The organism is Ruminococcus sp. CAG:330, from assembly GCF_000437175.1.
Classification (GTDB): Bacteria; Bacillota; Clostridia; order Oscillospirales; family Ruminococcaceae; genus Ruminococcus_C.
The window spans coordinates 1-41,986 of the sequence record NZ_FR898039.1 but is presented as its reverse complement, the minus strand read 5'-3'; the positions used below and the strand labels follow the sequence as shown (position 1 = coordinate 41,986).

Here is a 41,986-nt window from a genome sequence, read left to right as displayed (position 1 = left end):
TTTCGCTCTCGTGCGACAGCTTTATTATTATATCACGCATCCGTCCATTTGTCAAGTAAATTCTATGCTAAATATTTTTGTTGAATTTTGTTATGTTTGCACAAATCCAATCAAAAAAAGAAAGCACACAGCATTCTGCCGTGTGCTTTCCCTTACTTTTCCGCTGATTTCGCCGTCTCTTCCGGCAATATCTCCACTTTAATTCGTGAAATCCAGTTGTCCTCCATCGCCAGCACCGTGAACTTCAAATTCCGCCACTGCACCACTGGCCTTTCATGTGCCTCCGGAATCCGCCCCAGCAGTTCCACGACAAATCCGCTCATGGTGTCATACGCCTGCTCCTCCGGCAATTCGCATCCCAGCTTCGGAAAGACATCATCTGGGTCCGCATTCCCATTTATCGTATAAATATGGTCTGTGATCTGGCGCACCTCAGACTCTTCCTCGTCATATTCATCCTGAATATTGCCCACGATCTCCTCCAGCATGTCTTCCATACAGAGAATTCCCGCAGTTCCGCCGTACTCATCCACCACAATCGCCATCTGCATTTTCTTTCGCAGCATATCCGCCATTACATCGTTGCACTTTGCCGTTTCCGGAACAAACAGCGCCTCCCGCATCAGATCCCGCACCCGAAACGCTGTGATATCCGGACATCCAATGAGTCCCAGCAAATCCTTTGCGTTCAAAACGCCGATCACGTTGTCGATGTTCTCCTGATATACAGGCATGCGGGAATATTTCTCGTTCCGTGCCAGTTCCACCACCTGTGAAATCTCCATCTCCACGTCAATCGCTGTCACCTCTTTCCGGTGCGTCATGACCTCGGAAACCAGAATGTCGTCAAATTCAAAGATGTTGTTGATCATCTCCCGCTGCTGCTCTTCGATTACGCCGTCCTCGTTTCCGGCGTTTACCAGGTGCAGGATATCCTCCTCTGTCACAGTTTCCCGATCGGGACGCTTTCCGCCGAAGAGAAAGTTCACGCCCATGTATAGCATCCGCAGCGGAAACAGCAGCGTCATCATCAGCCGGAGATAGCCCAGCGACCGCACCGCCACCCGTTCCGGATCCCGCCGTCCGACACCTCTGCCAAAGGCATCCGCCAGCAGCGGGAGCAGCAGTCCTGCCAGCGCTGCTGCGATGATGCAGAGAATCTGTTCCCATGTGACCTGTGCGGTCGTATCCGCAGCAAGCTTCAGCGGATTGAGCCAGAGCTGCCCGTCAATGGCGATGCGAAAGGGAATCCAGCCGTGAAAGCCGGCGAAGAGCAGCGCCAGTGTTTCCATTGCCGCCGTGCTGAAGATCAGCTCCGCCACTCTCCCGTACTGCAGCGCCAGCTCTTTCTTCTGATAATAGAGAAGCTTCGGCTGTTTCTCTGCCAGGCTCCCCAGCTGACTCCCAAGATTCTGTGCTGCTGTCATCGCCGCTGCAAACCAGCTGTGCAGGATGGTCAGCAGCAGTGCCAGAAGCACAAGTCCTGTGTCACAGGTATCCATATCATACTCCTTTTTTCTTTTTGAAAAAACGCTGCCAATGAAAGTGCATCGGCAGCGTCAATGTGTGTTGTGTATACAGTGTCCGTTTTTACCGCTCTTCGCAAATCAGCTTGATTGCGGTGCGTTCCTCACCATCGATCTGAATGTTTGCAAAAGCCGGAATACAGATCAGGTCTACGCCGATGGGTGCGAGATATCCGCGTGCAATGGCAATTGCCTTCACGGCCTGGTTTGCAGCACCGGCACCGACTGCCTGCACTTCTACCATTTTCTTCTCTCGGATGACACCGGCAATTGCGCCTGCAACAGAGTTCGGGGAAGAATGCGATGATACTTTCAGAACTTCCATTTGATAAGCCTCCTGTCGTACGTGTAAAAATTCGTTCCATGATTTGTTCTTCTACTGCCTGCGAAAGTTGAGGAATAGATGCCACGCACAGTTTTACTTTTTCATTATACAATACCACTTGTAAAATTGCAAGTACTTCCTGCAAACTTTGTGCATTATCGAAGAATCAGACGTTCGATTTTCGTACATTTACCACATTTTTCATCAAACGTGATGATTACGGCATTACAAAAGCATGCGCCGGCAGCCTCTGTAAAGCGTGTGGGGAAATGAAACCGGAACCGGTCCATTGCCGGCTGCACGGAAACACCCAGAATCGACTCCTCCGGACCGGTCATTCCCACGTCGGTGAGGTAACCCGTGTGTCCGTTCAAAATCGTTTCGTCCGCCGTCTGCACGTGGGTGTGCGTTCCGATGACCGCCGTGACTCTTCCGGCGAGGAAATAGCCCATCGCCTTTTTCTCCGCCGTCGCCTCTGCGTGGAAGTCCACGAAGATGTTGGGCGTATCGATCTCATGGAGCAGCTCTTCCACGACGGTGAACGGATTGTCCAGCGGATCGAGATAGGCGGTGCCGGACAGATTCACCACTGCCACCTGACAGGGGCCGAAGTCCACCGTGCAAACACCCTTGCCCACACAGCCGTCCGGATAGTTCGCCGGCCGAAGCACCATAGGTTCGTCGTAGATGGCGAGGGATTCCCGCCGTTTGAAGCAGTGGTTCCCTGTTGTGATAACATCGGCACCGGCAGAAAAGATCTGCTCCATGGAGTGCTTGGTAATGCCGTTTCCCTGTGCTGAATTTTCTCCGTTAACAATTGTTAAGTCAATGTGGTGCGTTCGTTTCATGGACGGGAGATGCTTCTCTAAAAACTGACAGCCGGCTGCACCGACCACATCTCCAATGTGTAAAATCTTCATGTTGTTTCCTTTCCAATGCACTGGCAAAAGCCCTGTGCCAATTCAAACATCTATGTTGCGCAGAAAATTTCTGCACCGCATTGCCTTGATTATAGCACGCAGCCGAAAGCATGTCAAGCGGATTTTGTCGCTGCGGCAGAAATCCGTTTCATTGTTTTGATGCAGCGCACCTGTATTTGCTTTTTCCAAATTACTATGATATAATAAACCTATCAGAACCTGTCTTCACAAGAAATATATGTGGATTTTCGAGCATAATTTTGTTGCAGACAAGGCAAAAATACGCAGGCGGGCTGTCGCCCGGCAAGTATTTTTTACGCAGTATGCAGCAAAATTTGCCGAAAAGACACTTATATACGCTTGTGAAGACGGGTTCTCAATTCTATAGAGAGGAGCACCGAATTATGGACGACCTATTTCAGCCCATTTCCAACCTCAATGGTGTCGGCGGAAAACGCACCGCCGCACTGGAACGGCTTGGAATCGCAACACCCTACGATCTGCTCTACCACATTCCCCGCAGCTATCTGGACTTCAGCGACACAGTTGCCATCGCTGCAGCACAGCCGGGGGACGAGTGCACCATTCGTGTCCAGCTCATCCAAAAGCTGGCACCCCAGTACTCCCGCCGCGGCACGGTCATCTTTCGGGCGCTGGTCACAGACGGCATCCAGAAGATGCACCTCATCCTCTATAACAACCGCTACGGGTTCGATGCCCTCCGGACGGGAAAAGTCTATCTGCTCCACGGCAAGTTCCAGCGTGGCAGCAGCGGTCCGGAAATGCTGGCACCGCACATCCTTCCGGCAGACACCCCCTACCGCATCAGCCCCTGCTATCCCCTCACCACCGGTATCACCTCGGCGTTTCTCTCTAAGCTGGCACAGCAGGCACTGAAAATTGCCAGGCAGAATCCGTTCGATGACTGGATGACGGAGGAAATGCGGCGCAAGCATGACCTGCTGCCCTTAACCGTGGCGCTGGAGCAGATTCACTTTCCGCAGGACAAGGCCGCCATGGAACAGGCACGCCGCCGTCTTGCGTTCGATGAACTGCTTCAGCTTCAGCTGGGCATGCTCATCCGCCGTGAGAGCAACCGCACCCGCTCCGCCTATGCCATGCACCCGGTGGACATGACGCCGTTCTACGACTCCCTCCCTTTTCAGATGACGCAGGGACAGCAGCAGGCGGTCACCGAGATCACCGGCGACCTCTGCGGCACCACGCCCATGAACCGTCTGCTGCAGGGCGATGTGGGCAGCGGTAAAACAGCCGTGGCAGCAGCAGCCTGCTACTTCGCCATTCAGAACCACCTGCAATGCGCACTGATGGCACCCACGGAAATTCTGGCGGCGCAGCATCAGCACACCCTCCAGCAGTTTCTGGCACCGCTGGGCATTTCAGTCGGACTGCTCACCGGTTCCGTCCGTGCCAAGGAGAAAAGGACGCTCTATCAGCAGCTGGAAAACGGAACACTGAAAATGCTGGTGGGAACCCACGCCATTTTCCAGAAACAAGTGCAATTCCGGAAGCTGGGACTGGTCATCACAGACGAGCAGCACCGGTTCGGCGTGGCACAGCGTGCGCTGCTGGCGGACAAAGGCGGATTCCCGCACAAGCTGGTCATGTCTGCCACGCCCATTCCCCGCACACTGGCGCTGATGATCTACGGAGATCTGGACATCTCCATTCTGAAAGAGCTTCCCAGTGGCAGACAGCCGGTGCAGACCTTTGCCGTCACCGGCAAGCTGCGGGAACGTGCCTACGGCTTCATCCGCAAGCAGCTGCAGGCGGGCTATCAAGGATACATCGTCTGTCCCATGATCGACGATCGGGACGACAGCGAATTGCAGGCGGTCTCCAGCTATGCCCAGTCTATCCAGACCGGCGCATTTGCAGACTATCGGGTGGGACTGCTCCACGGCAAGATGAAACCGGCGGAAAAGGATGCCATCATGCAGGCGTTCCGTGCCCACGAGATCGACCTGCTGGTGAGCACCACCGTCATCGAGGTCGGCGTGGACGTGCCCAACGCCACCATTCTCCTCATCGAAAACGCCGAGCGGTTCGGGCTGTCCCAGCTCCACCAGCTACGGGGACGCGTGGGACGTGGCAGTGCACAGAGCTATTGCATCCTCATGACCGACCATGTCACCGAGGACTGCCGCAAGCGCATGCAGATCATGAGCCGCACCGCCGACGGCTTCCGCATTGCCGAGGCTGACCTCCAGCTGCGGGGTGCCGGCGACTTCTTCGGACAGCGGCAGCATGGCCTGCCCCCGCTCAAGGTCGCCGACCTGACACAGGATACCCGTCTGCTTCAGGAGGTGCAGCAGACGGCACGGGAACTGCTGGCAAAAGATCCGGATCTCTCCCTGCCGGAAAACCGTGCACTGCATCTGGAAGTCCTGCGTCTGTTCGCCAGAAGCGGCGAAAATGGCCGAAATTAGTGCTTTCGGAACATATTTTCACGTATTTTGTGGAATGCATTATACATATTTCATAAACTTGATTTTTTTCGAAAAAAATGCTTGACTTTCCCCTGGAGTTATGATATACTGTAATAGTCGCCGGTGAGGAACACAAAACACCACACCGACAGCCACAGCAAAATTGGATGGAAGCTTAGCTCAGCTGGGAGAGCATCTGCCTTACAAGCAGAGGGTCATAGGTTCGAGCCCTATAGTTTCCACCACATGGTCTGGTAGTTCAGTTGGTTAGAACGCTGCCCTGTCACGGCAGAGGTCGTGGGTTCGAATCCCATCCAGATCGCCATGCAGCCATGCTGTGATGCCTCTGTAGCTCAGTCGGTAGAGCAGGGGACTGAAAATCCCCGTGTCATTGGTTCGATTCCGATCGGAGGCACCATGGAATGTGAAACGGTTTGTCGTAAGAACGGTTTACTGTAAATCATTCCGGATGCGGATTTAGCTCATCTGGTAGAGCGCCACCTTGCCAAGGTGGAGGTAGCGAGTTCGAGCCTCGTAATCCGCTCCATTGCATTGTATTATCTCTTCCATGATGCAGCACGCAAGTTACCGCTTGTGTGCTGCATTTCTTTTTGTCCAACTCCCCCACTATTCTAATTCGTCAGAACACAAAAAGCGGATCGGTTTCAAAACCCATCCGCTTTTCTCATTTTATTCTCTTTTCACGGCTTATTCCTCAAGCGTATTCACCAGATCGCAAAATTCCGCCCGATACACATCCGTCTGCTCCCCCATTGCATTCAGACGCTCCCGCACATCCTGTAACACACTCCCGCCGCAGTAGGCGCTGTTGCACACGATCATTCCGAATTGCGCCACGCACGATGCGAACTGAAAGTCCTCCGACGGAAAATCGGTGTAATCCGATGCCAGGAGCTGATATTCCAGCAGCTGGCTCGTCTTGGCGTGAGGCTTTTTATAGCGTACATCAAGCGTCATCCACGCATCCGCATTTTCCGGCGCAAGCGCCTGATCGGTCAGCACCAGCTCGTACAGTGCCGTCACCGTATGTCCTGCGCCGATCTCTCCGGCATCCTTGGTGTCGTCTTCAAAGTCCTCCTGGGAGAGCAGCCGGTTCTCATAGCCGATCAGACGGTACTGCGCCACCTGTGCGGGAGAGAACGTCGCCTGAAGCTTCACGTCCTCCGCCACCGTCACCATGTTCGCCCCGAGTTCCTCCACCAGCACCTTCCGTGCCTCTGTCACCGAGTCAATGTAGGCATACATGCCGTTTCCGTCGTCCGCCAGCGTTTCCAGTTTGTTGTCCTGCAAGTTCCCCGTACCAAATCCCAGCGCAGTCAGATAGACGCCGGACTCCTTTTTCCGGGAGATCAGCTCCGACAGAGCGTGTTCCGAGGTCACACCCACGTTCAAGTCCCCGTCTGTCGCCAGAATCACCCGATTGTTGCCGTCCTCCAAATAGAACTTCTCCGCCAGCGCATACGCCGTTTCAATGCCGGCGCTGCCGTTGGTGCTGCCGCTCGCCTGCAAATCGCTGAGGGCGGCGGAAATCACCGTGCTCTGATCGCCGGGACAGCCCTCCAGCAAAACTGCATCGCTGCCGGCGTAGGTCACAATGGAAATACGGTCCTTTGCCGTGAGATTCTCCGAAAGCATGGTGAACGCCTGCTGTAACAGCGGCAGCTTGTCCGCATCCTGCATGGAGCCGGAGACATCCAGCAGAAAGACCAGATTGCTGGGCTTTGCCTCAGTAAAGTCAATGTCCTGACTTTTCAGACCAATGGAGAGCAGCTGATGTTCTGTATTCCACGGACATTCCGCCACCTGCATGGTCACACCGAACGGCTCGTCCCCCTCCGGCAGCCGGTAATCATAGGAGAAGTAATTGACAAGCTCCTCCACACGAACGGCATCCGCCGGAATGTCCGCCATCCGATATCCCCACCGGATCATTCGGCGGAGGTTGCTGTAGGATGCCGTATCCACATCGGCGGAAAACGTTGACACCGGCTGCTGCACCGTGTCGCAAAAGGCGTTTTCCGTAATCTCCTGATAGTTCTCGCCGGATGCCGTAGCATCTGCCGGCATCGCCTCATCCGCATATATCTGATCCTGCATCGCAATGCTTTCCTTGCTGTCTGCACTGCATCCTGTCAACAGCGCAGCAATCAGTCCGAACGCAATACCGCTGTATCTCCAATGTCGTCTCATTTGGTACCAACCTTTCTCTTCCCATTGCTCCGCCGCCCGCATCCGTGCGAATTCTGCGGAAATTCGGGTGAAAATCTATGCTTTTGCCGAAAGCTCCTGCTTTTTATTATAGCAAGTCTACACACAATTGTCAATTATTTTTTTCATTTTTCATGATATTTTTCCGAAAACGTGCAACAGAAAGAGCCGCCCGCCTGCAAACGCAGGACAAGGCGGCTCTTCGCTTATCGTGTTTGGGAAAATGGGGAGAGAAGGTGTCGGAACTTACTTTTCAGCGCTGTCGCCGTGCTTCAGCCATGCACCCGCCAAGTCAAGGGCAGCGTACAGGCTGTTTCGCTCGGAATTCTTCTTGACTGCCTTCATCGGGTTCTGTTCCCTGGTTGCAATCTGATAAACCCTGATCTTATCCGCCACAGAAATCCCGTCTTCGGTCTGATGCTGCTGGGTGATTTCCATCATTACCACATAAGGTTCTGACATACTGCCGTAATAGATCTGATTGCCGCTTCGTACCAGCGGATATCCACGGTACATTAAAAATTCTTGATTCATCGTGTGCCTTCCTTTCCTTTCATGGTATCCAATCCACATTTGCGTTGATAGACTTAGCTCCAGTTGGTGGCAAAATCCTGATCGGTGTCAAAGATCTCCATGTTGCTGCGCAGCGTATCCAGATAAGACATTCTGGTGGTATACGCCGACTGTCCATCCACGGCGATCAGACAGGTGAAGTCGTCGATCTTGTAGAAGGTGTAGTCATGCAGCTCCTTGCCATCCTTGGTGGAGAGCTGGATCTCTGCCAGCGGTGTGCCGCTGGTGTCGCCGTCCAGCTTGACCTCCTCTGCCACGGTTTTCAGCAGGAACGTGTAGAAGAGGCGGAACCGCTCTGCATCGATTTCCTTGCCATTGAGCTTGACCGCTGCATCCTTCTTGCTGGTGGCGTTCACCTCGAAGTGCATGTCCTCTTCGCCCTCTGCCTTTACGGTCAGATCGCCGATATTCCAGACATAAGTCGCCAGAACCAGCCGGGAGGCAACGTCGGTCGGAGTGACCGTTGCCCAGCAGCAGTCGGATTCTGCGATGCGGTAAACCACATCCACCCCATCCAGATAGATGTTGTAGTATGCGGTTTCTGTGCCGCTGTCGTCTTTTTCAGTAAAGCGATTGCCAATCTTCAGCACATAGGTGTTGCCGTCATCACAGGCCATGGTTGCCGTTGCGAACGGATCCGTGATGCCTGTTTCTGCCAGCTGTTCCTCCGTGGGGTGCGGATAGACGATGCTGTCCGCCTTCAGACCGAACATGCCGTTGGTCACATCTTTCGAGCGATCCGGACTCAGATAAGCGGGTACCGGAGAAACCATCACATGGGTTGCCACAGAGCCGCTCAGGGAGTCGCTTTTCGCCGAATTCTTGTCGTAGTCCAGCTCCAGCACATAGTCAATGTCCTTGCGCTCCACTTTTACACTGTTGACAATGGGGTAATCATCCTCTGCCGGCTCCTCCAGAACGGTCTTTGACAGAAAGTCTGTGGATGCCTTGGAGAAGTTGGCGACCAGGGAAGTCCGCACGGTGTACACCGTATCTGTATCCGCTGGTGCGACATAGGTGTCGCTGCCGCCAGAAACGGCATTGCCCACACGGAACGCATAGTCGCTGCCGTCTGCAAAATGCAGTGTCACAGCGATTGCCGTTTTCTCATCCAAACCAAACTTGGCGAGATCGGAGCAGTTCTCCTCCACTACGCCGTCTGCCTCCAGAGAAGAGGCGTTGTTGGGCAGCGTCCAGATGGTCGAAGTATCAGTGGGAAGATCCTCCCATCCGGCAATGGCATAGGTGGCGTTGCCGTCATCTGTTGCCTCTGCCGTCCGAACGACCTCGAAGCTGCCAGTGGAATTGGTGACATCAATGGAGGTGACATCGTTCGATTCCTGAGAAACCAGCGAAATGGAAGCAGTGCTGCTCTCCTCGCCGGAATTTCCGGAGGACTCCTCCGTGCCGCCGTCCCGCAGCAGCAGAAAAGCCGCTACGCCAAGCGCCGCAACCAGAACCACGCCGCCTGCGATTCCAAGCCATTTCCTGCGCATTTCTTTTCATCCTTTCCAATGTTGTCGGAGCGTTGGCTCCAACCCGTTTTGTTCTGCCGTCAGCGGTTTCTTCTGCGCAGGAATACCACGATACCTGCCGCAGCAACTGCCAGCGGAATCAGGAATACCACGATGGTGCGCAGGGTAACGAGCTGTGTCTGGGTTGCGGAGATAGAGGTGGCCGTCATATCCTTTGACGCAATGACGATGCTGTCCTCCTTGCCGCACACGGAGTTCAGAACGCCGATGAAGTATTCCGCATTGTTATAAGAGGAATCCTGCGTCAGATAGTAGTCCATCATTGCCATCGAGCCAAGCACGATGACATCGCTCTCAATAAGGTCGCTGCCGGTGGACTGCTGGCTCTGGCTCAGTGCCATGACAGTATTCGCACCACGAACGGCGGAATCCGTGTCAAAGCTTGTGGTGGCAGCGCCCTCTGTGGTCGTTGCCTCGGTTGCCTCCTGACTCTCTTCGGAAGCTGACTCCGTGGTGTCCTCTCCGGAGGACGCCTGCTGGGTCAGCGGGTATGCATAAGAAGTGTCGGAACTTTGCAGCAAGCTGTATACCACACGGCCGTTATTGGAAGGCAGCTTCTGAATGGGACGTGCCAGCGGTGCCACGATGGGCAGACTGCTGTTGGCGAGATTGCCGCCGTAGTTCTCCGAATCGCCCAGCGATACGATGGGGGCGATCAAACCCTTGCCGGCAGATGCCACGATCTGTACGGTCTGGTTCCGGTTGTTGTCGTCCTCCCGCACATAGCTGCTATCCACCTGAAGGTTCCAGTCCTTCAGGAATGCATCCAGATTCGGGGTGACGGACTGGGTGTAATCGGCAACGTAGATCAGCTGCTTGCCCAGATTGCCGTCATTTTGCAGGAAGTCCTGCAACTTCTTGATGGCATCCATGGTCAGGTCGTTGGCAGGTGCCGGAAGTACCACGATGTCGTAGGTCTCTGCATCCAGCGTATCGTTTACCATATCCAGTTCCTTCACATCATAGCCGTTGTCATTCAGCAGGTTTTCCATTGCTGTCACAGCGTAGGCATTTGCCTGTGTTGCGCTGAAAATATAGTTGCCGTTGCTCTTGGTGATGACTGCCACGGACTTCGGATTGGAATCGGTAACGTTCATAATGGCGGTGGTCAGCGTCTGCTCGCCCTTGAAACCGGTGATGCAGTCGCTGAGAGAGGCATAGCCATAATAATAGGACTGGTACTTGTCCTGATCGATCTCAAACATATCAGTCAGAGAATATACCTTGATCCGGTCGCCGCTGGTGACAATGATCTGGTTGGAGCTGATGTCGCCGGCGTACAGATCCTGATACTTGGACAGGATGTCCGGATCCTTGGTAGTGTCGAAGTAGGTCACGCTGATGTGATCAGAGTACCCCTGATACTTGGAGATGGTCTCCGAGATCATCTTATAGTACTTGTCGCTCTGGAATGTGCTTTCCTCCGAAGAGATTGCAATCTCCACATCCTGGTCCAGATTCTTGATGTAGTCGACGGTGTCATCGCTGATCTCGTAGAGATTTGCCGTGGTCAGGTCGAGCACAGCATCCGGATTCCGCTTGCAGACCTGTGCGACAACGACGTTCAGCAGAACGACCACTGCCACAAAGATCACGGTCACTGCGGTGGCAATTCCGCCGTACTTCAGCTTCTTGCGCACCTGCATTTTCTTCTGCCGCTTCTCCTCTGAGATGGGAGCGGCAGTCTTTTCGCTCTTTTTATCTTGCTTCTGCATGCTGTAATGTCCTCCTCTCAGCTCCAGCGCCGTTTTTCAAACACACGGACGGTAAAAAAGTTAAACAGCACTGCGGTACTGATATAGAACAGCACGCTTGCCGGATCAAACAAACCGCATGTAAAGTCATAGTACCGGGTGTAGAATGAAAGCGCATTCAGCACAGTGGGCAGAACCGGTACGCTGTCCACCAACTGTGCGATCAGATCCAGAAGGTACAGCGCCAGCAGGGCAATGATGCCGATGACGGCAGCGACCACCTGATTTTCCGTCAGGGACGAGATGAACAAAGTCACTGCAATGAATGCTGCGCCAAGGAAAAACAGTGCCAGCACGTTGGCTGCCACAATGCCCCACGCCACTGCGCCGAAAAAGCTCAGGATCAGCGCATACAGGAACAGAATGGCAATGCCAATGGTGTACATGGTCAGCGCTGCGAAATACTTGCCCAGCACAATGCCGCCGATGGAAACCGGTGCGGTCAGGAGTCCCTGCTCCGTCTTTTGCTTCTTCTCTTCACTGAACAGGCGCATGGTCAGGATCGGGATCAAAATGGTCACAATCAGAAACAGACTGGAGAAAACGCTGGACATATCCGTGGTTGCGGATGCCAGACAGCTTCCGAAGAAGAAATAGCCGGAGGCCAGATAGAATACGGTCAGAAATACATAGGCAATGCTGGACGTGAAAAACGCACCAACTTCCCGCCGATAAATCGCACCCATCAGTTTTCGCCTCCTTCCTCAGATGCAGCCTTGTCCGGCTCTGCCGGCGCTTCTGCTGCTGTCGTGGTTTTGTTGACTGTGTCCGGCTTTTTCGGAGCGGCAGCCGGTTTTTGGGGAACAGAGAGCTTGACATCCTCGCCCATGGTGATCTTCTTGAAGATGTCCTCCAGCGTCATCTCGCCCAGTTCCATCTTATAGATGCACCAGCCGTGCTCCTGCACCATCCGGTTCAGTGCCGGACGAACATCCGCCTGCATCTTTGCTGCGATCTCGTATTCGAAGATGCCCGGTTCCCGCTCCATGTCTGCGGTTACCTTTACCACACCGTCAATGGTGCGGACTGCCTGAAGCACCTCGCTCTTCGGGCCGCTGATGCGGACGATCAGGTTATTGTTGTGGGAAACCGACTTGGACAGATCGTCCAGCGTACCCTGCGCCACAACCTGTCCGTGGTCGATGATGACCACCCGGTCGCAGACCATCTGAATCTCCGACAGGATGTGGGAAGAGAGAATTACGGTGTGCCGTTTTCCCAGCTTCTTGATAAGCGTTCGGATCTCGATCATCTGGTTCGGGTCCAGACCAACGGTCGGCTCGTCCAGAATCAAAATCGGCGGATTACCAATGAGCGCCTGTGCCAGACCGACACGCTGGCGGTAGCCCTTGGACAGATGCTTGATGACACGGTGCGACACATCGCCGATCTTGCACAGATTGCAGACATCCTGCAAATGGGACTTCCGTGGCAGCTTGCATTTTTTCAGGTCATAGACAAAGTTCAGATACCCCATGACGGTCATATCCACATAGAGCGGCGGCAGCTCCGGCAGATAGCCGATGCAAGCCTTCGCCTGAATGGGTTCCTCCAGGATATCCTTGCCGTTGATGAGCGCCTGACCGGAAGTGGAGCTGATATAGCCGGTCAGCATGTTCATGGTCGTGGATTTTCCGGCGCCGTTCGGACCAAGCAAACCGAGAATCTCGCCGTCCTCTGCGACAAAATTGATGTCGCTGACGGCAACCTTATCCCCGTAGTGTTTGGTCAGATGTTTGACTTCAATCATCCTTGTGATTGCCTCCTTCTGTTCGTGCATGCGTGGGACACGCAGAGATTACATTTATTCTATCAGTTCATTGTGATAGCATCGTGATAACCATACGAAAGAATCAATGGTAAGCGTTTTTTCACGCACCGCAGGCAGCCGACAGCTTGCCGATGCCCTTCTGAATGCGGTCCATGGTGTCCTGCTTGCCCAGAATTGCGCACAGCTCTACGCCGCCGCCGGGGGTGAACTGCTTGCCGGAAACTGCCGTGCGAACCGGCCACAGCATCCAGCCATTCTTCACGCCCAGCTCTGCGATCTTTGCAAACAGTGCCTCGTGGATGTGCTCCACATCCCACTGGTCAATGCCCTCCAGCACCGGCACAACGGCTTTCAGTGCCTCCAGTGCGGTCTCCGGCGTGGTCTTCATCTTCTTGTGGCGGTACATCTCCACATCATACTCCGGCAGAGCATCAATAAAATCCACCTGCTCCGGAATGTCGGAGAATACCTCGGTGCGGTTCTGGAGCACACTGCACAGCAGCGGCAGGTCAATATCGGTGCGCTTTACCACCTGATGGATGTACGGCTCTGCTGCCTTGGCAAACTCTTCCGGATCCATCTTGTGCACATAAGCACCGTTGATGGCACGGAGCTTCTGGTCATCGAAGATCGCCGGCGCCTTGCTGATGCCGCTGATCTCGAACGCCTTTTTCAGCTCGTCCAGAGAGAAGATCTCCTGCTCGTTGTACTCGCCGGAGGGTGCCCAGCCCAGCAGTGCAATAAAGTTGATGACTGCCTCCGGCAGATAGCCCTTTGCCATGAGATCCTGGAACGAGGCATCGCCGTTTCGCTTGGACAGCTTGTGGGTCTTGTCCTTCATGACCGGTGCACAGTGCACATACTCCGGTACTTCCCAGCCGAATGCCTGATACAGCAGGTTGTACTTCGGCGCAGAAGAGAGGTACTCGTTGCCACGTACCACGTGGGTGATACCCATGAGATGGTCGTCTACCACGTTGGCGAAGTTATAGGTTGGCATGCCGTCGGTCTTGATCAGGATCTGGTCGTCCAGCGTGCTGTTCTCTACGGTAACATCGCCGTAAATGTCATCGTGGAATGTGGTCGTTCCCTCCAGCGGCATTTTCTGACGGATGACATAGGGCACACCGGCATCCAGCTTCTCCTGAATCTCCTCCGGCGACAGGTTCCGGCAGTGGCGGTCATACATGGGGGCAATGTGAGAAGCCTCCTGAATTTTCCGCACCTCTTCCAGACGCTCCTTGCCGCAGAAGCAGTAGTAAGCGTGGCCGGTCTTGACCAGTTCTTCCGCATAGGACTTGAACATTCCCATGCGCTCCGACTGCACATACGGGCCAACCGGGCCGCCGATATCCGGGCCCTCGTCCCAGTTCAGTCCTGCAACCCGCAGGGTGTCATAGATGACATCCACAGCGCCCTCCACGTAGCGCTCCTGATCGGTGTCCTCAATTCTCAGGATGAAATCGCCGTCCTGCTTCTTGGCGATCAGATAGGCAAACAGTGCCGTCCGCAGATTGCCGATGTGCATATAGCCCGTCGGACTGGGGGCAAATCTTGTTCTTACTCGCTTCTCCATTGCTTGTTCTTCCTTTCTATTGCAAGCCTGCCCTGCCAGCAGGCGTTTCTGTTTCTGATTGCTTCAGCCATTCCCGGCTGTCTTTCTGATCCTGTGCGATCTGCCGGTACAGCTGTTCCACATTCGGGAACTTCCGCTCACCCCGCAAAAAGTGGAGCAGCTCCACCCGGCAGGGCTGTTCATACAGGTCACCGGAAAAGTCCAGCAGGAATGTCTCTGCCGCCGGCAGCTGCGCCTCGCTGACCGTGGGCTTTACGCCGATGTCCGTCACCGAGTCAAAACACCCCTGGGGCGTATGGGTACGGGACACATAGACTCCGTACCGCGGAACCAGCTGTCCTGCCGCAAAAGGGATGTTGATGGTGGGAACGGCGTGGGTTCTGCCCAGCGCTGCCCCGTGCACCACATTTCCCAGCACGGCATACGGCGCACCCAGCAAGGCAGCCGCCTGTTCCGGTTTGCCGTCCAGCAGTGCCTGCCGGATGGTGCTGGAGGAGATCTTCTCCCCGTCTGCCAGCACCGGCGCCACCTGATGCACAGCAAAGCCCATCTCCGCACCGAACTGCCGCAGAGATGCCACATCCCAGGCTGCCTTTGCGCCGAAGTGAAAATCCCCGCCGCAAAAGACCTCTCTGGCGTGGAACAGTCCCGCCAGAACCTCCCGGCAGAATGCAGCGCCGTCCAGTGCGCAGAGCTGCGAAAACGGCGGACAGTACACCCGCTCAATGCCGCATGCCTCCAGTTCCTGCATTTTCTGCCGATCGGTATAGAGATAGGAGAGCGTTCTGCCCTGTTTCACCGGCACGGAATCTGCGGCAAAAGTAAATGCGCCGGACAGCAGTCCTTTTTCCGCCGCACAGTCCGCCGCCGCACGCAGGACGGCACGGTGTCCCAGATGAACGCCGTCAAAGAAGCCCAGCGCCACGGCGCTCTCCCGCTCCAGCGGCTGTTCTATTGTGATAAGTTTCGCCATGCAAGCGACCTCTCGTTCTAACTGAAATTCTTCCCCACACGGAGCAGTCCCGTCTCCGGTTCCGCCTGTGCAATGCCCAGAAATCCGCCGTCCGCCCCATAGGCACGGTATTCCGTGTGTTCCGGCACAACGCCTGCCACCTGTTCCAGCGGCAGCTTCACGCCGTTGCAGTAGCGCTGAGTCTGCTCCGCAGAAAAGCGCAGCTCCGGCAGACTGGCAAACAGCCGGTCTGTGGGTACCAAATGCGCTCCCAGCGTTCCCATGCGGCACATCTCCGTCACCTCATCAAAGGTATAGCTCTGTTCCAGCGTAAAGCCGGAGGCACGGGTGCGGCAGAGTGCTGTCATCACAGCACCGCCGCCCAGCACATGCCCCAGATCGGCGAGAAGGGTCCGGATGTACGTACCCTTGCCGCAGGAGACGGACAGCACAGCTTCCTGTGATGTCTCGTCAAACGACTCCAGCACGATCTCGTACACCTGCACCTGCCGTGCCGGACGCTCCACGACCAACCCTTTTCGGGCAAGGTCGTACAGCCGTCTGCCCTCCACGGAAACCGCCGAGTACATGGGCGGAATCTGCGAGATCTCCCCCACGAACTGCGGCAATGCTGCTTCCAGCGCCTCCCGTGTCACGTGCATCTCCGGATAGGCGGCAGTTCTTGTGCCCCAGATATCCTCGGTGTCCGTCTCCCAGCCAAACCGCACCTGTGCACGGTAGGTCTTGTCCTGATCGGGCAGAATATCGCACGCCCGTGTGGCACGCCCCACCAGAATGGGGAGCACGCCGGTTGCCATCGGGTCCAGCGTTCCCGTGTGTCCCAGCCGCCGCATGTGCAGAATGCCCCGCAGCTTGCCAATGACATCAAAGGAGGTGAACTCCGGCGGTTTTTTCATGCAGAGAACCCCCTGCAGCTGTTCTTGACTCATGGCGTGTTCAGCACCTCCGAAACAGATTTCAGCAGCACCGCACGCACCTGCGCCGCCGGACCGCACACCAGACAGCCTGCCGCTTTCCTGTGCCCGCCGCCGCCGTGCGCCGCACAGATGGCGGACACATCGGTTTCACCGGCGGAACGCATGGAAATGCGGAACTTTTCCGGTTCTTTTTCTTTCATGACGATTCCGACCTCAGCGCCCTGCACCTGAAGCGGAAAACCAGCGATGCCCTCCAGCTCGGCATCATCGATCCCGAACTTCCGGATAAATTCCTGCGTGATACAGATCAGTATACATTTTCCGCCGAAATACGGTTCCAGATGGTCGATCATCAGCTGTTCCAGATGCAGCCGTCCCATGCTCTTCACCGCAAACATCTGCCGGTTGATCCAGGCATAGTTCACATCGGGGCAGCGCTCCATGAGATCTGCAGCGATGCGGTGGGTGGCAGGGCTGACGTTGTCAAACTGGAAGCAGCCCGTATCCGTAGCAATGCCCGTATACAGGCACGCCGCCATAGAATCCGTCAGCGTCACCGGCAGCAGCTGCACCAGCTGGGACCCGATCTGGCCAGCTGCACCAGCTGGTACACGATCTGGCAGGCAGCAGCTGCGCTGCCGTCCAGACAGAGCGCCCCGGCAAACTGCCGGTGGGAGATGTGATGGTCGATGCTCAGATCTACGCACTCGCCGTAGACCGGCTGGAGGTTCTCCCCCAGCAGCTTGGCATCTGCCACATCCACCGAGATGACGCACTTGGGCGAAAAGATCTGCTGCGCCTCTTTGGGCAGCAGGAACTGGTAGCGTTCGGGAATGGGATCGCTGCACAGCACGGCAGCACGCTTCCCCATCTGGCGAAGTGCCTCCGCCAGCGCATAGCCGGAACCGATGCAATCGCCGTCCGGACTGCGGTGAATGAGAATATGGGCATCCTCACAATTTTGCAGCCACTGTGCGGTTTCTTTCAGGGTGAATTCCTGCAACTGCGTCACTCCTCTCCCGTTTCGTCGCCGGACTCCTCTGCCGGCAAAATCTCGTGCAGCTTCCGGTTGATCTCCGCACTGTGTGCGATGGAGTCATCTGCCACAAAGTGCAGCGCCGGGCACTTCCGGATCTTCAGGCGGTGAAACAGTTCCCGCCGAATGAATCCGGATGCACTGTCCAGTCCCTGACAGGAGCGCTTGGCGGTCTCCTGTCCGGAAAGGCTGGACACAAAAATCTTACAGTCCGAGAGATCCCGGGACAGCTCTGCCCGCACCACAGTCAGCATAGGGTCAATGCGGGGGTCTTTCAGTTCCCGCAGAATTGCTGTCATCTCCCGCAAGATGTCCTCTTCTGTTCGATTGGTTTTATAGCTTGCCATCTTGGTTGATTCCACCTCATCTTCCAGCTCGTCTTCTGATTTCTTTCAAAATCGGTTGCTATTCTCCCGCACACATTCTGCACGGATTTTTAGTCCTGATATTCCTCCATGATGAACGCCTCGAAGATGTCGCCTTCCTTGAAGTCACGGAACTTCTCCAGCGTGATACCGCATTCGTAGCTCTCGCCGACTTCCTTCACGTCATCCTTGAACCGCTTCAGGCTGGACATCTTATCCTCCGCAATGACGATGCCGTCACGTACCACACGGATCTGGCACTGTCTGGTGACCTTGCCACTGAGGACGTATGCGCCGGCAACCTGACCAACGTTGGTAATCTTGTAGACCTGACGAACCTCGATACGGCCCATGACAACTTCCCGGAACTTCGGTGCCAGCATGCCCTTCATTGCCGTCTCGACCTCCTCGATGGCATCGTAGATGACACGATAGGTGCGGATGTCCACCTTATCCCGTGCTGCGATCTCCTCGGCAGTCTGGTCAGGACGAACGTTGAATCCGATGATGATGGCGTTGGATGCGCTTGCCAGCATGACATCGCTCTCCTTGATTCCGCCGACACCGCCGTGGATGACACGAACCCGAACTTCCTCGTTGGACAGCTTCTCCAGCGACTGGGTAACGGCTTCCACAGAGCCCTGTACGTCTGCCTTGACAATAAGGGACAGTTCCTTCATCTCGCCCTGCTCGATCTGGCTAAACAGGTTATCCAGCGTTACCTTCTGGTACTCGTTGAACTTCGCCTGCTTTGCCTCGTGCTTCCGCTGTTCTACCAGTTCTCTTGCCAGACGCTCATCCTCAACGGCGTTGAAGATATCGCCTGCCTCCGGCACTTCCGCCAGACCGGTGATCTCTACCGGCACAGACGGGCCTGCGCTCTCAACCACAGTGCCCTTGTCGTTGGTCATCACACGAACACGGCCAACGGCGGTGCCTGCGATGATGACATCGCCGGTGTGGAGGGTACCGTTCTGTACCAGCAGGGTTGCAATCGGGCCGCGTCCCTTGTCCAGACGTGCTTCCACAACCGTACCCTTGGCACGGCGATCCGGATTTGCCTTGAGTTCGCTGGTCTCTGCCACCAGAAGGATGTTCTCCAGCAGGTCGTCAATGCCCTCGCCGGTCTTTGCGGAAACCGGCACACAGATGACGTCGCCGCCCCACTCTTCGCATACCATGCCATACTTGGTCAGCTCTTCCTTGACACGGTCGGGGTTTGCGCCCTCCTTATCCATCTTGTTGATGGCAACGATAACGGAGATGCCGGCTGCCTTGGCGTGGTTGATGGACTCAACGGTCTGGGGCATGATGCCGTCGTCTGCGGCAACGACCAGAATGGCAATATCCGTGATATTTGCGCCACGGGCACGCATTGCGGTAAATGCCTCGTGTCCCGGAGTATCCAGGAATGTGATGTCCTTGCCCTCGTACTGCACCTGATATGCACCGATGTGCTGGGTGATACCGCCGGCTTCTCCTGCGGTGACGTGGGCATGACGGATGCGGTCCAGAATGGAGGTCTTACCGTGGTCAACGTGACCCATAACTACAACGATCGGGCAGCGTTCCTGTGTATCCTCGCTGTCGTCGTCCTCGTCGATCAGACGTTCCTCGATGGTGACGATGACCTCGTGTTCTACCTTTGCGCCCAGCTCTTCTGCCACCAGCGATGCGGTGTCGAAGTCGATCTCCTCGTTGATGGTCGCCATAACGCCCAGCATCATCAGCTTCTTGATGACCTCGGTTGCGGTAACTTTCAGGCGGGATGCCAGTTCGCCAACGGTGATGGAATCCGGAATGCGCACATGCAGCTGGCGCTTCCGGGCACGTTCCAGTTCCAGACGGCGCAGCTTATCCTGCTCGGTTTCCCGCTTGGTGGAGTACTTCTGACGGCTGCGCTGTGCGGACTTCTGGGTGATCTTCTGCTTCTTGGTGGAATAGGTATCCTTGCTGTACTTGCCGGCCGGTGCGATCTGCTCATAGTGCTGATTGTACTTATCCAGATCCACATAAGAGCCACGGGTATCGACGGTGCGGCGCTTCTCGGTAGTCACGCTGTCTGCGGATGCCATCTCCACTTCCACGTGCAGACGCTCGCCACGGTTCTGTGCCTTGGGTGCCTGATGCGGCTGCTTCGGCTTCCGTGCTGCGGGCTTCTTTTCCTCTGCCGGCTTCTTCTCCGGCTGTGCTGCCGGTGCAACAGGCTTCTTTCCGCCCTGAGGCGCACCGCCATTGCGACGCTCTGCCGGCTTGCGGTCGCCGTTCTTCTTCTCCGGCTGCTTCTTTTCGCCGGACTGCGGCTTCTTATCCTGCTTCTGCTTCGGCGCACTCTTGGTGGCAAAATATCTGTCAAAGTTTTCAACCTGCGACTTCTGGGAATAGTATTCCAGCGCCAGGTTGATCTCCTCTGTTGTCAGACCAGTGACACCCTTTTTCTTGACACCATTTGCATCCCGTTCCATAAAAAATGTGATCAGTTCCTGCGTCGGGATGTGCAGATCTCTTGCAACGTCACTCAATTTTACTTTCTTTGCTGCCATAGGCGAAAATCCTCCTCATCTTGGTTCTCACGACAGCCCGCTCCGGACGCTCCGGCGGCGTGCTGTCCTTATTTCCTCTATCCGCACAGATCGTGCGGCACGCTATGCATTTTCTCCGCTGTTCTCCCGGGTGAGCGCCTGCATCCGCCGGAAGAATCCGGCATCGCAGACGGCAAACACTGCCGACGCTCTGCCCACTGCCTGCCCCATTTCAAACTTCGTGAACGGCAGTTCCAGCAGCGGTACCCCTGCTTTTGCACTGAAAAAAGCAGCTTCCTTTTTGGTGTTCTCCGACGCATCGGCTGCCAGCAGCAGTCCCGCTGCGGTCTGATGCAGCAGCGCATCCTTTGCCGGTTCCAGCCCCATCTGCATCTTTCCCGCCTTACGACAGATGGTCAGCAGATTCCATAACTTCTGTTTGCAGTGCATGCTCCATCTCCTCATATACGGCATCCGACACCCGGCAACCGAAGGAACGCTCCAGACGGTGTCCCTTTCTAGCGGCGGCAAGGCACGCCGGGTTCTTACATAAATATGCCCCCCGGCCGGATTTTTTTCCGGTGATATCCAGAGAAATGGTGTCGTCCGGTGCTTTCAGCACACGAACCAGCTCCCGTTTCGGGCGCATTTCTCCGCATCCGATACAAAGGCGCATCGGTGTTTTTTTACTCTTCAATCCCGTTCGCCTCCGTTGCCGGTGTTTCCGCAGCCGGCTCCTCTGTCATGCCCAGATCCGACTCCTCCATGAGAGATGCCTCAGTTTCTGCATCCAGCGGCTCTGCCGGTGCAGCCGGAGCCTCCTCTGTCTTCTCCGGCTCGATGCTGAACTCCGGCTTGATGTCGATCTTCTTATAGCCCGTCAGCTTGACTGCCAGCTTGACGTTCTGACCACGGTTGCCGATGGCAAGAGAGAGCTGGTCGTTGGGAACCACGACGGTGCAGGTCTTTTCCTCGCTGTCCAGAATGGTCACGCTCAGAACCTTTGCCGGAGCCAGTGCGCTGGCGATGAATTCCTCCGGAACCTCACTGTACGGGATGATGTCGATTTTCTCCAGATCGCCGAACTCGCCCACAATGGCACGGATACGTGCGTTGTTCTTACCGATGCAGGCACCCACTGCGTCAACATTGGGATCACGGGACCAGACAGCAACCTTGGTACGGGAGCCGGCTTCCCGGGAGATCGCCTTGATCTCCACGGTGCCATCATAAATTTCCGGAATTTCCAGCTCGAACAGACGCTTTACCAGCTCCTTGCGGGCACGGGAAATTTTGATGATGGGCTTCTTCTGCTTGTTGGCAATGGTAGTGATGTATACCTTGACCAGCTGTCCCTCATGCAGGTTCTCGTTGGGGATCTGCTCGTTGCGGAACAGATACAGCTCGGTGTTATGGTAGAGCAGTGTTACAGTGCCTCCCGCCTCCACCTGCTTGACTTCACAGGTGATGCAGTCGTTCTCCAGATGCTGGAATTCGCCCAGAATCCGCTCCCGATTGATCTCCCGCAGGTCGCCCTTGATGGACTGCTTGGCAGACTGTGCTGCTGCACGGCCGAACTTTGCGATATCCAGACGGCGGGACACCGTACCGCCCACATAGGCAGCCGGATCAATGGTGCGTGCCTCTGCCAGATTGATCTCATTCTCATCTGCCGGCTCGCCCTCTACGACGTTCTGAATCAGGTACATTTCAAATGTCTTGGTCAACGGGTCGATCGTCACCCGCAGATTTTCCTCGCTGTTGGGGTATACCTTTCTCGCCGCTTTCAGCATGGCGGACTTTACCTTCTCCACCAGCAGATCGGTGTCCACATTGGTCTCGCTTCCCAGTGCGGAAAGCTCCTCAAAAAAACCGTTAGCCATTCTCTTTCTATTCCTCCGTTTGATTTAAAATTCCACAGCCACATAGCGCCGCACATACGACAGATCGTTCAGCGCCAATGTCACTTCCTGTTCCTCTTCCAGCGCAATGGTCACATGCTCTGCGTCGAACGCCTTCAGCACGCCGATCCATTCACGTTCTCCGTCAATGGGGCGAACCGCACGGGCACGCACTTCCATGCCCAGACTTTCCTCGAAATGCCAGGGCTGGTTCAACTCCCGCTCCAGTCCGGCGGAGCCGACCTCCAGCACATACGCCTGAGAGATGGGGTCTGCCGCATCTACTGCCGCATTTACCGGACGTGTCATTTTTTCGCAGTCTTCGATGGTGATCCCGTCGGGGTGGTCAATGAATACCCGAAGGTACCAGTAAGCGCCTTCCTTTTCAAAACACACATCCCAGATGGTGTAGCCGAACTCGTCCGCAATGGGCTTGACCAAGTCATAGACCACACGTTCGGTTCCGCCGAATTTTTTCATTTTCATGCTGATCTGCTCCTTTTTTCTAAGCGTTTGCGCTCCCGCTCCGCACCGGCAGAACGGCGGCAAATGCCAACCATTTTCGGCTGCCTGACTGCGTCGTTTCACACATCACAGGCTCTTACATAAACGAAAGACCGGTGGGGTTCCGGTCTTTGGCTGCATGATTGTCTTTATTATAACACCGCAGGCGGAAAAAATCAAGAGGTTCCGGGAAAAAAAGTCCCATTCTCCGAAAATTTCAGCACACTGCACGGAAAAGACACCGCCATCGCTCCGTTTGCCCATAAAAAAGGAGCTTTCTCCGCTTTTGCTGCGGAAAACGCTCCTCCTTGAACTCGTTTTCAATTACTTGCTGTTATAGCCGTCGATGACCTCATCGATCACAGAAGCCCACTCATCACGCAGCACGGCCCAGGAATCCTTCTCGCCGTTCAGCAGCGCACTGGTCAGGTTGTTCATAACGCCTCTGGTCTCGTAGGTATACTCGCCGTCGCCGTACATTCTGCTGCCCATGCCGTAGCCGAAATCGAATACCTGTGTAATCTTGCCGGGATCCTTATAATCCTGCAGCGCATCATACTGCTCCTCGGTCACATAGCTCTTGAGCTTGCCGGCTGCGGTCTTCTGGGGGATGATTGCCTTTTCCTTGGCAGCGTCCTGATAGTCGTCGATCATAGCTGCCAGGCGCTCGCACTTGATGTACGCAGCAACTGCATCGCCCTTATCCGAACCCTTGACCAGCATCTTTGCGCCGAAGTTGCAGTTCAGATAGTACTCGTCCGAGCCGGGCTGCTTCGGGAACGGCACGATCATCAGATCGCCTTCTTCCACAAAGCCGTCGTCATTGACCTCCGGATTGGGATCGTTCTTGACGTTGGAAGTACCCAGCGCCCAGTCTGCCATGCCAAAGAACAGCGTCGAGCCGTCATCCGGCAGGTAGCCGTACCAGGTCGGGTCATACATACCCAGCTTCATGATCTCTTCCATAGTGTTCTCTGCCTCTTCGATGGCAGAGTTATTGATATTATTGGAGAACTTGGTGCCGTCATACGTAACGAATGCCTGTCCGGTGGACTGCACCATTGCCTGACCGAACCAGCCGTTGATGCCATAGCGTGTTTCGCCGTTGCTGGCGTTAGAAACGAACGTCTTCATCATATCCATGAAGGTGTCCCAATCCCACTTGTCCTTCTTATAAAGCTCATACGGATCATCCAGACCGTTTTCCTCGCAGAGAGAACGGCTGTAGGTGATCAGCAGCGGGTCAGACAGGCAGTACGGTACAACGTAGTGCTTACCCTGATATTCAAACATGTTGATAACATCGGACATATCGCTCCAGATGTCGTCGCTCAGGTCGAGGTAGTCGTCCAGCGGCTGGTACTGATCCTTGGTGACGCCGTTGGGCACAGCGTCCCACTCATAGGGGAACATGTCCACCGGATCGCCGCCCAGGATACGGCTTGCCAGCGTGTCGAACTTGGTGTCGGAGGTACAGGAAACATATTCCACCTTTGCGCCATACTTATCCTCGAACAGCGTCAGGGCAACGCTTCTGTCCTGATTGTTCACCGGATTGATATCGTAATCCGCCAGCCAGTAGATGGTCTGTCCCTTGATGTCCGGATCGTTCTTGACCATATCGTCCACCAGAGAAGCGTCTACCGCAACTTCGTCATTTTCTTTGTAGTGGGATTCTGCCGCCGAGGACTCCGCCTTGGAATCGTCGCTACTGCCACATGCTGCCAGTGTGCCCATCATGGTCAGCGCCATGAGTGCCGCCAAAACACGTGTTAATTTCTTCATGGGAAAAGACTCCTTTTCTCATTTTCCATTGACTTTTCCGATTTTAAAGCCTGCTGCCGCCAGATGCAGCGCAAGCGCTCTCTCCTTTGTATTATACCATAAAAATCACAGTTGGTCAAGGATCCTGTTATATGCAATTCGCACAAATTGCTGCCGGTTTTTTTTGGAGTTGATTCCCGTTCCGTTTTCCTGTATAATAGAAAGCAGAGTCCGCATGCGATGCTCCGGCAGATTTGTCCAAAAGCAGCACGATCTTGCTTTCCGGCCGCCGGGCATCGCAGGAGAGAAAAGGAGGTTTTTCATGAAAACAGTACAGATCTTCACCGACGGCGCATGCAGCGGAAACCCCGGCCCCGGAGGATGGGGGGCGATTCTCCGCTACGGCACGGCGGAAAAAGAGCTTTCCGGCGGCGCTGCCGAAACCACCAACAACCGCATGGAGCTGACCGGCGTCATCTCCGCCCTCGCCGCTCTGAAAGAGCCGTGTCAGGTGCTGCTCACCACGGACAGCAAATATGTGGTGGACAGCATCACAAAGGGCTGGGTGTACGGCTGGAAAAAGCGGGGCTGGGTGAAGTCCGACAAGAAGCCCGCCCTGAACGTCGATCTCTGGGAGCAGCTGCTGCCGCTGCTGGAGCGCCACAAAGTCACTTTCCACTGGGTCAAAGGACACGCCGGCCATCCGGAGAACGAGCGCTGCGACCAGCTGGCAGTCATGCAGCGGGACATCTACGCCCAATAAAACAGCACACTGCATACACACGAAAAGCCCCGCCGGGAAAGGCAGGGCTTTTCGCTATATAGGGGTAAAAATGAAAAAATGAGATTGTCGAAAAGTTCGAACCAGACGGGAAGCCGTTTACTTCTTTCTTCTGGTTACGGTATAAGCGCCAGCGCCCAGAGCTGCTGCTGCAACGCTGCCAATGACAACTGCTGCGATACCGAAGTCGCCGGTCTGAGAAGCGGTGCTGTTGTTGCCGGACTTGTTGCCGGACGAAGAACCGCTGCTGGAATTGCCGCCTGCTGCGGTTGTAGTAGTTTCACCCTTTTCGCCACTCAAGCCGCCGTCGCCGGTGGTAGTGGTGGTGGTAGTGGTGGTGGTGGTGGTAGTGGTAGTGGTAGCCGGATCAGTGTTGCCCTCTCCGCCGTTGCCGTCTGCGTCCAGACCGCTTACAGTGAAGGAAACTTCAACGGTGTCGCCGCCAGCCAGACCGCCCTGTTTGCTGAGGTCGTTCGAAATATCGGAAACCTTCGGTGTTGTCTGGGCGTTCAGAATGTTCACACGGATGGAAGAGCCGTTATCACCCTGACACAGTGCGCCCTTGGATGCGCCGTTGTACCGGATGGGATAGTTGCTGCCCGAGGTCTGCTTTACTGTGATAGAATTGATGACGATGGAAACAGTGCAGCCAGTCGGCAGTGTGCCCTTTACGGTTTCTGCTTCCTTCGGTGCAAATGCATAGGAGTTGATGTCGGTTTCCAGCATCAGCTGCTCAATGGTATCGGAACCGTTTGCAACGGTAACGCTTACAGTATACGTGCCGTTACCTGTGAAGGTTGCATCTGCGCAGCTGATACCCTTGCTGTTCTTCTCTTCCTCAACCGCATTGGGATAATCGTCTGTTACAGAGCGCTTGTCAGCACCGGCCTGAATGCACAGGTATGCGGTGTACGGTCCCTTATCTGTGGAAACGATTGCATCGTTCTCATAGGTCAGGGCAGATGCAGAAAACGCAAATGTTGCAACCGATGTTGCTGCAACCGTAACCGCAGCAACGCTTGCCACCAGTTTTCTCATAAACTTCATCGTAGTATTTCTCCTCCTCGAAATAGAGCACGACACACATACCATGCCACTCTATAACAATATCGTTATTATAGCATGATTTTCAACTTTTGTCTATGCACATTTTACCTAAATCTTGATTGAAATTCCGGTGAAACTGCCAAAAATCGCACAAAGATTTCGGTTGGGTTTTACGTCACTTCCCGATTCTTCTCACTTTCGTCATAGTTTCTAAAACATCCCGTATCAAATCCAGTGCAGTTCCACGTTCCATCGTCACGCAGATGCCGGTTTTGCCCGACAGATTCCACGACACATTGCCCCGATACTGTGCGGAAAATGCAGCAATAATGTCCGGTGTGATCTGCTCCGTGCAGAACGTCACCTTTCCGCCACGCTGGACGATTTCTGTGATGCCGAGGTTCGCAGCCGTATTGCGCAGACGTGCCACGGTCACCAGTCCCAGCACCTGCCGCGGTGGTTCGCCGTAACGGTCGATGAGTTCGTCCAGCAGGTCGGATTCCTCCGATTCGCTGGAAACCACGGCGATTTTCCGGTACATGTCCAGACGCTGGTTCAGGCTCTCGATGTAGGCGCTGGGGATGTAGGCGTCGATGTGGATATCCACAACGCACTCCGGTTTCTCCGGAATCGGCTCGCCCTTTGCCTCTGCCACTGCCTCCTCCAGCAGGCGCAGATACATCTCGTATCCCACGGCCTCCATGTGACCATGTTGCTGTCCGCCCAGCATGCTGCCGGCGCCACGGATCTCCAGATCCCGCAGGGCGATCTGGAACCCGCTGCCGAACTGGGTGAACTCCCGCATGGCCGCCAGACGGCGGGCGGATTCCTCCCGCAGCACCTTGTCACGCTTGAACGTGAAATAAGCGTAGGCACGGCGGTTGGAGCGCCCCACACGTCCCCGCAGCTGGTACAGCTGGCTCAGCCCGAAATAGTCCGCATTCTCGATGATGAGGGTGTTGACATTGGGCACATCCACACCGGTTTCAATGATGGTGGTGCAGACCAGAATGTCCGCCTCATTTTCCACCAGTTTCCGCCAGATCTCGGACATTTCCGCCTCGCCCATTCTGCCGTGCGCCACCAGAATCCGTGCCTCCGGAATAGCGCTTTGCAGCTTGGCAGCCACCAGTTCGATACTGTTCACCCGATTGTAAATGTAGTACACCTGTCCGCCCCGCTTCAGCTCCCGCCGGATCGCCTGAAATACCACGGCGTCGTTGTACTCCATGACATAGGTTTGCACCGGATAGCGGTCCTGCGGCGGCTGGGCAATGACGGACATATCCCGAATGCCGCTCATCGCCATGTTCAGCGTGCGGGGAATAGGCGTTGCCGACAGCGTCAGCATATCCACGCCGGCGAACATCTCCTTGAACTTCTCCTTGTGCGCCACGCCGAAGCGCTGTTCCTCGTCCACGATTGCCAGACCGAGGGCATGGAACGCCACGTCTTTCTGCACCAGCCGGTGCGTGCCGATGACAACGTCCACTTTGCCGCTCTTCAGCCCTGCCAGCACCTCCCGCTGCTTCCGCAGAGGCACGAAGCGGGAGAGCATCTCCACATTCACGGGGAAATGCTCAAACCGGCGCAGCGCCGTCTGAAAGTGCTGCATGGCGAGCACTGTGGTGGGGACAAGAATGGCGCACTGCTTTCCGCTGAGAACGCATTTCATAGCAGCACGCAGGGCGACCTCCGTCTTGCCGAAGCCCACGTCGCCGCACAGCAGCCGGTCCATGGGGCGGGGGCGTTCCATGTCCCGCTTGATCTCCGCAATGGCGGAGAGCTGATCCTCCGTTTCGATATAGGGAAAACGTGCCTCGAAGTCCTGCTGGATCTCGTCGTCCGGATAGAACTCGATGCCCTTTGCCTGTTCCCGTTTGGTGTACAGCGCCACCAGTTCGTCCGCCATATCCCGTACGGCACGGCGCACATTATTCCGTGTCCGCTGCCACTCCGGCGAGGAGAGCCGGTTCAGCTTGACATGAACATCCTCCCGCGGGCCGATGTATTTGGAGATGACATCCAGCTGCGTGACCGGCACATAGAGCATATCCTTTCCGGCGTACTGGATGCTGATGTAGTCCTTGGTGACGCCGTCCATCTCGATCTGGCGCACGCCCAGGAACTTGCCGATGCCGTGGGCAGCGTGAACGACCAGATCGCCGGCGGCGATGTCCGAGAGCGACCGGATCTCCTCGCTCCGCTTGCGCTTGGGGGTGCGCCGTGCAACGGCGTGCATGGCGTGCGCCTGCGTGATGAGCGCCGTCCGGATCTCCGGATAGGCAAAGCCGCCGGACAGGCTGCCGGTGCGCAGATAGACCACGCCCTCCTGCCAGACGCTGTCCGCCCTGGCGAGTTCGCAGCGGATGCCGCTCTCCCGCAGATCCTGCTGCAAGATGGGCAGTGTCTTTTCGCTGCCGGCGAAAAGCATGACGCAATAGCCCTGCTGGAGGTACTCCTGCAAATCCTCCACCAGCTGGCTCAGTTCGCCGCCCCACGGCGCCGTCTGCATCGCATCCACCGAGAGCAGCTTGCGGAACTCCATCTGTTCCCCGCCCTGCAGGAAGTTGTTCATGCACACACAGAACAGGGATTTCAGCCGTGCCATGACCTCCGCAGGATCCTGATAGTAGCCCTCCAGTCCTCGGCAGAGGTTCCCCTCCTCCAGCAGAAGCTGACAGTCCGTCCGGTACTGCTCCAGAATGCTGTGCTGCATCTCCTGCACAGCATTGTACTCGCTGAACAGCACCGCCTGCACGCCGTAGTCCAGCAAAAGCGTCGCCTTTTCCCGCAGCAGCGGCGCATACTTTTCCAGATAGACCGGCACAATGCCGGCGTCGATCTTCTTCGCATCGTCACAGAGCTTTTTCTTTGCCGCTTCGGCGTATTTTCCACGCAGGGAACGAGCGTGGGCACGGAGCTTTTCGGCAAGCTCCTCCGGCTGGAACAGTGTCTCCCGTGCCGGCGGAATCCGGAGTTCCTCCACCGCCTGTGTCCGGCGCTGAGTCTCCGGATCGAACTGCGTCAGGGTGTCGATCTCGTCGCCCCACAGTTCCAGACGAATGGGGGCGGTGCACTGCACGGGAAAGATGTCCAGAATGTCGCCGCGCACGGAGAACTGTCCGGCGCCGGACACGCTCTCGCTGCGCACGTAGCCGCCAAAGATGAGCTTCTGAATCAGCGCATCCCGTTCGATCTGTTCTCCGCAGTGCAGCACCAGCGTGTGCTCCTCCAGCGCTTCCGGCGCAATGGTGGGCTGAAGCAGCGCCTCAATGCTCGCAATGATGACACGGCACTGCCCCTGCCGCATCGCCGTCAGGGCGGCAATGCGTGCGTGCTCGTAGGATACCGTCACGCCCTCCACCGGTGTCAGAACCAGTTCTCTGGATGGGAACTGCCACGCTGCTGTCTGATCCAGCATGGTGTTGATGTCGTCGCAAAGACGGCGTGCCTCTGCTTCCTCCGCCGTCACCGCAAGAAGCGGCGCATGTATGCTGCACAGCGCCGCCAGCAGATGCGCCTTATGAACCTGCGCCACGCCTGTCAGGGAGATGGGCTGAATCCCCTGTTCCATGGCATTGCACAGCTCCTGATAGGCAGTCAGTCTGGCAAAGGTTTCCGCAAAAAACTGCATGATGGCTCCTCCTTTTCCTTTGGGTATGGGGTGTTGCAATCTCTGCCGGCTCAGTGGCTAAAGCGATTCATCGCCTGATCCATCTTATCCTGTACGATCAGCGATGCTGCCTCTGCCGCCTGTTCCAGTGCCGGCTGGAGAGCGGTCTGTTCCTCCGGGGTGAATTTGGAGAGCACCCAGTCCGCCAGATCGTACTGGGGCGTGGGCTTTGCCCCGACGCCCACACGAATGCGGGGGAATTCCTCCGTTCCCAGAAGTGCGATGATGCTCTTGATACCGTTGTGTCCGCCGGCGCTGCCCTTGCGGCGAATGCGCAGCTTTCCCGGTGCCAGAGAGATGTCATCGTACATCACCAGCACGTGCTCCGGCGGAATCTTATAGAAATTCGCCGCCGCTGCCACTGCCTCGCCGCTGTTGTTCATGTAGGTGGTGGGCTTCATCAGCAGGCAGCGCACGCCGCCCACCATTGCCTCGCCGCAGTCCGAGCGGAACTTCATCTGCCGGAAGTCGCCGCCGCACGTCTGCGCCAGCTGTTCCACTGCCATAAAACCGGCGTTGTGCCGTGTGTTCTCGTACTCCAAACCAATGTTGCCCAGCCCGACCACCAGCCATGTGAGCTTGCCCTGCAAGCCGCTGCCGGAGCCCGACTCGATCTGCCGAAATAAATCAAAAATTCCCATATTTCCATAACCTGCTTCATGCGGCACCAGAACAAGCCGATGCCGCATGAATCCTTTCTATTCTGTTCCGTTGTTTCCTGCATGTAAGCGACGCTTACCGCTTTCCGCCGTCCTCCGGCGGGAACAGCTTATCCCGCAGTTTCCGGAGGCTGTAGCCCTCCTTTACCTTCAGATCGGCACGTTCTACTGCCAGTGCATAATCCGGCACATCCTTGGTAACGGTCGTACCCGCAGCGGTGTAAGCGCCCTTGCCCAGCTTGACCGGTGCCACCAGATTGGTGTTGCAGCCGATGAAGCAGTTGTCGCCGATGACGCAGCGCTGCTTCTTCATGCCGTCGTAGTTGACGGTGACTGTACCGCAGCCGAAGTTGACCTTCTTGCCCACATCGCTGTCGCCCACGTAGGTGAGATGCGCAATGGCGGTCTGTTCGCCCACGGTGGAGTTCTTGACCTCAACGAAGTCGCCGATCTTCACGCCGTTTTTCAGGTGTGTGTTGGGGCGGATGTGAACGAACGGGCCAGCCTTGACAGCGTCCTCGATCTCCGACTCATACGCCTGCACATAGTTCAGGGTCACACGCTCGCCGATGGTGCAGTTCTCGATGAGGCAGTTGGGTCCGATGGTGCACTTTGCGCCGATCTTAGTCTTGCCCTTCAGAATCGTGCCCGGCAGGATGGTGGTATCTGCGCCGATCTCCACATCGTTGCCGATGATGATGCCGTCCGTGCAGACGAAGTTGACACCGTTGTCCATGTGCCGGTCTAGAATCCGCTGGCGTGCCACCTCGTTCAGATGCAGCAGGTCACGGCGGGTATTCGCACCCAGCACCACATCCGGATTCTCCGTCCGGTATGCGCTTGCCTTCATGCCGCGCTCCAGTGCCAGACCAATGGTATCAGTCAGATAGTACTCGCCCTGTGCGTTGGACTGAGACAGTCCGCCCAGCAGTTCCAGCAGCGCCTTGGTGCGGAACCAGTATGCGCCGGAATTGACCTCACGCACCTGACGCTGTGCCTCGGTGGCGTCCTTTTCCTCAACGATGGCGGCAATGCCGTTTTCGCCACGCAGAATTCTGCCGTAGCCCCTGGGCTGATCCAGTTCTGCGGTGATGACGGTAACGGCGTTCTCCTGCTCCTCATGCAGACGCAGCGCACCGGAGATGGTGTCGCTGTCCATAAACGGCGCATCGCCGCAGAGCACCAGCGTATTGCCGTCTGTGAACTCCTGCATAAACTTCTCCGCCTGCATCACAGCGTGACCGGTTCCCAGCTGCTCCGGCTGGAGCGCTGTGCGGTACCGGTTGTTCAGATACAGCTCTACATACTGCGCCTTATAGCCCGTGACCACACAGATGCGGCTCAGTCCGGCCTTTTCACAGGCACGGATGACCCAGCCCAGCATCGGGGTGTCCAGCACTTCCAGCATCGGCTTCGGCAGGGAAGCCTTCATGCGCTTGCCGTGTCCGCCGGCAAGAATAACCACTTGATTCATGATACTTGTCCTCCTATTAGCAGATCCTCTCGAATCGACAGAATGCTTGATTTTTGCGCCGCAGGTGATCGGCGCAGGTATCCCTTTTTATATTATGACAAAATCTTAACGCTTTTGCAAGTGTTTTCGCAAATTTTTTTCTGGCATTGTGATTTTTGTATAACTTGCCAAAAAAACCGTGGGATAATTTTTTTAAAAAATGTATAGTATTTTCCGGAAAAGTATGTTATAATAAAAGTACGCCGGTTGTCAGCGGTGAATTTGCCAGATTCGCCCTTTTTCTACGGGACAGAAAAGCAGCCGGGGCATACAATCGAATTTTATATTGGAGGTAGTTACCAATGGCAAACAAATGGGTTTATATGTTCAGCGAAGGCGACATGACCATGCGCAACCTTCTCGGAGGCAAGGGCGCAAACCTGGCTGAGATGACCAGCATCGGTCTTCCGGTACCGCAGGGCTTCACCATCACCACTGAGGCTTGCACACAGTACTATGAGGATGGCCGCAAGATCAACGACGAAATCATGGCTCAGGTCATGGAAGGCGTTAAGAAGATGGAAGAGATCAACGGCAAGAAGTTCGGCGATCTGAACAATCCGCTGCTGGTTTCCGTTCGTTCCGGCGCACGTGCTTCTATGCCGGGTATGATGGACACCATCCTGAACCTCGGTCTGAACGACGACGTTGTTGCTGCAATGATCAAGGGCAATCCGGATCCGGCTTTCGAGCGTTTTGTATACGACTCCTACAGACGTTTCATCCAGATGTTCTCTGACGTTGTTATGGAAGTCGGCAAGAAGTACTTCGAGCAGCTCATCGACAAGATGAAGGAAGAAAAGGGCGTGAAGTTCGACGTAGACCTGACCGCTGCTGATCTGAAGACTCTGGCTGAGCAGTTCAAGGCTGAGTACAAGAACCAGCTGGGCACAGACTTCCCGTCTGACCCGGTAGAGCAGCTGAAGCTGGCGATCGAAGCCGTATTCCGCAGCTGGGACAACCCCCGTGCAAACGTATATCGCCGTGACAACGATATCCCGTACAGCTGGGGTACCGCAGTTAACGTAATGCCGATGGTATTCGGTAACCTGAACAACGAATCTGGTACCGGTGTTGCATTTACCCGTGACCCGGCTACCGGTGAAAAGAAGCTGATGGGCGAGTTCCTGATCAACGCACAGGGCGAAGACGTTGTTGCCGGCGTTCGTACTCCGATGCCGATCGCTCAGATGGCACAGGAATTCCCGGAAGCTTACGATGAATTCATCAAGGTTTGTGATACTCTGGAGAACCACTATCACGACATGCAGGATATGGAATTCACTGTTGAAAACAAGAAGCTGTACATGCTGCAGTGCCGTAACGGTAAGAGAACCGCTCAGGCTGCACTGCAGATCGCTTGCGACCTGGTAGACGAAGGCCACAAGACCGAAGAAGAAGCAGTTCTGATGATCGACCCGAGAAACCTGGACACCCTGCTGCACCCGCAGTTCGATGCCAAGGCTCTGAAGGCCGCTACTCCGATGGGCAAGGGCCTGGGCGCTTCCCCGGGTGCTGCCTGCGGTAAGATCGTCTTCACTGCTGACGACGCTGAGGCTTGGAACGAAAAGGGCGAAAAGGTAATCCTGGTTCGTCTGGAAACCTCTCCGGAAGACATCACCGGCATGAAGGCATCTCAGGGTATCCTGACAGTTCGTGGCGGTATGACTTCTCACGCTGCCGTTGTTGCTCGTGGTATGGGTACCTGCTGTGTATCCGGCTGCGGCGACATCAAGATGGACGAAGAGAACAAGAAGTTCGAGCTGGCTGGCAAGACCTTCCACGAGGGCGACTACATTTCCATCGACGGTTCTACCGGTAACATCTACGACGGTATCATCCCGACTGTAGACGCTTCCATCGCCGGCACCTTCGGCCGTGTTATGGGCTGGGCAGACAAGTACAGAACCCTGAAGGTTCGTACCAACGCTGATACTCCGGCTGACGCAAAGAAGGCTCGTGAGCTGGGTGCAGAAGGTATCGGTCTGTGCCGTACCGAGCACATGTTCTTCGAGGCTGACAGAATCGCAGCATTCCGTGAAATGATCTGCTCTGACACCGTAGAAGAGAGAAAGGCTGCTCTGGCAAAGATCGAACCGATGCAGCAGGGCGACTTTGAAGCTCTGTACGAAGCACTGGAAGGCTGCCCGGTTACCATCCGTTTCCTGGATCCGCCGCTCCACGAATTCGTTCCGACTGAAGAAGAGGACATCAAGAAGCTGGCTGACGCTCAGGGCAAGACCGTTGAGCAGATCAAGGCAATCATCGCTTCTCTGCACGAGTTCAACCCGATGATGGGTCACCGTGGCTGCCGTCTGGCTGTTACTTATCCGGAAATCGCTGAGATGCAGACCAAGGCAATCATCAAGGCTGCAATCAACGTAAAGAAGAATCACCCGGATTGGACCGTTAAGCCGGAGATCATGATCCCGCTGGTTGGCGACGTGAAGGAACTGAAGTTCGTAAAGAAGGTCGTTGTAGAAACCGCTGACGCTGAGATCGCTGCTGCTGGTTCTGACCTGACCTACGAAGTAGGTACCATGATCGAGATCCCGAGAGCTGCTCTGACTGCTGACGAAATTGCAAAGGAAGCTGACTTCTTCTGCTTCGGTACAAACGACCTGACTCAGATGACTTACGGCTTCTCCCGTGACGACGCAGGCAAGTTCCTGGGCGCATACTACGACGCTAAGATCTTCGAGAGCGATCCGTTCGCTAAGCTGGATCAGACTGGCGTTGGCAAGCTGATGAAGATGGCAATCGAACTGGGCAAGCCGGTGAACGACAAGCTGCACTGCGGTATCTGCGGTGAGCACGGCGGTGACCCGACATCTGTTGAGTTCTGCCACGAAATCGGTCTGGACTATGTTTCCTGCTCGCCGTTCCGTGTGCCGATCGCAAGACTGGCTGCTGCACAGGCTGCAATCAAGAACAAGTAATCCGATTTTTTCCGAATCCTTTTTCTCAGCAGCTGGCTGCTGATGAAATATATCATCCGACCATCCGCCCCGTCTCAAAAGCCCGCCTTTTTTGAGACATGACGACCCCGGAGGCGCACGGCACGGACAAGTGTCGGCTGCATCCGGCAGCAACCCCTTTTTCAATTCCAAATACCGGAACCCGAATACTGGTATAGAAAAACAGCACCCTTTGTCTGGACGCAGACGGAGGGTGCTGTTGTTTTTGAAAGCGCATATTTTGCGCCCGCTGCGGCATACTACCTCTGTACCGCTGCAAACGGCGGACAGCACGAGCAGCGCAGTACGGAAAAGAGGTGGAACCTATGTGGGATAAAATCGCACTGATCCTTTTGATTATCGGCGGTGTCAACTGGGGACTGGTCGGCATCTTTGAATTCGACCTCGTCGCATGGTTGTTTGGCGGCGCTGCATCTTTCATCAGCCGTGCCATCTATATTCTGGTTGCCATTTCCGCCGTCTGGTGCATGACCTTCCTGTTCCGCAGAGAGGCGCTCACAGAACCGGCCACACAGCGCCGATAGCTTGAAAAGGAGCCGTTTGGCTCCTTTTTGCATACGCCCCCATTCCGGCGCATAGAATAAAACAACGCCAAATTCCACAAGGAGGTCTTGTTATGCCAAACCATCCGCCACGCACCCCAAAGGAATATCAGGAGGAGATGATGCGCCTCTATCGTGCAGCACAGGCATCTGCACCGCCGCCCGTCCCCGCCTCGAAACCGCCAGAGGAAGTTCCGGAACCCAGTCCAGCCCCGGAACCTGAACCCGTATTGGCTCCCAGTCCAGAGCCGCCCCAGGAGCTGCCCCCCGCACCGGAGCCGGCAGCGCCGGAAGAACCGGTCATGGAGTTCCAGCTTCCGCCGGCAGCCCCGCCGCCGGAACTGGATGCGCCTCCGCCTAAACCGGAGCTGGTTCCGGAACCGCCTGCCCCGGACAGCACACCAGAGGACATCGGCTGGCTTCAGGTGATCACCCGCGGCGCAGGCAACGCCATGTCCCTGCCCGGTGTTTCCGTTCTGGTTTCCACCGGCACGGGGGCAGATCTTCAAGTCAAGTACGTCTCCGTCACCAACAGCCGGGGCGAAACCGGAAAGGTTCCCCTGCCTGCCCCGCCGGCGAGCATCTCCCTGAACAAGGACGAAACCCAGCAGGCGTACAGCACCTATGATGTCAGCGTCTATCTCTCCGGCTATTATCCCCAGGTCAGCAAGGATGTGCCGGTCTTTGCCGGCATCACCTCAAGGCAGATCTTCTCCATGACCCCCCTCCCCGCCTATCCGGACAATCCGCCGGAGCCAACCGTCTTTCAGAACAACGAACCACGATTCTAGGAGGTGCAGTCTATGCCCGTTGGCGAACCCTACATCCCGGAGACCATTACGGTGCATCTGGGCAGACCGGAGGAGTCGGCGTACAATGTCACCGTTCCCTTTCCGGACTACATCAAAAACGTTGCCTCCAGCGAGATCTACCCCACATGGCCGGAGAACTCCCTGCGTGCCAACATCTACGTCATTACCACCTTTGCCCTGAACCGCATCTACACCGAGTGGTACCGTGCCAGAGGATACCCCTTTGACATCACCAGTTCCACCCAGTTCGACCAGAAATACACCTACGGCCGTGAGGTCTTTGAAAACGTGGGACAGCTGGTGGATGAACTGTTCAACAGCTACATCCGGCGGCAGGGCAATGTGGAACCGCTTTTCTCCGCCTTTTGCAACGGCACCACCGTCACCTGCGACGGACTCTCCCAGTGGGGCACAGTGTCGCTGGCACAGCAGGGCATGACCCCCTACGAAATCCTGACGTACTACTACGGGGAGAACATCGACATCGTTTCCAACGCCCCCGTCCGCACCTACACGCCGTCCTACCCCGGCTTTGATGTCGCCCTGGGATACAGCGGCGACCCCGTCCGCACCATTCAGGTGCAGCTGAACCGCATCTCCCGCAACTACCCCGCCATTCCAAAAATCGGCGATGTCACCGGCGATTTCGACTACCCCACAGAGGAGGCGGTGATGGAGTTCCAGCGAATTTTCGGGCTGGAGCCGACGGGCATTGTCAACGAGGCAACGTGGTATCAGATCGCCTATATTTTCGTCAGCGTCAAGCATCTGGCGGAGCTGAACTCCGAGGGAGTCCAGCAGAGCGATGTGGAAAAGCAGTTCACCGGCTCGCTTGCCATCGGGGCGCAGGGGCAGAACGTCCGCACCTCTCAGTATTACCTCGCCGTCATCGGCGCATACTACGCTGCCATCCAGCCGGTGGAGATCACCGGTTACTTTGGCGCACAGACAGAAACCTCGGTGAAATCCCTGCAAAAGGTGTTCGGGCTGCCCCAGACCGGCGTCATTGACGAACAGACATGGCACGCCATGTACGATGCCTATGCCGGCATTGTGGAATCCGTACCGCTGGACACCACTGTCAACGATGTGGTGCTCTATCCCGGCGTGGTGCTGCGGGAGGGAACGAACAGCGAATACGTCCGGCTGCTGCAAACCTACCTCTCCTACATCCACCAGACCTACCCGGAAATCGGCGCTGTCAATGCCACCGGCTATTTCGGTCCCATGACCAAAGCGTCCGTCATCGCCTTTCAGAAGATGTACGGTCTGCCGGAAAACAGCGCAGTCGGCTCAGTGGTCTGGAACGCCATCACGGGGCTGTACTCCGATTTGAGATACGGCTACGACAAACGACCCTATCAGTCCCCCGGATATATTATCTCCTGAAAGGCAGGTGCACGCCATGGCATACACGGAACAGCAGCATCAGGAACACATCTTTGAGCTGCAAACTTATCTACACGGACTGGCGCACTTCTACGACCTTCCGGCAGTAACACCGGACGGCGTTTACGGAGAGAACACCGCCAGCGCCGTGCGGGAATTTCAGCAGAAAAGCAGTCTGCGTCCCACCGGCGTGACCAACACCGCCACATGGAACGCCATTGTGCAGGCGTATCTCACAGACACTGCACCGCCCACCGCATCCTTCTCCATCTTTCCCGACGGTATTTTCGCCTACACGCTGGGCGACCAAAATTCCGGTGTCTATCTGATTCAGGGACTGCTTCAGGCGATTCGGAAACAATTCCTCTTCTCGCTGCCCGCTCTCACCAGCTCCGGCACCTATGACACCGCCACACAGCAGGCAGTGCAGGCGTTCCAGAAGCACACCGGTCTTCCGGTCACCGGCGTTGTCAATCCAGCCACATGGAATCACATGCTCGCCATCTTCCAGAGCACGCTGGATGCGCAGGCGTTTCCGCAGTACCAGCACTTCCCGGAATAGAAAAAACCGTACCCTGCACTTGCGCAAGGTACGGTTTTGTTTACCAGATCACACGGTATTCCGGCGCCCACGCTTTCACGTGGGCGGGATGCGCTTCCGCATACGCCAAAATCTGCGCTGCCAGTCCGTCCGCCAGAAAGTTACGAAGCTGTGCATCCGTGTACTTCTGCATGCCGGGACAGTAGGAGGCGACGGTGATCCGCAGCGCTCCCTCCAAATCCCGCATCATGCGGAACGGCCAGATCCGGCAGTCAAACGGCTTGTCCACCCCCATGGTACACCCTGTTTCACAGAGCATGGGACAGAAGAACAGTTCCTCGCCCCGCAGCGGCGGTGCCGCAAATGTCTGCTCCTCTCCCACCGGAACCAGCTTCGGCGAAACCCCCATACGGTGCATGGCTTCCACAGTTTCCTGCGGCAGTACCGGAAATTCCCACGTGTCTGTACAGTCAAATCCGCAGCAGAGCCGACAGGCTGCGCAGGTTTCAGGAGAGAGAATTTTTTTCAGCATGTGTGCTTAGTCAATGGGAACGATCCAGCCGAATTTATCCGGAATCTTGCCCCACTGGATGCCAGTCAGGGTGTCATAGATCATCTGAGAAATCGGGCCGATCTTGTTGTTGTTGATGGTCATCACCTTATCGCCCCACTTCAGGTGACCAACCGGCGAGATGACTGCTGCGGTACCTGTGCCGAATACTTCGGTCAGCTTGCCTGCATCATAGGCATCTGCGATCTCCTGAATGGTGATACGGCGCTCCGAAACCGGAATGCCCTTGGAGCGGCACAGCTCCAGAGCAGACTTTCTGGTGATACCGGACAGAATGGAGCCGGTTTCCAAAGACGGTGTTACCACTTCGCCGTCAATGACGAAAGCGATGTTCATGGCACCAACTTCTTCGATGTACTTCTGCTCTACGCCGTCCAGCCACAGAACCTGCGAATAGCCCTGCTCATAAGCATCAGCCTGACTGTGCAGAGAAGCCGCATAGTTACCGCCGGTCTTGGCATAACCCATACCGCCGCGAACCGTACGAACATACTTGTTTTCTACGTAGATATTGACCGGATCCAGACCGGAAGCATAGTACGGGCCGGACGGAGAGAGAATGATCATAAACAGATAGTGTTCGCCCGGATGTACGCCGAGGAACGGATCTACTGCAAAAATAAACGGACGAATGTACAGGGAAGCACCCTCTGTGTGCGGAACCCAATCCTTTTCCACAGAGATGAGTTCTTTCAGACACTGGAGACCCAGCTCCTCCGGCAGCTCCGGAATGACCAGACGCTCGTTGGAACGGTTCAGACGCTTGAAGTTTTCGTCCGGACGGAACAGCTGTACGCCGCCGTCGGCACGGCGGTATGCCTTCAGACCCTCGAATACGGTCTGACCGTAGTGCAGGCACATTGCAGACGGGCTGAGGGTGATGTCACCATAGGGCATAATCACCGGATCGTGCCAGCCCTGACCCTCATCGTAGGGCATTACCAGCATGTGGTCTGTGAAGATATGGCCGAAGCCCAGCTTGCTCTCATCCTTGGGTTTTTCTTTCGGACAAGTCGTCAATTGTTTTTTGATTTCCATGTCAAAAACCTCTTTTTTGATAGTTTTGCCGCAAATCGCTGTGCGGTTGGACGGCTCTGTTATCATTATAACACACTTTTCTGCATTTTGGAATAGTTTTTTGAAATTTTTTTCGAAAATTCCCGAAGCGCAATTCAAAAAGCGCCGCACCCCATGGGCACAGCGCTCTTTTCCTGTTGTATTTCAGCCAATTAGTGTTCCCACGGACCGGTGTACTCCGACTGCACGCCCAGATACTCCTCCAGCGAAACACCCAGCTGGTCGATCTCCTTGGCGGTATCCACACCCACATAGCGGATGTGCCACGGCTCGTACTGGTAGCCGGTGATGTCCTCCTTGCCGTCGGGGAAGCGGATGATGAAGCCGTAGTCTGCGCAGTGCTCTGCCAGCCACTGGGCTTCCTTGGTCTGTCCAAACGCATCGTCAATGGTGTTGCAGTCAATGGTCAGACCGGTCTGGTGCTCCGAGAAACCGGGACGTGCCGAGAAGGTATCCGCCATCTCCCAGCCGTAGGTCTCGCAGTAGCTCTCATAGACATCCACCTGATAGGAGTAGCTCCGGAAGTCCGAACCAATATAGATGTCCAGTCCCTCCTTGGCAGCGTCCGCCTGAAGCTGCTCGAACGCCTTTTCCGCCGTATCATCCAGCTTACCAGGGTCGAAGTCCGACGGGAGGCTGTAGGTCTTGTTGACGATGAGGATGCCGTCCACATAGGTGCAGCCGTCCCGCTGTTCCAGCTGGCGCACCGTCACCGGAACAGAAACCGAGATGTCCTCGTTGCCCTTAACCGCTGCGGTGATCTCACAGCTGCCCTTTGCCACGCCGGTGACAACGCCCTCATTGTCCACCGCTGCCACATCGGTGTTGCTGCTGCTCCACACCAGATCGCCGGCGCTTGCCTGTCCGGTGGTCGCCATGTTCACGGTAATGGAAGCCGTTCCGCCCTCCAGAACTGCCAGAAACTTCTGGTCGGTCTTGAGCTCCAGAATGTTGGGGTTGGTTGCCTCGTGTCCGCCGTCACTGCCGTCTGCCTTTGAGGTGCCGGCTGCGGATGCCACCACCTTGTCCGGAATGATGCTGCTGTGCTTCTGGTCGGAGAAAAGCACCAGCCGCACGGCGAATCCCAGAATCAGACACATCACATATACCAAAATCAAAATGACTCCCGTTCGGGAAAAACGCTCCCATACGCCGCTTTTCGATCGCTTTGCCATAACTTCTTCCGCTTCCTTTCTCTTTCCCGCTTTGTTTCTTTTTCTCCTGCTTTTTTCCAAATTGTAATCTTTCTGACGAAAACAATCTCAATTCTTACAAATCGGTTACACTTCTTGTATTATACCACACTTTCCCCGCAGTGTCATTTGGCAAAGTAACCAAATCTTTTCGTGGAAACTCAGTCACTTTTTCAACGAATTGTGCACAATACCAAAAAGCCGTCTTTGATTTCTTACGTTATGCACAAAAACATGAAAAGTTGTGATTCTATTCTTGCAATTTTGCACAAGGCGTGCTATAATAAAAGCAAATGTTTTTCCGTAAAAGCAGCACCGCACCACACCATTTCGGTGTACCACGGTACGGACTGCCTAACTCAAAAAAGGGGGATCCTTCACATGAAGCAAACCAAGAAGTGGGTCTCTGTCCTGACCGCAGCAGCAATGCTGTGCACCGGAATCGGCGCTGTCAAAACTGTGACACCGATTCAGGCATCAGCGGCAGACTCCATTGAAGACAGCATGAATTGGGACACGCTGAACATCGGCGGCGGCGGCTTTGTCTCCGGCATCATCACCGGCGA

At 55.7% G+C, this 41,986-nt stretch carries 36 protein-coding genes and 4 tRNA genes; 12 read left to right on the top strand and 28 right to left on the bottom strand.

Features of this window, described 5'->3' with window-relative positions; genetic code table 11:
- Positions 1-152: 152 nt before the first annotated feature.
- From QZL66_RS04795 to QZL66_RS04785, 3 genes are all read right to left on the bottom strand, one after another.
- The gene (locus QZL66_RS04795; RefSeq protein ID WP_022410603.1) at positions 153-1,502 is read right to left on the bottom strand and encodes a hemolysin family protein; all 1,350 of its coding nucleotides are present in this window, start codon (positions 1,500-1,502) and stop codon (positions 153-155) included.
- Between the two features lie 88 nt (positions 1,503-1,590).
- Positions 1,591-1,851: a stage V sporulation protein S gene (locus tag QZL66_RS04790; protein WP_022410602.1), complete on the bottom strand. Its 261-nt coding sequence runs from the start codon at positions 1,849-1,851 to the stop codon at positions 1,591-1,593.
- A 155-nt stretch (positions 1,852-2,006) separates the two neighbouring features.
- On the bottom strand, positions 2,007-2,771 hold the full coding sequence (locus QZL66_RS04785; RefSeq protein ID WP_022410601.1) for a TIGR00282 family metallophosphoesterase: 765 nt from the start codon (positions 2,769-2,771) through the stop codon (positions 2,007-2,009).
- 110 nt (positions 2,772-2,881) lie between these two features.
- On the opposite strand from QZL66_RS04785, the gene recG reads away from it, so the two are divergent.
- From recG to QZL66_RS04760, 5 genes are all read left to right on the top strand, one after another.
- Positions 2,882-5,221, top strand: coding sequence for an ATP-dependent DNA helicase RecG (gene recG / locus QZL66_RS04780; RefSeq protein ID WP_369677360.1), 2,340 nt, complete (start codon positions 2,882-2,884; stop codon positions 5,219-5,221).
- A 169-nt stretch (positions 5,222-5,390) separates the two neighbouring features.
- A tRNA-Val gene (locus QZL66_RS04775) sits at positions 5,391-5,466 on the top strand.
- Positions 5,467-5,469: 3 nt separating this feature from the next.
- Positions 5,470-5,546 (top strand) — tRNA-Asp (locus tag QZL66_RS04770).
- 17 nt (positions 5,547-5,563) lie between these two features.
- A tRNA-Phe gene (locus QZL66_RS04765) sits at positions 5,564-5,639 on the top strand.
- 53 nt (positions 5,640-5,692) lie between these two features.
- A tRNA-Gly gene (locus QZL66_RS04760) sits at positions 5,693-5,768 on the top strand.
- A gap of 161 nt (positions 5,769-5,929) precedes the next feature.
- Here the strand turns inward: QZL66_RS04760 and QZL66_RS04755 are convergent.
- The 18 genes from QZL66_RS04755 to QZL66_RS04670 all read right to left on the bottom strand — a co-directional run bounded on the left by QZL66_RS04755 (position 5,930) and on the right by QZL66_RS04670 (position 24,662).
- The gene (locus QZL66_RS04755; RefSeq protein ID WP_293601860.1) at positions 5,930-7,432 is read right to left on the bottom strand and encodes a vWA domain-containing protein; all 1,503 of its coding nucleotides are present in this window, start codon (positions 7,430-7,432) and stop codon (positions 5,930-5,932) included.
- Between the two features lie 264 nt (positions 7,433-7,696).
- Positions 7,697-7,984 carry a hypothetical protein gene (locus QZL66_RS04750; RefSeq protein ID WP_022410598.1) on the bottom strand — a complete coding sequence of 96 codons (288 nt, stop codon included), beginning with the start codon at positions 7,982-7,984 and terminating at the stop codon, positions 7,697-7,699.
- A gap of 53 nt (positions 7,985-8,037) precedes the next feature.
- Entirely contained in the window at positions 8,038-9,519 is a 1,482-nt protein-coding gene (locus tag QZL66_RS04745) for a DUF4340 domain-containing protein (RefSeq protein WP_022410597.1), read from the bottom strand.
- Positions 9,520-9,578: 59 nt separating this feature from the next.
- Positions 9,579-11,273, bottom strand: coding sequence for a GldG family protein (locus QZL66_RS04740; protein ID WP_022410596.1), 1,695 nt, complete (start codon positions 11,271-11,273; stop codon positions 9,579-9,581).
- Between the two features lie 17 nt (positions 11,274-11,290).
- Complete coding sequence (locus QZL66_RS04735; protein ID WP_022410595.1) at positions 11,291-11,998, bottom strand: ABC transporter permease; 708 nt, start codon at positions 11,996-11,998, stop codon at positions 11,291-11,293.
- Positions 11,998-13,062, bottom strand: coding sequence for an ABC transporter ATP-binding protein (locus QZL66_RS04730; RefSeq protein ID WP_022410594.1), 1,065 nt, complete (start codon positions 13,060-13,062; stop codon positions 11,998-12,000). Before QZL66_RS04730 ends, QZL66_RS04735 begins: the two co-directional genes overlap by 1 nt.
- A gap of 121 nt (positions 13,063-13,183) precedes the next feature.
- A complete protein-coding gene (gltX, locus tag QZL66_RS04725) occupies positions 13,184-14,659 on the bottom strand; it encodes a glutamate--tRNA ligase (protein WP_022410593.1) in 1,476 nt (491 codons plus the stop codon).
- A 16-nt stretch (positions 14,660-14,675) separates the two neighbouring features.
- Entirely contained in the window at positions 14,676-15,632 is a 957-nt protein-coding gene (ribF, locus tag QZL66_RS04720; protein WP_022410592.1) for a riboflavin biosynthesis protein RibF, read from the bottom strand.
- Positions 15,633-15,649: 17 nt separating this feature from the next.
- The gene (gene truB, locus QZL66_RS04715; RefSeq protein ID WP_293601859.1) at positions 15,650-16,561 is read right to left on the bottom strand and encodes a tRNA pseudouridine(55) synthase TruB; all 912 of its coding nucleotides are present in this window, start codon (positions 16,559-16,561) and stop codon (positions 15,650-15,652) included.
- A complete protein-coding gene (locus QZL66_RS04710) occupies positions 16,558-17,121 on the bottom strand; it encodes a DHH family phosphoesterase (protein WP_293601858.1) in 564 nt (187 codons plus the stop codon). Before QZL66_RS04710 ends, truB begins: the two co-directional genes overlap by 4 nt.
- Positions 17,103-17,552, bottom strand: coding sequence for a DHH family phosphoesterase (locus QZL66_RS04705; RefSeq protein WP_022410589.1), 450 nt, complete (start codon positions 17,550-17,552; stop codon positions 17,103-17,105). Before QZL66_RS04705 ends, QZL66_RS04710 begins: the two co-directional genes overlap by 19 nt.
- Before the next feature lie 5 nt (positions 17,553-17,557).
- Positions 17,558-17,932 carry a 30S ribosome-binding factor RbfA gene (gene rbfA / locus QZL66_RS04700; RefSeq protein WP_022410588.1) on the bottom strand — a complete coding sequence of 125 codons (375 nt, stop codon included), beginning with the start codon at positions 17,930-17,932 and terminating at the stop codon, positions 17,558-17,560.
- A gap of 89 nt (positions 17,933-18,021) precedes the next feature.
- Complete coding sequence (infB, locus tag QZL66_RS04695) at positions 18,022-20,493, bottom strand: translation initiation factor IF-2 (protein WP_022410587.1); 2,472 nt, start codon at positions 20,491-20,493, stop codon at positions 18,022-18,024.
- A gap of 102 nt (positions 20,494-20,595) precedes the next feature.
- Entirely contained in the window at positions 20,596-20,922 is a 327-nt protein-coding gene (locus QZL66_RS04690) for a ribosomal L7Ae/L30e/S12e/Gadd45 family protein (RefSeq protein ID WP_022410586.1), read from the bottom strand.
- Positions 20,876-21,169, bottom strand: a complete 294-nt coding sequence (gene rnpM, locus QZL66_RS04685) for an RNase P modulator RnpM (protein ID WP_022410585.1) — start codon at positions 21,167-21,169, stop codon at positions 20,876-20,878. The genes QZL66_RS04690 and rnpM overlap by 47 nt, the downstream gene beginning before the upstream one ends.
- On the bottom strand, positions 21,159-22,355 hold the full coding sequence (gene nusA, locus QZL66_RS04680; protein WP_022410584.1) for a transcription termination factor NusA: 1,197 nt from the start codon (positions 22,353-22,355) through the stop codon (positions 21,159-21,161). The genes rnpM and nusA overlap by 11 nt, the downstream gene beginning before the upstream one ends.
- Before the next feature lie 24 nt (positions 22,356-22,379).
- Positions 22,380-22,859 (bottom strand): ribosome maturation factor RimP, encoded by a 480-nt coding sequence (gene rimP, locus QZL66_RS04675; RefSeq protein WP_022410583.1) that lies wholly within the window; start codon positions 22,857-22,859, stop codon positions 22,380-22,382.
- A gap of 342 nt (positions 22,860-23,201) precedes the next feature.
- Positions 23,202-24,662, bottom strand: coding sequence for an ABC transporter substrate-binding protein (locus QZL66_RS04670; RefSeq protein ID WP_022410582.1), 1,461 nt, complete (start codon positions 24,660-24,662; stop codon positions 23,202-23,204).
- A 301-nt stretch (positions 24,663-24,963) separates the two neighbouring features.
- Between QZL66_RS04670 and rnhA the strand changes: the two genes are divergently transcribed.
- Positions 24,964-25,404 carry a ribonuclease HI gene (gene rnhA / locus QZL66_RS04665; protein ID WP_022410581.1) on the top strand — a complete coding sequence of 147 codons (441 nt, stop codon included), beginning with the start codon at positions 24,964-24,966 and terminating at the stop codon, positions 25,402-25,404.
- A 117-nt stretch (positions 25,405-25,521) separates the two neighbouring features.
- On the opposite strand, the gene QZL66_RS04660 is transcribed toward rnhA, so the two are convergent.
- The 4 genes from QZL66_RS04660 to glmU all read right to left on the bottom strand — a co-directional run bounded on the left by QZL66_RS04660 (position 25,522) and on the right by glmU (position 32,278).
- Positions 25,522-26,469, bottom strand: coding sequence for a hypothetical protein (locus QZL66_RS04660; RefSeq protein ID WP_022410580.1), 948 nt, complete (start codon positions 26,467-26,469; stop codon positions 25,522-25,524).
- A 175-nt stretch (positions 26,470-26,644) separates the two neighbouring features.
- Positions 26,645-30,106: a transcription-repair coupling factor gene (gene mfd, locus QZL66_RS04655; RefSeq protein ID WP_022410579.1), complete on the bottom strand. Its 3,462-nt coding sequence runs from the start codon at positions 30,104-30,106 to the stop codon at positions 26,645-26,647.
- 50 nt (positions 30,107-30,156) lie between these two features.
- Entirely contained in the window at positions 30,157-30,786 is a 630-nt protein-coding gene (gene pth / locus QZL66_RS04650; protein ID WP_022410578.1) for an aminoacyl-tRNA hydrolase, read from the bottom strand.
- A 94-nt stretch (positions 30,787-30,880) separates the two neighbouring features.
- Positions 30,881-32,278: a bifunctional UDP-N-acetylglucosamine diphosphorylase/glucosamine-1-phosphate N-acetyltransferase GlmU gene (gene glmU, locus QZL66_RS04645; RefSeq protein WP_022410577.1), complete on the bottom strand. Its 1,398-nt coding sequence runs from the start codon at positions 32,276-32,278 to the stop codon at positions 30,881-30,883.
- Positions 32,279-32,619: 341 nt separating this feature from the next.
- Between glmU and ppdK the strand changes: the two genes are divergently transcribed.
- The 5 genes from ppdK to QZL66_RS04620 all read left to right on the top strand — a co-directional run bounded on the left by ppdK (position 32,620) and on the right by QZL66_RS04620 (position 38,600).
- Positions 32,620-35,256: a pyruvate, phosphate dikinase gene (ppdK, locus tag QZL66_RS04640; protein ID WP_022410576.1), complete on the top strand. Its 2,637-nt coding sequence runs from the start codon at positions 32,620-32,622 to the stop codon at positions 35,254-35,256.
- Between the two features lie 344 nt (positions 35,257-35,600).
- Positions 35,601-35,819, top strand: a complete 219-nt coding sequence (locus tag QZL66_RS04635; protein ID WP_022410575.1) for a DUF378 domain-containing protein — start codon at positions 35,601-35,603, stop codon at positions 35,817-35,819.
- 92 nt (positions 35,820-35,911) lie between these two features.
- Entirely contained in the window at positions 35,912-36,628 is a 717-nt protein-coding gene (locus QZL66_RS04630; protein WP_022410574.1) for a hypothetical protein, read from the top strand.
- 12 nt (positions 36,629-36,640) lie between these two features.
- Positions 36,641-38,038 carry a peptidoglycan-binding protein gene (locus tag QZL66_RS04625; RefSeq protein WP_022410573.1) on the top strand — a complete coding sequence of 466 codons (1,398 nt, stop codon included), beginning with the start codon at positions 36,641-36,643 and terminating at the stop codon, positions 38,036-38,038.
- A 16-nt stretch (positions 38,039-38,054) separates the two neighbouring features.
- Entirely contained in the window at positions 38,055-38,600 is a 546-nt protein-coding gene (locus QZL66_RS04620) for a peptidoglycan-binding domain-containing protein (RefSeq protein ID WP_022410572.1), read from the top strand.
- 40 nt (positions 38,601-38,640) lie between these two features.
- Here QZL66_RS04620 and QZL66_RS04615 read toward each other — a convergent pair whose 3' ends face one another.
- The 3 genes from QZL66_RS04615 to QZL66_RS04605 form a co-directional block, all read right to left on the bottom strand.
- Complete coding sequence (locus tag QZL66_RS04615) at positions 38,641-39,111, bottom strand: hypothetical protein (protein ID WP_022410571.1); 471 nt, start codon at positions 39,109-39,111, stop codon at positions 38,641-38,643.
- Between the two features lie 6 nt (positions 39,112-39,117).
- Positions 39,118-40,188 (bottom strand): branched-chain amino acid aminotransferase, encoded by a 1,071-nt coding sequence (locus tag QZL66_RS04610; protein WP_022410570.1) that lies wholly within the window; start codon positions 40,186-40,188, stop codon positions 39,118-39,120.
- A 191-nt stretch (positions 40,189-40,379) separates the two neighbouring features.
- On the bottom strand, positions 40,380-41,402 hold the full coding sequence (locus tag QZL66_RS04605) for a D-alanyl-D-alanine carboxypeptidase family protein (protein ID WP_022410569.1): 1,023 nt from the start codon (positions 41,400-41,402) through the stop codon (positions 40,380-40,382).
- Between the two features lie 399 nt (positions 41,403-41,801).
- Here QZL66_RS04605 and QZL66_RS04600 point away from each other — a divergent pair.
- On the top strand, positions 41,802-41,986 hold a 185-nt coding region (locus QZL66_RS04600), incomplete at its 3' end, for a hypothetical protein (protein ID WP_293601857.1).

Coding starts and splice junctions, on each gene's coding strand:
- QZL66_RS04795 (WP_022410603.1), bottom strand. CDS start 1,502: ATGGATACCTGTGACACAGGACTTGTGCTTCTGGCACTGCTGCTGACC.
- QZL66_RS04790 (WP_022410602.1), bottom strand. CDS start 1,851: ATGGAAGTTCTGAAAGTATCATCGCATTCTTCCCCGAACTCTGTTGCA.
- QZL66_RS04785 (WP_022410601.1), bottom strand. CDS start 2,771: ATGAAGATTTTACACATTGGAGATGTGGTCGGTGCAGCCGGCTGTCAG.
- recG (WP_369677360.1), top strand. CDS start 2,882: ATGTCAAGCGGATTTTGTCGCTGCGGCAGAAATCCGTTTCATTGTTTT.
- QZL66_RS04755 (WP_293601860.1), bottom strand. CDS start 7,432: ATGAGACGACATTGGAGATACAGCGGTATTGCGTTCGGACTGATTGCT.
- QZL66_RS04750 (WP_022410598.1), bottom strand. CDS start 7,984: ATGAATCAAGAATTTTTAATGTACCGTGGATATCCGCTGGTACGAAGC.
- QZL66_RS04745 (WP_022410597.1), bottom strand. CDS start 9,519: ATGCGCAGGAAATGGCTTGGAATCGCAGGCGGCGTGGTTCTGGTTGCG.
- QZL66_RS04740 (WP_022410596.1), bottom strand. CDS start 11,273: ATGCAGAAGCAAGATAAAAAGAGCGAAAAGACTGCCGCTCCCATCTCA.
- QZL66_RS04735 (WP_022410595.1), bottom strand. CDS start 11,998: ATGGGTGCGATTTATCGGCGGGAAGTTGGTGCGTTTTTCACGTCCAGC.
- QZL66_RS04730 (WP_022410594.1), bottom strand. CDS start 13,062: ATGATTGAAGTCAAACATCTGACCAAACACTACGGGGATAAGGTTGCC.
- gltX (WP_022410593.1), bottom strand. CDS start 14,659: ATGGAGAAGCGAGTAAGAACAAGATTTGCCCCCAGTCCGACGGGCTAT.
- ribF (WP_022410592.1), bottom strand. CDS start 15,632: ATGGCGAAACTTATCACAATAGAACAGCCGCTGGAGCGGGAGAGCGCC.
- truB (WP_293601859.1), bottom strand. CDS start 16,561: ATGAGTCAAGAACAGCTGCAGGGGGTTCTCTGCATGAAAAAACCGCCG.
- rbfA (WP_022410588.1), bottom strand. CDS start 17,932: ATGGCAAGCTATAAAACCAATCGAACAGAAGAGGACATCTTGCGGGAG.
- infB (WP_022410587.1), bottom strand. CDS start 20,493: ATGGCAGCAAAGAAAGTAAAATTGAGTGACGTTGCAAGAGATCTGCAC.
- QZL66_RS04690 (WP_022410586.1), bottom strand. CDS start 20,922: ATGCACTGCAAACAGAAGTTATGGAATCTGCTGACCATCTGTCGTAAG.
- nusA (WP_022410584.1), bottom strand. CDS start 22,355: ATGGCTAACGGTTTTTTTGAGGAGCTTTCCGCACTGGGAAGCGAGACC.
- rimP (WP_022410583.1), bottom strand. CDS start 22,859: ATGAAAATGAAAAAATTCGGCGGAACCGAACGTGTGGTCTATGACTTG.
- QZL66_RS04670 (WP_022410582.1), bottom strand. CDS start 24,662: ATGAAGAAATTAACACGTGTTTTGGCGGCACTCATGGCGCTGACCATG.
- rnhA (WP_022410581.1), top strand. CDS start 24,964: ATGAAAACAGTACAGATCTTCACCGACGGCGCATGCAGCGGAAACCCC.
- QZL66_RS04660 (WP_022410580.1), bottom strand. CDS start 26,469: ATGAAGTTTATGAGAAAACTGGTGGCAAGCGTTGCTGCGGTTACGGTT.
- mfd (WP_022410579.1), bottom strand. CDS start 30,106: ATGCAGTTTTTTGCGGAAACCTTTGCCAGACTGACTGCCTATCAGGAG.
- pth (WP_022410578.1), bottom strand. CDS start 30,786: ATGGGAATTTTTGATTTATTTCGGCAGATCGAGTCGGGCTCCGGCAGC.
- glmU (WP_022410577.1), bottom strand. CDS start 32,278: ATGAATCAAGTGGTTATTCTTGCCGGCGGACACGGCAAGCGCATGAAG.
- ppdK (WP_022410576.1), top strand. CDS start 32,620: ATGGCAAACAAATGGGTTTATATGTTCAGCGAAGGCGACATGACCATG.
- QZL66_RS04635 (WP_022410575.1), top strand. CDS start 35,601: ATGTGGGATAAAATCGCACTGATCCTTTTGATTATCGGCGGTGTCAAC.
- QZL66_RS04630 (WP_022410574.1), top strand. CDS start 35,912: ATGCCAAACCATCCGCCACGCACCCCAAAGGAATATCAGGAGGAGATG.
- QZL66_RS04625 (WP_022410573.1), top strand. CDS start 36,641: ATGCCCGTTGGCGAACCCTACATCCCGGAGACCATTACGGTGCATCTG.
- QZL66_RS04620 (WP_022410572.1), top strand. CDS start 38,055: ATGGCATACACGGAACAGCAGCATCAGGAACACATCTTTGAGCTGCAA.
- QZL66_RS04615 (WP_022410571.1), bottom strand. CDS start 39,111: ATGCTGAAAAAAATTCTCTCTCCTGAAACCTGCGCAGCCTGTCGGCTC.
- QZL66_RS04610 (WP_022410570.1), bottom strand. CDS start 40,188: ATGGAAATCAAAAAACAATTGACGACTTGTCCGAAAGAAAAACCCAAG.
- QZL66_RS04605 (WP_022410569.1), bottom strand. CDS start 41,402: ATGGCAAAGCGATCGAAAAGCGGCGTATGGGAGCGTTTTTCCCGAACG.